Origin of the sequence: Paenibacillus sp. FSL H8-0175 (assembly GCF_045040615.1) — a bacterium.
In the GTDB taxonomy this organism is placed as follows: domain Bacteria; phylum Bacillota; class Bacilli; order Paenibacillales; family Paenibacillaceae; genus Paenibacillus_AQ; species Paenibacillus_AQ odorifer.
In genome coordinates this window covers 4,036,830-4,094,500 of sequence record NZ_CP150299.1, presented here as the reverse complement: position 1 = coordinate 4,094,500, position 57,671 = coordinate 4,036,830, and the positions used below count along the sequence as shown (strand labels likewise).

Below are 57,671 nucleotides of genomic sequence, written 5' to 3'. Positions count from 1 at the left end.
GACAATGCGGGGGTGCAACGGATTAGATTCAGGATCATTTTTTTGTATGTGCCTTGCTGGTATGACCCTAGAGTTGCCATTACGGACCGTAACGCAGCTATTTCAGCTAATTCGCTCATTTTCCCTGAGTTTCGGACTGCATAGCTCTTAATGAGCAGAAAAAGTGGATCAGAGCAGTGTTTTTGAGTAAATAGCTGCGTCTGAGTCCGATAACGTGGCGAAAACGAGGGGAATTGGGAAATAAGAGCTATACGGTCCGAACGTAACTTTGATAATCAAACCAAACTAATCAAACCAAACTAATCAAATCATCACATTCTAAGCTGATAGGTTCGATTGCGTACTTTTCCACCGACGATCTCTAGTAGCTGCTGTTCAACTAACTCATGTAAAACACGTCGGGCATGGCGATTAGTGACTCTAAGATGGTGGGTGAGTTCAACAGGTGTGAAAGGACGCAGAAGACATCTTGCGAAACGAAGTGTTTCAGCTTCTAACCAAGTTAATGAAGAGGGCGCGTCTGAAGCCATGAATTTGCCGATGAATGCGAGTACTAGTTGTTGACATAGCTGAGGCTCGTCCGTGATTGAGGGATAGGCGATGGATAGGAAGGTCCAACCGTCTAGCGATAATAAGGAATGGCGTCTACATAAATCTTTGAATCGTCGTACATCAAGATCTCTAGCATGCGGACCGTAGCCTTGAATCTCAATTCCACCCTTTGCTCCACCTGGCATATAGGCCAGATCAAGATAACGATAACCATTGTTGAAATCGCGCACTTCCCATTCGGGGAACAAGTAGTTGAAGTTTCCTACAGCAGGAAACCATACCGCACGCAGAAATTCGACTGTTCCATAGCCCAACCCTTTTGCAAGAAGCTCCTGTCTGCGGGGATTGTTCTCCTTATCCAAGTTGATCTGTAACCATTCCTCTAGTTGCTGTTCGAATCTGGACATTTTGTATATCCTCCTTAAGTAATTTTTTGAAAAAAGAAAAAGCCGCTCCCATACAATTCCTCCTGAGCTTACCCCAGGATAGAGATTGTATAAAAGCGGCGTGTTCTTCACGACCTATAGTTGCTATTATAACGAGTGCTGGGGATTTCTTCAATGAGTTACTGTGTATAAAGATGACGAATTCTAATAGGTTTTAGATGAAGGAAGCTAGCATGGTGAACGAGCTAAATTTGCTGAAGTTAATAGTTACTCTAAAAGCGGATTCCTCCCCCGCGCGGCCGCATGTCTTTTCTAGGACGAGCATTATGTGGTTACTGATCCGCAAAAATGGATTACGTGCTCTGCGCAATATCATTATTCATTTTCGAACGGACCGTATTGCAGCTATTCGTACATTTTCGCTCGTATTCCAAATGTTACGGACTGCATAGCTCTTATTAGCTGCAAATCAACTCGAAATGGGGTGGTTATGTGCGAATAGTTGCAACTGAGTCCGATAGCGTGGCAAAACCCTCGGTTTTCAACAAATAAGGTCTTTTGAGTCCGCAAACGCGCGGTGTAAGTATTCAGAGTTCCCAATGACGTCAGAATTGTCTATCTAGTCCAAGTCGTCAGATTATACATGTTGTCCATGTCACCAAAGTCATGTAACTCCGGGATGAACGGACCGTATTGCAGCTATTCGTACATTTTCGCTCGTATTCCAAAAGTTACGGACTGCATAGCTCTTATTAGCTGCATATCGACTCAAAATGGGGTAGTTATGAGCGAATAGTTGCAACTGAGTCCGATAGCGTGTCAAAACCTTCGTTTTTCAGCAAATAAGGTCTCCTGAGTCCGCAAGTGCCGGGCAGATGCGTTCGAGTCGCCAAAGTAGCACAAGTCGCCCAACTGGTCCATTCATTTCATCATTAAACTCATCATGCTCATTTCGTCGTCCTACTCATCGTGCTCATACCGTCATCCTACTCATCATGGTCATATCAGACCCTCTTTTCATACAAGTCCCGCTTTTTCCGAAAAAAATCCTAATAAAGGCCTATTACTTTGTCGAATTGTGAAGGAAATTAGAAAATTTTATAGAATTATCTATGTTCATCTAAACTTTTTACTCTACATCACGTGTTGCAGGATGGCCCTGGTGATTGCTGCAGCTTTACTCTTCCATAAAAGGGGCCGATACGATGCTCAAAAGGACATTACTTATCTATTTGATTGGTTTAATTTTATTATCTGCGATTCCTCTATCCATTCTTATGGGTCACGATAAACAAGGAAGTCACCTGCAAGTGCAGCATGGAGTCATGGATCTCGCGGCTTGGGATTACGAACAGGATAAGATTATCAAGTTAGACGGTGAATGGGAGTTTTATTGGAATCACTTATTAACTCCTGAGCATTTTAGGGCGGGTAGCGCAGATATACCTGATTCTACAGCTTGGATGGAGGTGCCCTCCCGGTGGAACGGCAACATCGTTAATGGAAGCCCTTTACCCGCCTTCGGTTCCGCCACCTATCGGATGGTTCTAAAAAACCTGCCCGTAAGCGGGGTATTCGCCTTGAAAAAAACAAATATCCGCTTTTCAAGCAGGATTTTTGTTAATGGACAGTCAGTTATTGAGGATGGTAATCCTGCTGCTAATGAAGCTGATTATCGGTCAGGGAATATCCCGCTGATTGGGCTTTTTTCGTCTGATAAGGGAGATGTAGAAATCATAATTCAAGTCTCCAACTTCGATTATGTAAATGGGGGCATTCCGGTTTCTTTATCCTTTGGTGAGGAAGCAGCAATGATGGAGGTTCAGCAGAAGAGTACGGCCCGTGAATTTAGCACCGTTGCTATTTTAGGCACACTTGCCCTTATCTTTTTTATCTGCTTTGGGGCAGCGTCCTTATACCATAAGCAGGATTACTCTTTACTTGTGTTTGCAACTATTTGTTTGCTGTTTGCGATATATCATGGGTTGATCGGCGAGCGTTCACTCTTACTCTTTTTCCCTAAACTTTCGTTCATAGTGCTCTACAAAGTAAAGGATATAAGCTCCATCTCCTGCTTTATTGTGCTCGCAATATTTTTTTACCAAATGCACAAAAGCATAATATCTTTAAAATTTACTCAAGCCATAACGATTGTTTTAGGCAGCTTTATAATTCTGGTCGCCATCCTGCCGATTCGTTCTTACACGGTCATTTATCCGTATGTGATTATTTTATATGAGCTGATGTTAATTTGGATGTTATGCAGAGTGGCTACCCTATATATCAGAAGCGCAGAAGTAAATAGAATCAAATTGCTGCTGATGTTTATGGCGATTCTAGCTATTAATTTATATTCCATAGACATTATTTTGTTTGCTCTTTCTATAAAAGAGAACCTTTGGCTCGGGCAGTTTTACATTGTGGCTTTTAATATCATCATGATCGTGCTGATTGTTCTACGTTTTTTTGAAGCCTACCATACCATAGACGAGATGAAAAACCAGCTGATCGGGCTGGATAAAATTAAAGATGAATTCCTTTCCAACACCTCACATGAACTAAAAACACCTCTAAATGCCATAGTGAACATTACAGCTACGCTGCTGGATGGGGTTGAGGGTCCAGTTAATGAAAAACAAGCGCAGAATCTAGCGATCGTAATAGGGAGCGGCAGAAGATTAACACATATGGTAAATGAACTACTTGATTATTCCAAAATGAAGTATGGAGACATCACATTATACAAAAGCAACCTGGATTTGAAAGCCGTTGTTGATTCCGTCATGGGTATTCATTCTTTTTTGCTCGGAGAAAAGTCGATCCTGCTCGTTAACAGAGTCGCTTCGAATTTCCCTATGGTGAATGCAGATGGCAATCGTCTGATTCAAATTTTCCACAACTTGGTTGATAATGCGATTAAATTTACGGAACAGGGTGAAATAGAGATTAGTGCCAGAGTTATTCAGGAGTGGGTGGAAGTACGTGTGGCAGACACAGGTTTGGGTATCTCACCGGATATGCAGGAGCGTATTTTCAAAGCTTTTGAGCAGGTGGATGAGGCGGAGATTCATAGTCATGGTGGAACAGGGCTCGGATTAAGTATTACTAAGAAGCTAGTAGAACTGCATGGTGGGAACATAGCTGTGGAATCTACAGTGGAAAAAGGTTCGGTGTTTATTTTTACACTTCCACGGTGGGATAAAGCGGTTAAGCCAATCTCGAGGCCAACCCTTAAGGCGGCACATTCTTATAAAAAATTAAGTTTCTCTCATGGTAGTTATCCCCTTTATATCAAAGGCGAGATCGATGAGCCCATTTTAGTAGTGGACGATGATTTTGCCAATCTGCAATCTATGATCAATCTGTTTAAGCTAGAGAAATATTCTATTGTGGTTGTCAATCGCGGGCAGATGGCACTTGAGGAGCTAGCGAAAAACACAGACTTTTTTCTGGTGGTACTGGATATTACCATGCCGGACATTTCGGGTTACGAGGTTCTGCAAAAGATTAGAGAGAGATTTACTCCTTTTGAGCTGCCTGTGTTAATGTTGACGGCCAAGAACAGGGTGAGCGATATGAAGATGTCCATGGATAACGGTGCAAATGACTATGTGGGAAAACCTTTTGAAGCTGAAGAGCTAATGGCACGTGTTAAAAGTCTGACCCGATTGAGAGCTTCCGTGAAGACTGCCAAAGACGCCGAAATTGCTTTTTTACGATCCCAGATCAAACCTCATTTCTTATACAATGCTCTGAATTCAATTGCTGAACTATGTGTGGAAGAACCTGAGAAGGCCGAAGAGTTGACACTGCAGCTGTCCCAGTATTTGCGAAGCAGCTTTGATTTCAAACAACTGGATTCACTAACGAGTCTGGAGAATGAGCTTGAGCTGGTAGAGGCTTATATCAATATTGAAAAAGCACGCTTCGGTGCCAGATTAAATGTGGAATATGATGTGAGAGTGAATACGGATTACCGGATTCCTCCGCTGATTCTACAGCCTTTGGTCGAAAATGCAATAAGGCATGGCCTAATGTCCAATTTGCGGGGTGGAACGGTAATTATATCTGTAAAAGAATTAGAGAATTCTGTGATTAGCTTTATTGTGGAGGATAATGGATCTGGAATGAGTGAGCATAAATTGAAAGAAGTAATGCAGTCAGATGTAGATAAAAGAGGGGTGGGGCTGTGGAATATCAGTCAGCGCATCAAGCTATTATATGGAAAAAATATTCATATTCAAAGTGCTGAAGGATTAGGCACAACGGTATCTTTTGAAATTCCAATACAGCAGCTTAAGCGGATGGGAGGTTGAGGCATGCTGCGAGCGATTATTGTAGATGATGAGGAGTTATCGGTAAAACGCCTGAAGCGGATCTTATCGCAGAGCGGAGAGATTGATGTCTATGAGACGTTTTTGAATCCTGCGGAAGCCTATGCTTTTGCGAAGGCCAATCCGATAGATGTAGCTTTTTTGGATATTTCTATGCCTGAGACGAATGGGATGAAGCTTTCTAGCCTTTTGCATGAATTGGATGAATCGATAGATGTGGTTTTTGTAACCGGATTTGATGAGTATGCGCTGCAGGCTTTTGACCTGAGTGCAGTGGATTATCTTTTGAAGCCTGTAACTGCGGAGCGGTTGTCTAAGACGTTAGAGAAACTCAAAAAAATAAATCGAAATACAACGGCTGAGCCTACGTTAGAAGTTTTTTTATTTAATGGTTTAAAAGTGTACCGCAGAACGCAGAACAGAGAGCTAATCAAGCTGAGAAGTCCAAAAACAGAAGAATTATTTGCTTTTCTGGTTAGTAAAGGGACGGTTAGCCGGGAGGAAATTATCGACACGTTGTGGAGCGGATTGGAGCCTGAAAAAGCATGGAAGAATCTGAACTCGACGCTGTATTATATTCGAAAAGCAATCGGCGCCAATTATATAAAAGCTAGCAGGAATGAAATTCATGTAGTAGAAAGCAGCATTTATTGTGATCTGTATGAATTTGAGCGATTGTTAAAGCAAATCAGGCAAACCTCTGAAAGACATGTTGAATGGATGATTCAAGCAGAAGTTTTATACACAGGAGCATTACTCAAAGGAAAAGCCTATGAATGGGCCAGTGGCAGGACGCGCAGACTCGAGCATGAATATATAGGATTGCTAGAGCTGGCTGCAAGATTTCATTTGGAGCAGAATCAGCAGCAGCAAGCACTGCATTATTTTGGAGAAATATTAAAATTAGATTCCTTGCGAGAGGACATCTATCATGAAATCATCAACTTATTAATTGAATTAGGGCGAATGAATGAAGCACAGCGGAAATTTGGTCAATTGGAAGAGATGCTGCAGCAAGAGCTTGGAACAACACCCGATCCTAAACTTAAAGCGTTAATGAAACAGAAGTTATTGTAATGGAAGGAACCTTCGAAAGGATGGCTATCGAGGGTTCTTTTTTTGTTTATTTTTTGTTTATCTTAATTTTGTATAATACTCTCGATTATTGTCGAATTAAGGACATGATTTATGCTAGAGGGGGAAATAGAGTTTGAAGCCATCATTTATGAAAATAGGCATTAGTATTTCGTTATGTACTGGACTTGTGGTGCAGGGGGTGGGTCCTATGCAAACTCCAATCATAAGTGCAAAAGCTAGTTTCGGTTGGCTCGAGAATAGCCCAGCTATAATAACGTCGATCAATGAAGATGACTATTCCAACGCAGGAGTTGAGGTAGCCAGCTTTTTGACAGGAAAAGTATCGGATCCAGCGTCAACAGGGATTGCTGTAGTAGCTTTAGATAATACCAAAGGGGCCTGGCAGTATTACAACACGGTGGGACGAATTTGGTATAATATCGAGCCGGTGTCGAACAGTAATGCTTTTCTGCTGCTGAAATCGGAGAAAATCCGTTTTGTCCCGGCGAAAGACTGGAACGGAACGGCATCCATTAGCTTTAAGCTATGGGATACAACAGCATCCGGTTATCAAAATTATCAAAAAAATGCGAATACCACAGTATCTGCCGCGTTCAGCTCAGATCCGGGTATAGCCGTAATTACTGTAAATCCAGTGAACGATGCACCTTATCTGACAGAACTAAATGGTGGGGACTATCTTAGTTTTGACGGTAACGGGGATTATGTGACCTTCCCGGATCAACGGATTTATGGGAATTCTTTTACAGTTGAAGGATTTTTGAAGGTAGATGCTTTTCAGACATGGATGAGATTTTTTGAATCATCGATCGCAGAGCAGAACCACAATATTTTTGTAGGTTTTAACGGTAAACGGATGAATTTCACTGCCTACACTAATAAGGGAGATATTAATGTCACTGAGGATTTCCCGATTTCTAAATGGGTTCATGTTGCAATTGTTTATGATCACAATCAGAAAAAGGGACGGATTTATTGGGATGGTGTACTTAAGGCAGAAGGGGCCATGGATTTAAGTACAGTAGGAAACGTTGCACGTCCGAATAACTGGCTTGGAAAAAGCACGTGGAGACAGGACGGAGATTATAACGGTGGAATGAGAGACGTGAGGTTCTGGAGTAAAGCCAAGACCCAAAGTGATATTGTTCGAGAAATGAATGTCGACTTGACAGGCTCGGAGCCTAATCTGGCTTTAAACTATAAATTAGCGAATAGCAATGATGGAAATGTCGCTATTAATACCTCTGGTCTTCCCCTTAAGAACGGCACAATTACTGGGGCAACCTGGAAGCAGGACACAGGTTTTATGGGGAATACTACAACCGATAAAAACAAGTCGGTCTCACGATCCTTTAAGGTCCTCGATGTGGATGGAGATGACCTACAAGTATCAGCTACTTCCTCGAATACGCTCTTAATTCCGAATAATGGACTGAAAGTAAGTGGAAGTGGTGAGTTACGAACTTTAGAAATAACACCCGCAGCGAATGCTTTTGGCACCAGTGTGATTTCTGTTAAGGTAAGTGATGGAGCATTAAGCAACACCTACACTTTTAATGTGACGGTAAACAATACGGGGGATGTAATCGTAACCGGAGTGACCCTGGATAAACCAACACTCAGTTTAACGGAAGGAGAAGCAGGAGACACGCTTAGTGCCGTAATAGCACCTGCTGATGCCACGAACAAAACAGTAAATTGGAGCTCTAGTGATGAGACTGTTGCAACCGTTGTAAACGGGGTGGTAACTCCAGTTGGCGTTGGAACAGCGATCATCACGGTAACGACTACTGATGGAAGTTTTACTGCTTCGTCTGTAGTAAATGTGAGTGCTCCAATCCCGCCGGTTGTGGATGTAACTGGAGTGAAGCTAGATCAGGAGACACTGAATTTAACAGCTGGTGAAGCTGATGGACTCCTCAAAGCAACAATAGAGCCTGCCAATGCAACGGATAAAGACGTGATCTGGAGCTCGAGCGATGAAACAGTCGCGACCGTTGTGAACGGAGTAGTAACTCCGGTTGGTGAGGGGACAGCAGTTATTACGGTAACGACGAAAGATGGAAGTTTTACAGCTTCGTCTGTAGTAAATGTGAGTGCTCCAATCCCGCCGGTTGTGGACGTAACTGGAGTGAAGCTAGATCAGGAGACACTAGATTTAACAGCTGGTGAAGCTGATGGACTCCTAAAAGCAACAATAGAGCCTGCCAATGCAACGGATAAAGACGTGATCTGGAGCTCGAGCGATGAGACAGTTGCGACCGTTGTGAACGGTGTGGTAACTCCGGTTGGTGAGGGGACAGCAGTTATTACGGTAACGACGAAAGATGGAAGTTTTACAGCTTCGTCTGTAGTAAATGTGAGTGCTCCAATCCCGCCGGTTGTGGACGTAACTGGAGTGAAGCTAGATCAGGAGACACTAGATTTAACAGCTGGTGAAGCTGATGGACTCCTAAAAGCAACAATAGAGCCTGCCAATGCAACGGATAAAGACGTGATCTGGAGCTCGAGCGATGAGACAGTTGCGACCGTTGTGAACGGTGTGGTAACTCCGGTTGGTGAGGGGACAGCAGTTATTACGGTAACGACCAAAGATGGAAGTTTTATAGCTACAACCACAGTTAATGTAGCCGCTCCTAAGCCACCTGACGTTATCGTAACTGGGGTGACTTTAGACCAGACAGAACTTAACTTAACGGTGGGTGAAGGCGAGGGAACTCTACAAGCGACAGTAGCACCTGCTAATGCAACAAATAAAGGTATGATCTGGAGCTCGAGCGATGAGACAGTAGCTAAGGTTGTTTATGGAGTAGTAACGCCGATTGGTGAAGGAACAGCCATCATAACGGTAACGACGAAAGATGGTAGTTATACGGCTTCTACAACCGTTACTGTGAAGGCACCTGTTAAACCAGTTACAGCACCTGGAATTCCAACATCCGTAACTGCAACTGCAGAGAATGGTCAAGCAATCATCACCTTTATCCCGCCGGTGAACGATGGAGGCAGCGAAATCACAGGATATATTGTAACTGCTAATCCGGGAGGTTTGACGGTTACAGGAACTGGAAGTCCTCTGACAATCAGTGGTTTGACGAATGGAACAAGCTATACCTTCACGGTACAGGCAATCAATAAAGCTGGCATCAGCGAATTCTCTGCTGAGTCCAATGCAGTTGTTCCTAGCACTCCATCTGGTGGTGATGTTGTTGTTCCGTCGCAACCAACCCCATCACCAACTCCGGCACCTGTGGTAAATGCTGCTTCCATTCTAATCAATGGTAAAGCTGAAACAGTTGGAACCGCAACGAATGGTAAACGGAATGAGCAAACGTTAACCACTATTGTGTTAGATCAGAAGAAGCTAGAGGACAAGCTCGCCACTGAAGGTAAAGGTACAGTAGTTTCTATCGGTGCAAATAGTAAATCTGATGTTATAGTTGGCGAATTAAATGGACAAATGGTTAAAAATATGCAGGGTAATCAAGCGATTCTTGAGATTAAAGCGGGAAATGCGACATTTACACTGCCTGCTCAACAAATTAATATTGACGCTTTGAACGAGCAAATCGGCAAGTCGGTAGCTTTGCAAGATATTAAGATACAGATTGAAATTAGTGCTCCTACAGCCGATAAAGTTAAAGCTTTAGAAGCAGCTGCGCAAAAAGGATCCTTCTCATTAGTTTCCGCGCCAGTTAATTTTACGGCTAGAGGTATCTACGGAGATAAGAGTATTGAACTTTCCCAATTCAATACGTATGTTAAACGTACCATAGCCATTCCTGAAGGGATGGACCCGAACAAGATTACAACGGGAGTGTACGTTGATTCCGAAGGTTCGGTACACCATGTTCCTACTAAAGTGGTTGTAATTGATGGCAAATATTTTGCTACTATCAACAGCTTAAGCGGAGGTACTTACTCCGTAATCTGGCATCCGCTTGAATTTAGTGATGTAGCTAATCACTGGGCAAAAGAGGCAGTGAACGATATGGGCTCCCGATTAGTCATTGAGGGAACAGGTAGTGGTCAATTTACTCCGGATCAAGCCATTACCCGTGCAGAGTTTGCGGCGATTGTTGTGCGCGGTCTGGGACTTGAGATGGAACAAGCTGCAACACCATTCTCAGATGTAAAGACCACGGATTGGTATAACAGTGCGATCAACACGGCATTTACTTATCAATTAATCAATGGTTTTGAAGATGGCATGTTCCGCCCTGATGAACATATTACCCGTGAACAAGCGATGTTAATTATTGCTAAAGCGATGAAAATTACAGCGCTACAGACTAAGCTTTCTGTTCAATCGGCTGACGTTTTGTTAGCTCCATTTACAGATAGTAGTGAGGTTTCTAACTGGGCAATCAGTGGAGTTACTGACACTTTGCAGGCAGGCATTATCATGGGAAGAAGCAGTAAAGGGCTTGCTCCGAAAGATGATATGACCAGAGCTGAGGTTGCAGAGATCGTGAAGCGGCTACTTGAAAAGTCGGATTTAATCTAATCTACTGAGCTCCAGAATTGTGATCATTAGAGGATTCGTTCAAAAAACATTGAACGAATCCTCTTTTCTTTTTATGGCTTAGCTCGTTTGTACGATAATTAATCATTAATGATGTATTTCAGACAGCACAATCAGGCCATGCAGAACGGCTGAAAGAAATCCTGAAAGCTCATCCGCACCTTGCGAATATGGAGAATAATATATTCGATAGTGATGGTTATACTTCCTTACATTCTGCTGCTTTTCATACGGATAATGTAGAACTAATAGAGTTGTAAATCGAACATGGCGCCGACATTTCTGCTAAAATAAAAAGTGGTGAATCTGCATGGTCGGTTGCGATTAAGCAGAGTAATCATAATGTTGCAGAAATTCTTCGCGGAAAAGGAGTAGTCTTGAATGAAAATCACAGTGGATGATAAGAATGATTCAACGGTAGCTATAATCTCTGGTGAGGAGATCATAATCAATAATGTAAGGGATGCCTTAGACTTAATGATGAATGTGAAATACCAAGGATGCGATAAAATGCTTCTGAGGAAGGAACAGATTACGGATGATTTTTTCGAGCTAAAGTCTGGAGTTGCTGGTGAGATTGCACAAAAATATACAAACTATCAGATGAGAGTTGCTATCGTAGGAGAATTTACAAGCTATAACAGCAAAAGTCTGAATGATTTTATTTACGAATGCAATCAAGGCGATAAAATGTTGTTCAAAAGTGCTGAAGCTGAGGCTTTAGCGGCCCTACATTTATGCAAATCGTGGAGATGATCCAGAGAGGAGTTATATCATGGATGAAAGTAAAATCACATATGAATCGATCGATGCCTATATTTCCGGGTTTTCGCTTGAGGTTCAGGAAATCCTTAATACGTTAAGAAAGGTGATAAAAGAGGCGGCACCGGAAGCAGAGGAAAAAATAAGCTATCAGATGCCTACTTTTGCATTACACGGAAATTTGGTGCATTTCGCTGCTTATCCCAAGCATATTGGATTCTATCCAACTCCAAGTGGAATTAATGCTTTTAAAGATGAATTATCGGGCTATAAAGGTGCTAAAGGTTCCGTTCAATTCCCTATTGATAAGCCTATGCCTTATGAATTAATTAGCAAGATTGTAACCTTCAGAGTCGCTGAGAATTTAAAAAAAGTTGAAGCAAAATAAGGTCTCTACTGGTATGAAATAGAGAGGTCCATCTGGTCAGGGCTGGAAGTGTGCATCCATTGTTGATGTTCTTCTTGATGCTGGTGAACATTGGATCCACTTCCGAGGCACTCCTGCCTCTTTTTCCTCATTTCGGACGTCGTACAAACGCCAGTATGATATCCTGGGCATAGTCCCCGAACCCACTTCCGAACAGATTTAGTCCTCGTTTATTGAGTGCATCCTCCCGAATTTCAAAACGTACACGAATAGGTTCATTAAACGCCAGCTTTAAAGAGCTGATTGTAGTGGAAGATGAGAAAGAACCATTACAGCTGCTGCCCGATTCCGTGACACTCCATGTAGTAAGAGCTCCATATTCAGTTCCACTTCTCCAACGTTCAGGGGTCAGTTTCCCTTTGCGGTTCCCGAAATCGGAGGGACAGGTCCAAGTCCCGACTAACTGGTCATTGATGGATAAGCTGATATCACTGGCCCAATCCTCTCGAAATGAAGGGGCTTCTGAGCATACTTCTGCCGAAATGCGGATTTCGTCCAACTCGACGCCTGGAGGCAGGGGGTTGGCGAAATAGTATTCGACATAACCGGCTTCTGCGAACCATAAGAGAGAGGCATCGACTCGTTCAGGCATGTAGAATGCTCTTGGATCATCCTGGGAGCCAATGACGCCACCATCTTTTCCGGCCATCCCGCAGGACGGTTGTATGGAGCAGTGGGAGAACATTCCGATGGGCATATGTATTTCCTCAGTTTGATGCAGCCCATCCCCTAGCTTTGAAGGGAGATCGAGTTGAATAGAGCGACAGGTGACCGCACAGATTTTTTCGCGATTTGCACCTTGTGTAGACGAGATAAGATTAACCTGTTCTAACGTCTGCACATTGATAGATATCGTTGGCTGAGCTACACCTAACGTCTCAGCTAATTGACTGACACTCATAGGCTTCTCTCCAAGGGCTTCAAGAATGCGGACGCGGACGTCACCAGACAGTGCTTTAGCTACATCTAAAATGCGTGACGCGGGATAACGTATCGTTTCTTGTGAAATATCATTCATCATATTTGTTCCTTTTCGTATAGGATGGGTTGAGGCTATTGTACAATGAAGATCGAGTATTGTAAAATCATAATAAACATTGCGAAAAACATATACTGGTGCTAAAATGGGCTCAACTTCTTATTTTGAAAGGCTGTGCTCGCCATATGACAACTTCTATATTAGCTTCTGAGACACTTGCGATTCCTCGTTCTGAACACCCTCATCCACATTGGCAACGTCATGAATGGATGAATTTGAATGGGCAATGGTCATTTAAGTTTGATCCGAACAATGAAGGTATGAAGGCGTTATGGTACTCCAATCCTGAAATCGCTTACGACTCAATGATCACTGTACCTTTTTCTTGGGTAAGTCCCTTATCCGGAATTGGCTGCGATCAACAAGGAATAGGCTGGTATCGCCGCACCGTGAATGGGCAGGCTGTTGACCAACAAACACGATTGTTTTTACGTTTTGGGGCAGTAGATTATTCATGTGATGTGTGGATAAATGGAGAACATGTAGGTTCACATCAAGGTGGATATGGTTCATTTGAATTTGATATTACACCTTACTGGGCAGCTAATTGTGAGAATAATATTGTCGTAAGAGCTGAGGATTTCGATCATGCTTATCAAGCGCGGGGCAAACAAGGATATGGAGAAATCCGTGGAATTTGGCAGCCTGTATGGCTTGAAGCACGTCCCGAAACTTATATGAAAGATGCAAAGTTTGTGACCCGTATAGATGGACAGGTGAAGGTAACTACAAGAATAATTGCGCATGAAACGGGTTCGGCAGAGTTTACGCTGCAATTCGCTGATCATTCTGTTGTTCATACAGAGAAGCTGCAGCTTATAGCAGGGGTGAACGAATGTAAGCTGTCTATCGATGTTCCCAATCCGCATTTGTGGAGTCCAGAAAATCCTTATTTATATGAAGGTGAATTGCAGCTTAGTGGATCGTTTGGTACAGATACAGTCAGCACTTATTTCGGAATTCGCGAAATTCAGACTGCCCGCTTTGAAGATCGTGATTATCGGTGGATCACCTTAAATGGTAAGCCGATATATTTGAACGGTACTCTTGATCAGTCCTATCACAAGACAGGGTTTTTCACCTATCCAACGGATGAAGACATGCGGGATGAAATTTATCTAATGAAACGTTTAGGGCTAAACATGGTGCGAATTCATATTAAGCCCGAAGAACCCCGTAAGCTGTATTGGGCGGATAAGCTTGGCATTCTTGTTATGGAAGATATGCCTTGTTTCTGGGGGAATCCGGATGACAAGGCCAGAGCCTCCTATGAGAGAGAAGCCCTTGAGGTGATTGAACGAGATTATAATCATCCATCTATTTTTTCGTGGGTTATGTTCAACGAGACCTGGGGTTTGAAGACAGATGCTCAGGAGGCTAGCCTCACAAGTGATGTACAGCAGCAGAGTAGTTATCTTAAAGAGACACAGGAATGGGTGCGGGAGAAATATCGCTGGGCGAAGCAGCTTGATCCGACTAGAATTGTTGAGGATAACTCGCCGTGTAATTATGATCATGTGGAATCGGATATTAATACATGGCACTTTTACATTAATGGTTATGAGCAGCTGCAAGCCCACTTAAATGAGGTTGTAGATAAAACATTCCCGGGATCGGAGTTTAACTGTATTGGCGGCAACGTACAGTCTGATGCCCCTCTAATGAACAGCGAATGCGGTAATGTGTGGGGGATAGAAGGTGGTGCAGGGGACAGTGATTTGGCATGGCATTACCGCTATATGATGAATGAATTCCGGCGGCATGATAAGCTATGTGGATTCGTATTTACTGAATTCCGTGATGTTACGAATGAGTTCAATGGTTATTACCGGCTAGACGGGAGCGATAAGGATTTTGGATATGGGGATTTTGTTCCCGGGATGACGATTGCGGATCTGCATTCCCCAGATTTTATCGTGATAGATGCTCCTCCATGCCAGACAGTAGAAGCAGGGCAGAGTGTTAAAGTACCTTTGCTAGGTTCCAGCTTCGCGGACAGCTATCACGGTCATAATTTGAAGCTGAGATGGGAACTGTGGTACGACAATTTGGGGACTCGGGTCACTGCGCAAAGTGGACATATGTCTGTGAAATGGGATAACTTTGGAAACACTATACTTCCTTCTTTGAACATTACAATGCCTGGTCAGGAGGCGGCTGCAATACTTGCTGTTTCTCTGATTAATGAGAAGGGTGAAGCGATCACGCGGAATTTCATTACTTTTGATGTAAGAGGCGGTAATAACACTGTATTGTTTAAAGGTGAAGGAGAATTTATTCAAATTCCAGTGGGAGCTTATACCGATCATAACTTTAAGCATCAATGGGATGCTATCCAAGGATCTAAGATCAATGGTGCTGGGCAAGGTCAGTATGTATACGAGGTTACACTGCCAGATGCAGCAGATAAATCAATGATTGGTGAGATCGAAATCATCTTCGAAGCAAGTGCTAAACGATTGCTGGCGCGGCATGTTGAAGGTACGAAGCTTAATGATATGGGCCTTGATCTTATGCATGGGGCAGATGCGAGGGTGGAATATAATCCGAATACGTATTATATGACGGATGAAGAGCGGCATCCTTCCCGAGTGAACGTTCTGGTGGATGGGCAGCGGATTGGTTCTTTCTATTTACCGGATGATCCGGCTGATAGCAGAGGGATTTTGTCTTGGCATTATCAGCCAATAGCGAATAAGCTGGATGAGGCTGGATCTTATGGCTACCTATGCAAGGCAAGTGTACCGGGGCAGTTAGCAGCGAAGCTGGATCGCAATCGTGTTTTCCGTTTGGAGCTGCAAGCAGAGGACGGCGGGCTAGCTTTGTATGGCCGTAATGCAGGTCGTTATCCACTGGACTTGTTGATTCGTTATCGCTAAATAACCTTAATATGAAAATAAAGCAATCCCAGCTAAGAAGCAGGGATTGCTTTTTTATCGGTATTGCAAGGTATTATTAAAGTTCTTTATCATTAATGCTGTTTAACCAGCTTTCAATCTCCCCAATGACCGAACTAATGCAGCCATCTTCAAAAGGTGAAGTCAGGCCCGCAAGTTCAACCAGCTTGATAAAGGATTTGCTTCCTCCAGCTTGACATAACTCTAAATAATCACTCCAAGCGGATTTAAAATCTTCATTTGAACGTTTCCAGAACTGGAAGGCACATAGCTGTGCTAGTGTATAGTCAATGTAATAGAACGGGGAGGCGAAGATATGGCCTTGCTTATGCCAAAATCCACCCTGTTCCAGATAAGCATTACCTTCATAATTGCGGTGCGGCAAATATTTTTTCTCGATTTCTCGCCATGCTTGCTTACGTTCAGCAGGGGTTGCTTCAGGATTGCTGTAAACAAAATGCTGGAATTCATCTACAGTAACTCCGTAAGGAATAAACTGAAGGCTATCTGCCAAATGATTGAAACGGTATTTGTCTGCATCCTCTTCAAAGAACAATTCCATCCATGGCCAAGCAAAAAATTCCATGCTCATGGAATGGATCTCACAGGCTTCATAAGTAGGAAAAGCATATTCAGGTACATTAATATTTCGGCTTTCATACACCTGGAAGGCATGCCCCACTTCATGGGTCAAGACATCAATATCCCCTGAGGTTCCATTGAAATTTGAGAAGATAAAAGGTGCTTGGTATTGGCTGAAGTAAGTACAATAGCCACCGCCTTGCTTACCTTTTTTACTTACTAAATCCACTAGATTGTTATCCAACATAAAAGTAAAAAATTCATCAGTTTCCGGAGAGAGCTCTTTGTACATCTTGGATCCGTTAGCTACAATCCAGTCAGGATCTCCTTTAGGAGTGGCATTGCCAGTCTTGAAGCTGAAGTTCTCGTCATAAAACTTCAAGGCATCCAGACCTAGGCGTTCAGTCTGCCGTTTCTTAAGCTGTTGGGAGACGGGTACGATATGCTCCAGAACTTGTTTCCGGAAGTTGGCTACCATGTCGGCGTTATAATCGGTACGCATCATCCGGTCATAACCTAGCTCAACAAAGTTGCTGTAACCAAGCTTTTTAGCAATGCGGTCACGGACTTTAACTAGCTCGTCATAGATTCGATCAAAGTCACTCTCATGTTCAGACATAAAATCATATCTGGCTTGTGAAGCACGTTTGCGCATATCGCGGTCCGTGGACAATTCAAAAGGAGTAAGCTGAGTCAGTGTCCGTTCTTCGCCTTCGAATGGAATCTTGGCGGACGCGATAAGCTGAGCGTATTCTGTAGAGAGTTTGTTCTCCAATTGTAAATCTTCGATGATTTCTGGACTAAAAGTACGCAGAGCTACTTCTGCAAGCTGAAGCAGCTGCGTGCCCCATTCTTGTTCGAATTCGGCTCTGTATTTGGAATTGACGAGTGCTTTGTAGTAGTCCGTTATGTATTCCTGAACGATAGGGCCAATCTCGTCCATGAATTCCTGTTCAGCCTTGTAGAATTCATCTGTTGTATTGATCGAATGGCGAACGCTAACCAATGTCTGCAGGGTGTCAAACTCATTGCGAAGCTTGTTAATAGCGGTAACGGAAGCCTTTTGCACTTCTAATGGCTCGGTGTCATTGAGATCTTTAAGCAGGTTGTTAAAATCCTGTTTGAACTTCTCTACATCCGGGCGCTCATAGCGATAATCATTAAATTTCATTAACTATTCAACTTCCTTTCTATACCAGATAGTCTCTATTATATATTCTGAACAGCAATTTACGATAGACCTGTGTTAGCTGTTTTTGAATAAAAAAAGAACAAATGGACAAAAGTGTAAAAACTTGTTAGATGAAATACGGTTTGATATTATCTAAGAATATAGTAGAAATGATATTTATAGCGATTACTTAGCCTTTATTTAACCAGCATTCACTGAATACGGGTTATCTCTGTTTATATACGAAGTTTTGTATTTTTCCACTTTACATCCTTCCTCCCTCTTTTTTTGCTGTAGCCGCACAACTGTCGACAAACTTAATATATCATGATATATTATTATGTATAAGATGAAAAAATTAGAGTCAGGAGATAACGAAAGTCATGAGTGAGACAACATCATCCAAACCGATGTATGAAAAAATATTTGATGAAGTGAAGCAGCTTATCGTTAATAAATCCTATGGACAAGGGGAACGGGTTCCCTCTGAGAAAGAACTGGCTGAAGCCTATAATGTTAGTCGGATTACGAGTAAAAAAGCTCTGGAAATGCTCGCCGCGGAACAATTAATTGTGAGAAAACCGGGGAGAGGTTCATTTGTGGCAGATCCAGCAGTCGATTACATGGAATCAGCGATATCTCCGGGGACGGTCTCCGACGGAACTGTTTTCAATTCCTTTAACCATGAGGAAAAGACGATCGGTCTGGTTATTACCGACTTTGGCAACAGCTATGGCACAGGCTTAATTTATGGCATGGAGCAGGCTTCACGTGATAATGATTGTTTTCTGGTTTTAAGAAGAACGTTTGGGGTGCCGGAGAACGAAGAGAAATCTATTCAGAAGTTGCTCAGCTTAGGTGTAGATGGTCTGATCATTTTTCCGGCTCAAGGCGAATTTTTTAATGCGGAGATTCTAAAATTGGTGATAGGGCGGTTCCCGCTAGTTCTGGTAGATCGCCATTTAAAAGGAGTGGCAGCAGCATCGATCAGTACTGATAATATGCAGGCTGCACTCAAAGGTACGGAGTATTTATTTGATCTCGGGCATACTCATATCTCCTTTCTCTCTCCACCTCCAGCGGATACCACAGCTCTTGAAGAGCGGGTAGAGGGATTTATTCAAGCGCATGCGGAACGGGGAATAGCTGTAGACAAGGGATTGTGGGTCAGCGATTTGACCTCAACACTACCGGATTCCTTCAACGATGAGAATATTGAACATGACATTTCGCGGCTAATTTCTCATTTGCAAAAGAATCCAACAATAACGGCGCTTTTTGCTGTGGAATATAATATTGCGCTGCTGGCTAGAACTGCGGTCCAACGACTTGGGCTACGAATTCCAGAAGATATTTCGATCATTTGCTTTGATAGTCCGCCAACTCCACTTGGTTCGGGTTATGCATTTACCCATTTACGGCAAAATGAAGAAGAGATGGGGCGGCTTGCAGTAGAAAATGTATTGCGAATTATGAACGGGCAGAGTGTGTCCAATAAGATAATGCTGGAAGCTGAGTTAATTTCTGGTGAATCCACAAGCTCCGCTAAACAATCTATCTCTAAATAGAATTTTGGCTTATTCTCCAAATTAAACATATATTAGTTGTTATAAAAACCTATCTTTTTGGATGGGTTTTTTTATTTGTTTTAGATATGTATTTATCATTATAGATGTATTGATATATCATTATAATAAAATAAACATATTGACATACTAATCACATGACAATATACTAATCAATGAAAGCGCTTCAAATTTAAAAAGAAAAAGGGGGTATTATAACTGAAAGCAACTAGAGAAATACCCGAGTCAATGCATAAACTGGCATCTAGCGTAAAAGCACAGCTGAGTGATCGCCCGAAATTAGCCGAAATGTTCGAGAAATGTATGGCCAACACCTGGAACACAACCTTAAAACGAATGCCAAACGGAAGCACTTTTGTTATTACCGGAGATATTCCAGCGATGTGGCTACGGGATTCCGCCGCACAGGTCAGACCTTTCCTAATCCTTGCCTCCGAAGATGAAGAAATTGCAGACATGATTGAGGGACTTGTACGTAGACAATTTACTTACATCCAGCTTGATCCGTATGCTAACGCATTCAATGAAGAAGAAAGTGGGCATGGCCACCAAGAGGATCTGACGGAGATGAGCCCGGGAGTCTGGGAAAGAAAATATGAAATTGATTCGTTATGTTATCCAATCCAACTGAGTTATCTGCTCTGGAAGAATTCGGGCCGTACTAGTCAGTTTAATGAGTCGTTTGTAACAGGCGTAGAAAGAATCATAACATTATGGACTACCGAACAGAACCATGAGCGCGATTCAAAATATCTTTTTCAACGGATGAACTGTCCGCCCACGGATACGTTAGCTCGAGAAGGCAAAGGGACGTTGACGGCTTATACCGGAATGACTTGGTCTGGATTTCGTCCTAGTGACGATGCCTGTGAATATGGGTATTTGGTTCCGGCCAATATGTTCGCGGTGGTTGTTTTACGATATGTGTGTGAAATTGCCCGTGAGATTTTAGGTGATCAGGAGCTGGAAAAGAAAGCTAGAAAACTATCTGACCAGCTTAATAAGGGAATAAGTGAGTATGGAATTGTAGAACATCCAGAGTTTGGAGCGGTCTATGCTTATGAAGTAGATGGTCTGGGACAGGTGAATTTTATGGATGATGCAAATGTACCTAGTCTACTCTCTATCCCTTATTTGGGTTATGTGACTGCTGATGATCTTATTTATAAAAATACCCGTGAACTTATTTTAAGTAGCACTAATCCTTATTTTTTCGCAGGAAAAGCGGCTGCTGGCATTGGAAGTCCGCATACGCCAAATCGGTATATCTGGCCCATAGCTTTAGCGATGCAGGGAATGACATCTACCCGCTTTGAGGAACAGGAAGCCTTACTTCATCTGCTGGAGAAGACGGATGCAGGAACTGGATTTATGCATGAAGGGTTTCATGTGGATAATCCTGATGAATTTACACGTCCATGGTTCTCTTGGGCAAACATGATGTTCTGTGAGCTTGTACTCATGCGCTGTGGTAAGCAGATTAAACGCGGATGAGACCAACAAGGTTTGAATAATCGACTCTAAAGGGGATAGAGAACATGAAAAAATGGCTGGTTACCTCAATTGTTTTGGTAATGACTACTGCACTTGCTGCGGGCTGCGGCGGTAATAACGGATCTGCGGACAAAGAGACCGGAAACACAAGCAAAGCTGGGAGCAGTACCGGGAAAAAGACAGAGCTTACCTTCTGGGGAGATTGGGGCGGTGAGGGGCAGAAGCAATTCGAGACCATGGTGGATGCTTTTAATAAATCGCAGGATAAAATTCACGTAAAATATGTGCTGCAACAGGATATGATCACGAAATTCCTAACTTCTGCGACCAATGGCGGCACTCCTGATGTACTGTTTTGGGACCGTTGGAGAACTTCGCTGTATGCCCCGAAAAATGTACTGCATCCGGTGGATGAATACTTAACGCGTGACGGTATTTCCGAAGATGATTTCTACAGTGAATCCCTACGGGAGCTTTCATACGATGACAAATTATATGGGCTGCCGCTTACAGTAGATGCCCGTGCTCTTTTCTATAATAAGAAGCTGCTCGCAGAAGCAGGACTTCAGCCTCCAACAACTTGGGATGAGTTAGAGGCAGCGGCTACGAAGCTAACGAAATGGAATGGAAATAAATTGGAGACTGCAGGTTTTTCTATGGGAGATTTGGGACTTTTTAATATGTATCTCCAACAGGCTGGCGGCACCATGCTTACAGAGGATGGAAAGACCAATTTTAATAATGAGCAGGGCAAGCAGGTGCTTGAGTTCTGGGATCGCCTAATGAACAAGGACAAAGTGTATAAAGTAGGGTTCGAACTTGGACTTGGTGAAGGGCAAGATGCTTTTGTCACAGGTAAAGTGGCTATGCTGTATTCCGGTCCGTGGATGCTCAGCACCTATAACAAATATGGTAAAGACCTGGATTATGGAATCGTTCCTCCTCCGGCCGGACCAAATGGTGATAAAGGTAGTGTCATGGGTGGATTTGGGCTAGTGATTCCAGAAGGCTCCAAACATAAGGAAGAAGCATGGGAGTTCATCAAATGGTGGACAGCGAACAAGGATAACGCGTTGCTCTGGGCAAAGACGAGTCTAAACCTGCCGGGTTATAAGCCATCGATGGAAGATCCGTTTTTCAAGGATGATCCAAAGTGGCAGCCGTTTCTGGAAACGTTGGAGTTCGCCAAGGTTCGTCCGAACCATCCTGGATATTCCGTGATGGAGACTGATGCTTTGGCCCCTAATTTGCAGCTTAATCAGCAAAACAAGATGAGCATTGATGAGACCTTGAAGAAATCGCAAGAAGAGGGCGACAAAATGCTGAAGGATAATGAAGTAGTGAAATAATAAGTAAGACATTTGAAGTGAAGGGAGGTTTCGCCTCCCTTTTGCTTAGGAGGGGGTAGCTGAAATGGCTTCCATCAGAAAGCTAGAGAAACATCAGGCGCGGACGGCTTATCTGTTTATTACACCCACGGTATTGCTGTTTACAGTATTCACAGTCATCCCTGTGGTAATGGCGCTATATTTAAGCTTTACCAACTACGATGTACTTAGTAGAAACGATTGGATCGGTTTTGATAACTATCGCCGTTTGATAGAGGACAGTTTGTTATGGAAAACATTCCGAAATGTATTTCTGTATTCCATCATTTTCGTTCCATTTAATATTCTGATTTCGCTTCTCCTCGGGATTCTGCTTAGTCGATCCTGGCGTGGGGTAAAGTTGTTCCGCACATTGAATTATCTGCCTACCCTTACATCCGCCGTTGCTGCTGCTACCGTTTGGATCTGGCTTTTGCATCCTGAATTTGGTTTGGTTAACGGATTGTTGTCTTATGTTGGGATTACGGGTCCAGCTTGGTTATCCGAGACCCGAACGGCGATGTTATCCATTATTATGCTTACCCTCTGGCAATCGGTAGGTTCTAATATGATTATCTACTTGGCAGGTCTGCAGGGCGTGCCCGACTATTTGTATGAATCTGCACGGCTGGACGGTGCTAATAAGCTGGCTTGTTTCCGGTTTATTACTTGGCCGCAGCTGCGACCAACAACCTTTCTTGTCAGTACGATGTCAATCATTGGTGCGTTGCAGTTGTTCGACCAAGCTTTTGTGCTGACGCAGGGTGGTCCGGCGAATATGACAAAGACTCCAGTTTATCTGATCTATCAGCAGGGCTTTAATCAATTGCAAATGGGGTATGCGTCTGCACAAGCATTTGTGCTTGCTGTGGCGATTCTCATTTTCTCACTAATAAACATGCGGATCACAAAGGCGGAGGAGTCCATTGTATAAGCCGGGCTTGCCATGCAGAAGGGAGATAGAGGTATGGATACTAGCGGAAGTTCGTTATTAAAAAGAAGCTTAAGCAAATCTATCTATTATATAGTGTGCATAGTTATTGCTATCGTAATGTTTCTACCTTTTTATTGGAGTGTTCTTACATCCTTGAAGCCTGACGAAGAGATCTTCGCCATGCCCATCCGGTGGTTTCCTTCACATTTGACCTTAGAACACTATCGTAAGGCATTTACTACGGTTCCGTTTGCGCTCTATTTCTGGAATTCGCTTGTACTTGCAGTAGCGGGTGTATTGGCGAATCTGTTCTTTGGTTCTATCAGTGGTTATGCATTCGCAAAATTGAATTTTAAGCTCAATAAGCCGATATTCCGCGTGCTGCTTGCGGCGATGATGATACCAGGCATTGTGACGATGATCCCCACGGTTTATGTCATGCGCCATATTCCTCTTTTTGGAGGAAATGATATTTTTGGTAGCGGGGGTAACGGGCTGATGAACTCATTCTGGGGGATTATTCTTCCGGGCGCTTCTGGAACCTTTGCTGTGTTCTTCATGCGGCAATTCTTTCTCACCTTGCCTAGTGACATGATGGAAATGGCCCGGATCGAAGGCTGTGGAGAGTTTAAAATATTTTGGCGGATATATTTGCCGTTGACTAAACCTGCGCTGGCTACTTTAAGTATCTTTACCTTCCAAGCGGGCTGGAACAGTTTCTTGTGGCCAATGATTGTGCTGAATGATCCCGACAAAGCAACGATTCAGATGGGACTTCAAGCTTTTTCTTATAATTTTCAAACAGACTACGGTCCAATGATGGCTGGAGCGCTAGTAGCAATCTTGCCGATATTGGTGTTGTTTTTAGCTCTTCAGCGTTATTTTGTACAGGGGATAGCCTTCAGTGGTATTAAGGGTTAATGCAATAAAAATCGAACCAGGGAGAGAGTCTATATGAATCAATTGGAGATAGGGATTTGGGAGGAACGGGCGAATCAAGCACAAGCTGCATTGGATTCATTCTTCTGGAATGAAGCGATCAAAATGTACAATATAGAAACACCTTGTCCAAATGGAGAATGCAACACGATTTTTCATTATTGGTGGATGGCCCATGCTGTGGATGTATTGGTAGATGGACTACAGCGGACTGGAGAGAACTGGTATGCCAAAAGGCTTTCCGCACTTCATGAAGGTCTGCTACAACGAAATGGTGGTATGTGGCCAAATGAGTTGTATGATGATATGGAATGGATGGCTCTCGCGTGGCTTCGTGCTTATCAAGCAACAGGAGTGGAAGGTTATAAAGATACAGCCCTTCTTTTATGGAACGACATTCAGACAGGTTGGAACGAGCATATGGGCGGTGGAATTGCTTGGCAGAAATCACAGTTGGATTATAAAAATACACCAGCCAACGCACCGGCAGCTATACTTGCGGCACGCTTGTATCAAGCTTTTGGTGAAGCTGGCTATCTTGAATGGGCGTTAAAAATATACAGATGGCAAAAAGAGCATCTAGTAGATCCGGCAACGGGTTTTGTATGGGATGGCATGAATCGCACTGGCGATGGAAAGATCGATAAAGATTGGAAATACTCCTACAACCAAGGTGTTTTCATTGGCGCAGCAGTTGAACTGTACCGTATCACTAAAGAGCAGGAATATTTAGAGGATGCTCGTCTAACCTTTGCCGCCGCAGCCCATGAAATTGCTGACTCTGAGGGAGGTGTGCTGCCAGATGAAGGAAATGGTGATGCGGGACTGTTTAAAGGAATCCTGATTCGCTATACAGCTGAATGGGTCAAAGCTGATTCCGCAGCAGTTAAAGCTGTAGATTTCCTGCGAGCGAATGCAGAATGTCTCTGGGAACAAGGAAAGTCAGAGGATAAAGTGTTGTTTGGCACAGATTGGACTTCGACTTCCGCTGGTGTGATTCAGCTCAGCTCCCAGCTTAGTGCGATAAAGCTGCTGGAGAAGATGGCTGAATTAACTAAAGAACAGGGTTGAGGTGAGTTCTTAATGACACAAGCAAAGGAAGCCATAGAAGCAGTCAGTTGGCAGGAAAAGTCCGAGTGGTTCCAACAATGTCTACTACGTAATTATTATAATGCTGAGACGGGGATCATGAACCAATGGTATCCCAGAGCGTACAACGTTGCGGGGGAAAACTTTTATTATTGGTGGCAGGCTCATGTCATTGATATTTTAGTAGATGGTTATGAGCGTAGTGGAGATCCTGTGTATTCCTTGAAAATTATGGAGCTAAGTCAGAGTCTGCAAGCTTATAACGGGGGGACTTTCAGGCATAATTACTATGATGATATGGAATGGACAGCATTGGCGTTGCTGCGTGCTTATCGGGTTACAGGACATGAAGCCTATTTAAGTGCTGTGCTTAATCTATGGGAAGATATTAAGACGGCTTGGAATGAACAGTTGGGTGGAGGTCTGGCGTGGAAGAAGGATCAGCTAGATTATAAAAACACACCTGCCAATGCACCTGCCGTCATCCTTGCAGCCCGGTTATATGAAATTTTTCATAAGCAAGAGGATCTGGAGTGGGCGCTCCGTATCTATGAATGGAACAAGACATATTTGATGGATTCTACGACTGGTTTTGTGTGGGATGGGATGAATAGACTTGGGGATGGCCAGATCGATTACGACTGGGAGTTTACTTACTGTCAGGGAGTGTTTCTAGGCGCTGGCCTAGAGCTTTACAAGAATACGGGTGATGTTCATTACTTAGAAGATGCGAATCGAACGGCTAATACATGTATTGATCGGTTATGCGATCCAATTAATCTGATGTTGCCTGATGAAGGCATTGATGATACTGGATTGTTCAAGGGCATTCTGATTCGTTATTTGGTTCAGCTCTGTAAAATATCTCCTGTAAATATCCGTATTCGCGAGGTTATATTGGCCAATGCAATGCAGTTGTGGGAAAAAGGTCTGGATAAACAACTGGGTCTGTGCAGTTCATCGTGGGAAGTGAAACCGGAGCTTCCGGTTCAGCTGAGTATTCAACTCAGCGGCTTGATGCTTCTGGAGGGTGCTGCGGCACTGGTGAACGAATAGCCTGAAATATATAAAGACACCTCAAGAGAGGTGTCTTTTTGTTGTTTAAATTAACTATCTGCAATTAGAAAATCCGATGTTTCCAGCCATTTAATTTAGCGATAGCCTCAATATAATAGTAGTCTCCATAGATCAGGGATACATCAATGAAGGAATTGCCACTGCCAGTTCCGTGCAATAAAATCGCTTCATGCTCCGGCAGCTCCCAGGTTGCGTAATTTTCCGTCAGTGAGCGCAGAATTCGCTCCGCTGCATTTGCATATAGACTTTTTTCGCCTAAGGGTACGATATCTGCAAGCTCTAATAATCCTGAAGCGGCTATAGAGGCTGCGGAGCTATCTCGGAACATCCGGGTATCATCCTCTAGGCGGAAATCCCAATAAGGGACTTGATCCTCAGGCAAAGCAGAGATGAAATAATGTGCGATCCGCTTAGCAGTGTTCAGGAAACGTTCATCACCAGTGTGGCGATAAGTATTGATAAAGCCGTACAATCCCCAAGCTGTTCCTCGGCTCCAAGAGGATTCAGCCGAGTAGCCTTGACCGCCAAAATTCTCAAGATAAGCACCTGTCTCTGCATCAAAAGAAATAATATGTTTGGTGGATCCATCCTCACGTATGCCATATTGCATTGTCGTTTCGGCGTGGCTAATTGCAATATGCTTATAGCGGGGATCACCTGTCACTTTGCTGGCCCAGAACAGCAGGGAGATATTTAACATACAGTCGATAATTACCCAGCCGTATTTATCTTCATTCCATGCGCGGATGAATTTGCCTACAGGATTATAGCGGGCAGCGAGGAAATTCGCAGCTTCAATTCCTCTGCGCAGGGCATCTTCGTCACCTGTAATTGTATGTTTGATTACAGCTGTCGGAAGGAATTGGAATCCCACATCGTGATGCATCTCAACCGTTGGTTTAACAAACCATTCCTCCAAGGTACCGTCCCAATGCCAAGCAGCCTCCTTGTAAAGATCTTTTCCGGTCATATCATGCATGATCCAGAGGAGTCCAGGCCAGAACCCTGTAGTCCACCAGTCTGAACCGATATCATCAAATTTGCCATCTTTCCCGGCGAAATGCGGGCACTTGTCACCGATCTGCTCTACCATACGTTCCACTTTTGTATCAAGTCTACCCATGATTTCCTGCCAATAAGGGCTTGTCATTATTATTGCCTCCAGTGTAATTAGGATGTTATGAGTATAGCTTTCTAAAGCTCAGGAAAGTTGTGTTTTGATATAAGGAAATGTTTGATTATTGTCATGTTGAAGTTGGCTTATAATTTAAAACTGACAAAATACAAACATTTCTGCATAACACATTAAAACTTTATCGGTGTTGGAAACGATACAATCGAAATGAACAGGAGGATGGTAAAGTGGATGATTTACAAGTATATAAAGCACCTAAAGATATCCCGGGACGTGAGGATTATAAGGTTAGAGTACGGCAGCCTGAAGGAGAATGGCATAGCTTGTTTATTTACGAGGTTAAGGTAGATATGCATGAGGTGCGTCCTGCATCCATGGCTTATTTTGATCTGGAAGGTACAGTAGAAGTTGAAGTCACCTGTCTTTATACGGAGATTGATTGTGTGAACATTGCTCCGGCTTCGCGAGGGATCTCTTACGAATATCATGGAAATACCATTTTGTTTAAGCTAACAGGTCCGCAAAAGTTATCGATTGAGATCAACGGTGATATTTTTCGAAATCTGCATTTATTTGCTAACCCTAAGGAGAAGGATGCCCCTCAACCAGAGGATGCTAATGTTCTAGTAGTCCAACCGGGTATACACCGGAAACCTGATCTTTTACGGCTGCTGGATAATGCCGCTGCTGATCCTCGTGAAAAAAGGAAGGTGCTTTATTTCGCTCCAGGCACACATTATATAGAAGAAACAGTATTGCCGGTCCCTTCGGAAACCACGGTGTATCTTGCCGGAGGTTCAGTGCTTGTAGGTTCCTTGGTATGCGAGGGAGTTCATGATGTATCCATTCGTGGTCGCGGTATAATTTATCTTGCGGATTTTCATCGATTCTCGGCCTTTCGAGGGATACGAATTATTTTTTCGCGATCCATAAATGTGGAAGGTATTACCGTGATTGATCCGCCACATTACAGCATTTTCATCGGGCAGTCTGAGCAGATTGTGATTGATAATTTCAAATCGTTTAGCACTCGGGGGTGGTCTGATGGCATTGATATTATGTCTAGTTCCGAGGTTAGAATCCGGGATGTTTTTATGCGTAATTCGGATGATTGTATTGCTATTTACGGCTCGAGATGGGATTTTTATGGGGATACCCGTAATATTAGCGTTCGTGATTCCATTCTGTGGGCGGATGTCGCTCATCCATTAATGATTGGTACACATGGGGACCATGAACGGAACGGGGACACCATTGAGTCTATTGTTTTTGCAAATATTGATATCTTGAATCATCACGAACCGCAAGAGAACTATTGGGGGGCACTGGCGATTAATGCCGGGGATCGAAATAGGGTATGTAATGTTCTATATGAAAATATACGTGTAGAGCGTATTGAGCGGGGGCAGCTAATTGATGTGCGGGTGGTCTATAACAAGGATTACAATCCAGAGCCGGGGACAAGCATCCGGGACATTACATTTCGCGACATCAGCTATAGCGGGACGGCCAACCCTTCACGAATTTATGGATATGACGAAGAGAGAGCTGTTGAAAATGTGACCTTTGTCAATTTAAGGATCAATGGTGAACTGGTGGACGCCCCCCGCCCAGAGCTGATAGATATTAATCATTTTGCTAAAAATATACTCTTCGTTACTGAAAAAAATACGGTTGTGTAGATTGGATCTAATTACTTTTTCTATATTTTAATGGCGTCGTCCCTAGGACTCTTTTGAACAGTTGATTGAAATATGAGGCATTTGGAAAACCAACAGTGATTCCGATTTGCTCCACAGGCAGGTCTGTCGTTCCTAACAAGCGGCAGGCCTGTTTGATCCGGCGGGCAGTCAGATAATCAACAAGCCTTCCTCCGGTTTCCTGATGAAAGATTCTGGAGATATAGGATTTGGACAAGTGAATCTCCTCAGCTAACTGATCCAGATTAACCTCCTCATGATAATGCTCTTCGATAAAACTCATGATTTTCTCAGAATAGCGCAAGGTTCGCCGTTCTCCTGATTGGAATACATGCTGATCTTCAGTTCCTATATTGCTCAATAATTGAAGAATTAACAGTGAAATGTCTTCGGTATCCTCAGTCAGACTGACTTTTTTATTGTGATTATATTGCTCCAGAATCCACTCCACAGACTCAACGTGATCCTTAAGATCAAAGGCACAATGTGTATTTTTCCCTTGCCAAAGCGCTGTGAATAAAGCCTTCCTTTTCGCAAAACCCTCCAGCAGGTGTTCAGCAACATGTGGATCAATGTAGAAGATGGTTCGTTCAAAAGGACACTCGGGAGAAACCTCAGAATAGATCCGGTGCAGCTGATAGGGCTGGAAAAAGAATAACATTCCCCTGCGGATATCGTACATCTGCTGATTCACAACAACGTTTCCCTGTCCGCCATACACGAACATGACTTCACAGCATTGATGCCAGTGATAATAACCTTTGTAATAGTCGTCGGTATATATTTTATAATCCCAAATCAAGGTCTTATGTTCTTCAAAAACAACAGGTTCGAACAGCTGCTTCATAGGCCCTCCAAGATGACAAAATACAAACATTTTCTTATATCTCATTATAACTTTAATCGTTATGAAAGCGATACAATAAATACGTTAAACTATGAAAAATCCGGTAGTGGAGGGTAACATTATGACGCAAAAAATTGTTAATCCGGTGTTGGCAGGTTTTCATCCAGATCCGTCTTTTATTAGAGTAGGGGATGATTATTATATCGCAACCTCTACTTTTGAATGGTTTCCAGGTGTAGAAATTCATCATTCCAAGGATCTAGTTCATTGGCATTCCATTTCACGTGTGCTGACAGAAGCCTCACAAGTAGATCTGCGTGGTAACGTAAGCTCTGGTTCCATTTGGGCACCCGCGCTTTCTTATGATCAAGGCGTATTTTATCTGCTATTTACAGATGTGAAATCTCGCAAAAGTGTATATAAAGATCTGCATAATTATTTAATTACAGCGACGGATATCATGGGCCCGTGGAGTGAGCCGGTTAGACTTAATGGCAGCGGATTTGATCCATTTTTATTCCATGATCTGGATGGGACCAAATGGCTGCTTAATATGCGTTGGGATTTCCGTAAAAATCACAATAACTTCTCTGGCATCATTATGCAGCAATATGACCCGGAGACTGGCAAATTAACGGGACCTATCCATGAAATTTATAAAGGGACACCTATCGGAGTGACCGAAGGTCCGCAATTGTACCAGAAGGATGGGTACTATTATTTGCTGACAGCTGAAGGAGGCACTGGCATCAACCATATGGTCACCTTAGCTAGAAGCAGAAGCCTCACAGGTCCTTATGAGACGGATCCGGATTTCCCGATTATGACCACGGCGCATGATCTGACCTACCCGTTTCAGCAAGCAGGGCACGGATCGCTCGTTGAGACTCAGAATGGGGACTGGTACATGGCGCATTTATGCACACGTCCGATTCCGGGAACGGCAACGATGAATCCGTTAGGCCGGGAAACTGCGATTCAACGTTGTGAATGGACAGAGGATGGCTGGTTGCGATTGGCCCACGGAGGGAAGCTGCCTGCATTGGAGACCGTGGCTCCTGACCTGCCGATATTCACTTTTGAGGAGCTGCCAAACAGAGATGAATTTGATGGAGAGGTTCTTGGATTTCCATACCAAAGCTTGCGTGTACCTTTTGATGAATCTTGGGTTAGCTTGAAGGAACGTCCGGGTTTTCTTCGTCTGCGCGGCAGAGAGTCGTTAGCTTCACTGCATGATCAGAGTTTAATTGCCCGGCCGATTCAACATTTTGAATGCTCAGCTACAACCTGTCTGGAATTCGAGCCGGATAGCTTCCTGCAAATGGCTGGGTTAGTCCTCTATTATGATGACAGTGATTACTATTATTTGCGTGTTACCGCAGATGAGATTCGTGGAACTAGTTTGGGCGTTGTGCTGTGTAGAGGTGGCAAATACGATGAGATTTCCTCTATGCAGCTATCTGTGAAGGATTGGGATCGTTATTATCTAAAGGCGGAAATCCATGAACGTGATCTGTTGTTTTATGCTTCATCAGACGGGGTGAATTGGACAGCTGTCTGTACTCCCTTAGATTTTGGTACGCTTTCGGATGAATATGGCGGCAAGCTTGGCTTTACCGGTTCCTATGTCGGGGTATGTGCTCAGGATTTGGATCAGCAAGCGAAGCCGGCTTATTTTGACTATTTTGAATATAAAGCTTTATAGGTGTTCGGAAAAACCATAACATTCTTCATAGTCTATTTTAGGATAAAATGTTAATTTTTACTTATCTTACATAGAAAGGGATGTTTATGATTTTGAAAAAGACTTATAAAGCCGCAATAACCTGCACGCTCTTACTGAATCTGGCCCTGTCCTCTGCTGCAATGGCCGCACCCATCGACGTCGACGTCAGTAATTTGAAAGAAGTCCAAACTTCTGGACCGGAAAAGGTTTGGGTTGGAGAATGGAAGGGCGACGATACGATTATTGTGGACACACAAGGAAATGTTACTACAGTTGGAGAACTCAAAGAGTCATCAAGCTTTGTACCCCCGGCAGATGACAATCTTATTAATAATGAATTATTAGCACCGGAGCTAATAACACCTTCTTTTGAACCTGATTCTCCGCAAGCAACTCTAGCTTCCGCTTATGGTCATGCGTGGCCGTATACAGCCGAAAATAGTTATGGGATTAACTGTTATGGTTATGCCTTAAGATTTCCAGGGGCAATCAACCCTGGTGATGGAGACGGGGTCTCAAATGTCAGAGATCCTGCCTATTTTACTAACGTGTATTATACTGCTGGTCTTGTGGTTCAAGATGGCAATACGAATCCTTTATACTTTAAACCGGGTTGGCGGATACTTCCGGGCCGAACTGCAGCGATTAATTCCGATGAACATCGAATTGCACTAAGAGTGGGATGGATCGACTCAAATGGTAATGGTAAAGTCGATATTCCTGAGGATAACGTAGATTACCACTTCATGCTTCAAAATAGCTCAGGTCTATGGTCAGAGAAACATGGACATCAAGCGTCTCAAAATACGGGAATTTCAGATCCTAGCAATTTCGTCTGGAGCAATGGTTCTCTTTATGGTTTTTACAATAGCGTAACCGTTTATATTGCTGCAAAAGTATTTTAGAATTTCATAAAACATTACGTATGGAATAGCGATAGTCTTTTTTTTGAAGATTATGGCTATTCTTTTTTTAGTGTCGAATTGTTTATGGGATTTTGTATACACTTTTGAGTTTTAATGTGATACAATTAAATTGTACACAAATTAAAATAAGGTGGTTATTTTGATGGTATGGGTAGCTAATATTATGGTCGGTGTTGTTGCGTTAATACATATCTATATTGTTTATTTAGAAATGTTCGCTTGGTCAAAGCCAAAAGGGCTTCGAGTCTTTGGAATGACACAGGAAGTTGCGGATGCTTCTAAAACACTGGCAGCGAACCAAGGGTTATACAATGGATTTTTGGCGGCAGGTTTAATTTGGGGATTGGTTCATCCGAATGTAAATTTCGGCCATCAAATTGAAATCTTCTTCTTATCAACTGTTATAGTGGCAGCGTTATATGGAGGACTGACGGTGAAAAAGTCTATTTTATTTATGCAAGGACTGCCAGCTTTAATTGCATTAATCCTCGTGGTTTCGATTTAAGATAACATAGAAGTAATCGATTAGGTTTCTACCTCGCGTACTTGCGTGGTGGAAGCCTTTTTTGCGTAAGATCAAGAAATTATTGGGTAAAGAACTGCGCTGGATTAAAACAGGAATTATGGATAGTGTACCAAGAAACAACAGAGAAGTGGTTGATTAATGTGTTTTAGGTACAGGTGTGGTCCTTAGATAAGATGTAAGGGACTTTAACAAACCTATTGCATGCTTGTGTGGGCTGAAAGAGTAGACGAAATGGCGTTTAATCTGAAAGTTCTAGACTTTAAAAGCAAATTCTCATCATAAAAAAAGAGCTGCTACCTAGCAGGGAACACCTGTCAGGGACACAGCTCTTTTTATGTGCTGGTTTAAATGAGGATCTTATTTAATAGAGGCTGCATAAATCGCTTCTACAGATTTAGAGAGGAGCGCGTTAAACTCTTCTTCTGACTGCCCAGCGCTTAGTCCCTGTGATAACGCACGTGAGAAGCTGGCGATCAGTCCTTGATTATGGGCGAGCTTATCGTTGGCCTCTGCTTGTGTGTAACCGCCGGACAAAGCGACAATTCGCAAAACATGAGGATTCTCCATTAATTCACGGTAGAAATTATTCTCCGTTGGGATGGAGAGCTTAAGCATGACCTTCACGTCTTTGCCCAGCGTAGACAATTGGGCCGATAGTTCTTCTTTTAGCAGCTTCTCTGAAGCCGTTTTATCAGCACTGTGGATATCAACTTCCGGTTCTATAATAGGTACGAGTCCCGCTGCTAAAATCTGCTTACCGATTTCAAACTGCTGTTCAACCACCTTTTTGATACCGGAAGGATTAGCCTCTTTAATCACCGAGCGCATTTTTGTACCAAAGATGTTACGTTCGTTGGCCCGCTTCAGAAGATCACTCAAGCCGGGAATAGGCTTCATTAGTTGTACTCCGTCTTCAGGGTCGGCAAGCCCTTTATCGATTTTCAGGAAAGGCACAATCCCTTTTTTCTCCCATAGAAAATCGGCAGTATATTGCCCGTCTATGGAACGATCCATTGTGTTCTCAAATAAGATTGCACCCAGTATATGCTTTGAATCAAATGCAGGGCTCTTGATAATGCGCGTTCTCATCTCGTGAACCAACCCATACATTTGATCTTCATTAGAGTAACTGTCCTCTGCAACACCATATTGCAGCAGCGCTTTTGGTGTACTGCCACCACTTTGATCCAAGGCAGCTATAAATCCCTGTCCCGTCCGAATTCTTTCCCATTGCTCCATATTCATGAAAATACTCCTTCCTTTCGTGAACTGAATGAAAAATCTTATGTTCATTAACTATAACACTTAATGTACCGGCTCTAAACAAATGGCATTGTAAACTTGGCAGGTAACTAGTCTAATGTGAGTGGTTTGAATCTGCGTTATAAGGACTTCCGGATCTAATTGATCCATGGGGATGACGAGGTATCTACGTGTAAGGTCTCCTGAGTCCGATCTCAAGATGGTGCAGACTTGCAATCTTAGCATACGAGAACGAATCGACGTTTGAGGTCACCTGAGTCCGGACTAGCCAAGATTGATGATACTACAGCATCGTTCGGACTGTATTGCAGCTATTTAGATTTTTTGGAGCATTTTTCAGAAGTATCGGACTGCATAGCTCTTATAGCCAAGTTTTTGCTCCAGAGAGGGGTGGATTTGGTTCAATAGCTGCATCTGGGTCCGATAGCATGGCGAAATGACCAAAATCTGTGAAATAGCGTCTCCTGAGTCCGAACCCATAGTTAGTGTGGACATATAGCCTAGGTTGACGAGTAAGCATCGTCGTATAATGTCAGCTGAGTCCGGACTAGCAAGATTGAAGATACTACAGCATCGTTCGGACTGTATTGCAGCTATTTGGTGTTTTTGGAGCATTATTCAGAAGTATCGGACCGCATAGCTCTTATTACCAAGTTTTTGCTCCAAAGAAGAGTGAATTTGGTTCAATAGCTGCATCTGAGTCCGATAGCATGGCGAAATGACCAAAATCTGTGAAATAGCGTCTCCTGAGTCCGGACCATCGATGGCAAGAACATGTAGCCTCCGCAGACGAGTAAGTATCGACGTATAGGCGTCACCTGAGTCCAAACCCATAGTTAGTGAAAACATGTAGCCTCAACTGACGAGAACGAATTGACGTCTGAGGTCATCTGAGTCCGGACTAGCAAGATTGAAGATACTACATTACCGTTCGGACTGTATTGCAGCTATTTAGTGTTTTTGAAGCATTTTTCAGAATTATCGGACTGCATAGCTCTTATTACCAAGTATTTGCTCCAAAGAGGAGTACATTGGGTCGAATAGTTGCATCTGAGTCCGATAGCATGGCGAAATAACCTGAATCTGCGAAATAGCGTCTCCTGAGTCCGGACCATCGATGGCAAGAACATGTAGCCTCCGCAGACGAGTAAGTATCGACGTTTAATGTCACCTGAGTCCGGACTAGCAAGATTGAAGATACTACATTACCGTTCGGACTGTATTGCAGCTATTTAGTGTTTTTGAAGCATTTTTCAGAATTATCGGACTGCATAGCTCTTATTACCAAGTATTTGCTCCAAAGAGGAGTACATTGGGTCGAATAGTTGCATCTGAGTCCGATAGCATGGCGAAATAACCTGAATCTGCGAAATAGCGTCTCCTGAGTCCGGACCATCGATGGCAAGAACATGTAGCCTCCGCAGACGAGTAAGTATCGACGTTTAATGTCACCTGAGTCCGGACTAGCCAAGATTGACGATACTACATCATCGTTCGGACTGTATTGCAGCTATTTAGAGTTTTTGGAGCATTATTCAGAAGTATCGGACCGCATAGCTCTTATTGCCAAGTTTTTGCTCCAAAGAGGAGTGAATTTGGTTTAATAGCTGCATCTGGGCCCGATAGCATGGCGAAATGACCAAAATCTGTGAAATAGCGTCTCCTGAGTCCGGACCATACATGGTGTGGACATAAAGCCTCGGCAGACGAGTAAGTATCGAAGTAGAATGTCACCTGAGTCCGAACCCATAGTTAGTGTGGACATAAGGCCACGGCAGACGAGAACGAATCGACGTTTGAGGGCACCTGAGTCCGTTTCCTCCATGGTGTGGACATAAAACCACTGCAGATGAGTAAGAATCGACGTCTAAGGTCTCCAAGGTCTGATCTCGCCGCAGCCGGAGATGCGGGTAAACATAAATGTTACTCCAAACTGGATCTAAAGACGCTCTATGCGAACTTTTAAGTGATCCCCCAAAGCGCACACTTAGCAAACTACACTCACAGGGTACTCTTAGCAAACTTCAGGACATTCCCAATGGTTCACCTAGCAAACTCAAGACATTCACAGGGTTCACTTAGCAAACTTCAAGACATCCACACGGTTCACCTAGCAAACTTCAGGACAATCCTAATGGTTCACTTCATTTCACAAGGTTCTCTTCACAGACTCCAAATCACTCCAATGTGCTCAGCGAAAATTCCTTCGAAGCATTCTCAAGTAATATTCCTCGAAGCAGTCACTTTTTATGCTTAATTCCCAAATTTGGGATCAAATCGCATAGTCTTCATCAAGGCGCGCGAGACCAAACCACTCCATTACTAAAAGTTAGTTTGAAACACAGTGGAAGGATGAGCTTATTTAAGCGACTGGGAATTTTGTTTATGTTGTAAACAGCTTTGGATGAAGAATTTTAAATCAGAGTGTGTAAAGTCAGAACGCCAAAAGCCATGCTAGGAGCGGATTGTTATCTTATTTGCGGATTATTTCCTAGTAAATTAATACGAATAATCCAATAAGATAATTGGTGTGACATTAATCATAATTACCAATTCGAAGCTTTGTGAAAATAATAACTTTTCGTAAATGTCGAAATGAGGTTGACGAATAAAAATATCAGTCGTATGATTGATTCTACTGAGTATGCTAGTAATTAAAAGTAAGTTAATAAATAATATATAATAGCGGGAGGAATGAAAGTGGAATCATCAACATTTGTGCTTTTTGGCGCTACAGGAGATTTAGCAAAACGTAAAATCTATCCTGCACTATATAACCTCTTTTTAGATGGTCAAATTTCAGGTCCTCTCTCAGTGATTGGATTAGGAAGAAGAGAAGTTTCAACTGAAGCTTTCCGTAAGCAAGTCCTGCAATCTTTGCAGACATTTTCTAGACAGCCGGCAGTAGAATCTCCACAGTTGCAGGTTTTCTTGGAAGCTTTTGAATATAGCGTTCTAGATGTAGGTAATACAGAGGATTATTTGAAGCTCCTGGAGCATGTTAAACGTCGTGAGCAATTTTTTAACATTCCGGAGAATCGGATGTTCTATTTATCGGTGGGTCCTGAGTTTTTCAAGGAAATTGCCGCCAATATTCACTCCAGTGGTCTGGGATCTACGAAGGGCTGGAAGCGTCTGATTATTGAGAAGCCTTTTGGTACAGACTTGAAAACAGCAAGAGAGTTAAATGACAGCTTGAATGCCGTATTTACTGAAGAGGAGATTTTCCGAATTGACCACTTCTTGGGTAAACCGATGGTTCAGAATCTGGAAGTTCTAAAATATTCAAATCCTGTGCTTAGAGCACTGTGGAAAAATCGGTATATCGCAAATGTGCAAATTACGGCGAGTGAGATTGTTGGCGTTGAAGAACGGGCAGGCTATTATGATAAAGCTGGGGCACTTCGTGATATGTTCCAGAACCATATGCTTCAATTGCTCATGATGATGGCGATGCAGCTTCCAAAAGGCAGTACACCTGAAGAGATCCGTGGGAAGAAAAGATATGTCATGGAGCGCCTCATTCCGCTAAGTAAAGACGAAGTTAATCAATATGTTGTCCGCGGACAATATGCTGAAGGTGAAATTAAAGGTAAATCTGTTGCAGGCTACTTGGATGAACCCGGAATTAGCCAATCCTCACAAAATGAGACGTTTATTGCAGCGCGTTTGTTTATAGATGATCCATTGTGGAATGAAGTTCCGTTCTATATCCGTACTGGCAAGAGAATGAAAGAGAAATCAACAAGAATCGTTATAGAATTTAAAGAACCGTTTAATGATAACAATAACAAAAATAAAGGGAATGACGTTCCAAATCTGCTCATCATCGAGATCGGTCCAACTGAAGCCATTACGCTTCAGTTGAATACGAAGGATCAGCTGCAAAAAGGGAAACTTGAACCTGTCCTCGCTACTTATGAAGCCGGAACTTCAGACGTACCAGAAGCTTACGAAAATCTGATCTTTGATGCACTTCGTGGTGACGCCACTTTCTTCGCTCATTGGAAAGAAGTCGAGCTGTCATGGCAATGGGTTACACCAATCCAGGAAGCTATGGAAGAGGGGCTAATGCCACTTCATACCTATGCTTCAGGTTCTTATGGTCCAGATGCGGCTATGGAGCTTTTGGGTGAAGACCGCTGGTGGTTTGATGATACAGATCAGGAGTCAGATCTTCTCGACGCTCAAGCAGAAGTTGCAGCAGCGCAGGAATCTATACGGCCAGGGGCTTAAGCCCCTGCCTGTTTTTTTTGCCAATTTAGCTAAAATACATCACAAGAATCTATAAATCGGAGGGAATTTACATGAAAGTAGGATTAGTTGGGTTAGGAAAAATGGGTTTTAATTTGGGTCAAAATTTGCTGGATCATGGACATGAGGTTGTTGCTTTTGATCTGAATGCACCTGCTGTAGAAGAAATGAAAGCTAAAGGCGCTAGTGGAGCAGTAACGCTTCCAGAATTGGTACAGCAATTGGAAACACCAAGAATCATTTGGATCATGGTTCCGCATCAGGTCGTTGATTCTGTAATCGCTGAACTTACTCCACAGTTGTCTAAAGGTGATATCGTTATTGAAGCAGGAAACTCGCATTATAAGGAATCGATTCGTCGGTATGAGGAATTGAAGGAGCACGGAATTCACTTTATGGATGCAGGTACCTCTGGCGGTATGGAAGGGGCGCGTAATGGCGCTTGTTACATGGTTGGCGGAGATCCCGAAGCTTGGGAAGTTGTGGAGCCTATTTTCCGTGATACAGCTGTAGAAAGCGGCTTTTTATATGCTGGTAAAGCAGGTAGCGGCCATTTTCTAAAAATGGTGCATAACGGTATCGAATACGGCATGATGGCTGCTATCGGTGAAGGTTTTGAGGTTCTGGAAAAGAGTGAATTTGACTACAACTTTGAGGAAGTAGCTCGGGTGTGGAATCACGGCTCTGTAATCCGTTCGTGGCTGATGGAACTTGTGGAACGCGCCTTCTCGAAGGACGCTAAACTAGATGAGATTAAGGGCATTATGCATTCGTCTGGTGAAGGCAGATGGACGCTTGAAACCGCCTTTGATTTACAAGCGGCGACTCCGGTCATCGCAATGGCGTTATTGATGCGTTACCGTTCCCTTGAGACCGACACATTCACTGGAAAAGTAGTTGCTGCACTGCGGAACGAGTTCGGCGGACACGCTGTGGAAACTAAATAAGATTGGCCGACTCTGAATTGAGTGTTTACAAGCTCGAATTTCTCGCAATTTATGTTGCGGAGAAATTTGGGCTTTTTATTTTAAGGGGAATAGATAATGGGAAGTATAGATGGAGTACGAATTTAATGCAGTTTACATATTTTAGGGGTAGAAGGGTAAGTTAGGAAGCAAGGGGGAGATTTCATGCAAAGTGGAATTCGTGAGCGACTTCATTTTCTAAATAAATTTCTGCATGCGCCCCGACAATATGGTAGTGTAACTCCCAGTTCACATTGGCTGGCCCAGACGTTGCTTGATCCAGTGCCTTGGAACCAAGTGCATTCTATGGCTGAGTTGGGTGCGGGGACTGGTGCAATCACAAGGTTTATTCCGCGTGGAGAAAAGACCGGTATGAATGTTCTTCTATTTGAAATAGATCCTGATTTTCGCAGTCAGTTAAGAGAGGAATTCCCCGGATGTTTCTGCAACAACGATTGTCTCCGGCTGCGTCTTGCGCTTCATAACAGCAGTCTGGAGAAGCTGGATTGTATCGTGAGTAGTTTGTCTTTGATGAATTTCTCGAAGCCAGACCGCACTAGGTTTATGGAACAGATCATTTCTTCTTTAAAAGAAGGAGGGTGGTTTATAACCTATGAATATTTTCCGCGGATGAAAACAGAGTTGAGCCAGCATTTTGAGATCCTACACACGAAGTGGGTGCTGCTGAATTTTCCACCAGCGCTTATATATATTTGCAGGAAAAAAACTACAACGCAAGTGCAACGCGAAAATCCCAAATCAACAGTCAACGTAGTCCCAATCTCTCAGGTTTATACAAAAAGATAATCATCTCCATACAACAAATGCCGTCACCCATTACTCATTGGGGAACGGCATTTTTAAATGGGCTGCGAAGGCGTTTGAGCCCGATTAATAGAGAAGCTCAATATTCTCTTTGTTCAGGCGCTTCAACCAAACCTCAGAAGGCTGGCGGTCTGTGATCAAAAAGTCGATTTGGCCAAGCTCGATCAGCTTCGTAAAGGCGGTCTTATCGAATTTGGTGTGATCGGCCAGGAGTATGACCTTGTTAGCTTGACGTAGCATATATTTCTTGAGCTCACACTCCGGTTCATTAGAATCTGTGATGCCTCGCTCCATATCTATTCCTTTACAACTGATAACCGCAGTGTCCACATTGTATCTTTGAATGGTGTCATGTGCTACAGGACCCACGAGTGACATGGATCGGTAACGTAAAGAACCTCCGGTGGAGATGATATCCATCCCAGAATTCGAGAACTCATGCAAAATATTAATCGAGTTCGTAATAATGGTCAGATTGTTTTTATTGCCAAGCAGTTTTAGAAACTCAAAGGCTGTGGAGCTAGGATCCACCATTAACGTATCTCCATCATTGATTAAATCTAGCGCCTTAAGAGCGATTCCCCGTTTGATATCTGTATTCAGCGCATTGCGTGTAACAAAAGGCAAATCCTCGTTCGTGTGACGATTCAGCATGGCCCCGCCATAGGTTCGGCTTAGAATGCCATCCTTCTCCAGCTTCTCCAAGTCTCTGCGTATCGTCTCTTCTGTAACTTCAAACATCCGGCTTAGATCAGAGACTAATACTCGTTTATCCTGATGAACAAGATCAATTATTTTTTTGCGTCTTTCAGCTGCAAGCATAGGGATCACCTTTCCGAAATCTGTATATTCCTTAATCATAGCTCCAAATATCTGTGTTTTGCAATAAAATCAACGTAAAATCATGTTTGTTTTCCAATAATATTCACAAAACGGATATAAAACAAATAGAAACAACATAAATAATATTTAAAATGTTGACAACAAAGATTTGCGGGCATACGATGAAGGAGAAAAGAAGTCCTGTAGTGGTAATTAGATTTGAAAGATACCAGAGCCGGCCCAGTTGCGATTTAGAGGCCAGCCTGAGGCGCTGCAGCCGGAATACTACGCTCTAGCTTGCAGAGTTGTGTGTAAAACTTTGGTGTTGATAAATTAACTTTAGGAGGCTGGTCAAGCATGAGCACGCATGTGTATTATGTTCCATCGATCAATATTATGGGCAAGGGATGCTTGCAGGAGATTGGTCCATACATCCAAGAGCTTAAATTAAAAAAGGCGCTTGTTGTTACGGACAAATTCCTTATGAAAAGTGGCATTGCTGGTAAATTGCTGACGGTATTGGACGAAGCGGAGATTGAATATGCCATCTATGATGAAGTGAAACCCAATCCGACCTGTAAAAATGTCCACGATGGCGTTGATTATCTCAAAGCGCAGAATTGTGATTATCTGATTTCCATTGGCGGTGGATCACCACAGGATACTGCCAAAGCCATTGGTATCATTGCCACAAATGGCGGTCATATCAAAGAATATGAAGGTGTACACAAGTCTAAGCATAAATCACTGCCGATTGTCGCCGTGAATACCACTGCTGGTACTTCGGCTGAAGTGACCATTAACTATGTAATCACAGACGAAGAACGCAAAGTGAAGATGGTTATGGTAGATAAGAACAGCCTTGCGACGATTTCAGTCAACGATCCTGAGCTTATGGTTGATAAACCCGCTGCACTTACCGCGGCTACGGGTATGGATGCATTGACTCATGCGATTGAAGCGCTGGTGACGCCGGGAGCATATCCGGTAACCGATGCTACGGCACTAGCCGCAGTGGAGCTTATTTTTGCTAATCTGGCTCGTACTGTGAAGAATGGCCATGATATCGAAGCGCGTGAACAGATGGTATACGCGATATTCCTTGGCGGATTGGCTTTCAATAATGCGGGGCTTGGTTATGTGCATGCGATGGCGCATCAGCTGGGCGGCGTATACGATCTGCCGCACGGCGTATGTAACGCGATGCTGCTGCCTTTTGTGGAAGAAGAAAATGCCAAATATGTGCCTGAGAAATTCAGATCCATTGCTAAAGCGATTGGACTTAATGTAGAGAACCAAACGGATAAACAATGCGCAGATTTCGTAATTGAGTCGATCAAGGCGTTGTCTAAAGAAGTAGGGATTCCAGCTAAATTATCCGAGCTTGGTGTAGAAGAAGTAGATCTTGATCTTTTGGCTGAAAATTCGATGAAGGATGCTTGTGCACCAGGGAACCCTTTTATTCCTACTAAAGAAGAAGTTATTACACTGTTCAAAAAAATATTATAAATCACCCCTTATCATAGGAGATTGTTTATGAATAATCACATCGCCGTTGACATCGGTGCCTCAAGTGGGCGGCTGGTGCGCGGAATATTGCAAGAAGGTATTCTTTCCTTAGAAGAGCTTCATCGCTTTAGCAATAGCTTTACGGAACAAGAGGGTTCCTGTTTCTGGGACATTGATTATTTAGTAGAGCAGATTATGATCGGGCTTCGGAAGGCTAAAACCGATGGAATTACTACCTGTACGCTCGGTATTGATACATGGGGTGTAGATTATGTGCTGGTAGATGCGGACGGGAATCGTGTTCATGAAGTATACGCCTACCGGGACCGCAGAACGGATCTGGCTGTGGATCAGGTGGCACAGCAGCTTTCACCACAAACCGTCTATGAAAAGACAGGAATCCAGCAGTTATCCATCAATACCTTGAATCAGTTATATGTTCATAAAGAAGAAGAGCTAGCGCAAGCGGATCAGATTTTACTTGTACCAGATTATCTATATTACCGACTGACTGGCCGTAAAATCAACGAGGTTACGATTGCATCTACAACACAGCTGTTGAATCTGGAAAGCCGGGATTTTGACGATGACCTATTAGAATTTTTGAATATCAGGAAAGATCAATTTGCAAAATTAACTGAGCCTGGTGTAGTGGTTGGTCCTCTTGACGAAGCTTTAATCCAACAATATGACCTGCCTGAATGCCAGCTGATCTGTGTGGCTTCCCATGATACGGCCTCAGCAGTGCTAGGTGCTCCACTTCAAGAAGGCTCAGCTTATATCAGCAGTGGAACTTGGTCTTTACTCGGTGTAGAAAGAACGGAGCCTCTAAATTCTCTAAAAGCCATGCAGGCTAACTACACCAATGAGTGGGGAGCCTACGGAACTTATAGATTCCTCAAAAATGTAATGGGCTTATGGCTTATTCAAGAGGTTCGCAGATTACTGAACAATTGTTATAGTTTTGCGGAGCTTGCAGAGCTTGCACAGGGAGAAGAGGGGTTTCGCAGCCTGATCCCTTGTAATGCACCAAGGTTTCTTAATCCATCGAACATGATAGAAGAAATCCGCAGTGCCTGTATGGAGAGTGGGCAGCCCGTTCCGGAGACACCTGGACAGTTAGCACGTTGTGTTTTTGACAGCTTGGCGTTATCCTATCTAACTTATTTGGAAGAGTTGGAGGAGCTGACAGAACGTCGGATCGAGGGATTGCAAATTGTCGGCGGCGGGGCGAACAATCGGCTTTTATGCCAACTAACCGCTGACGTTATCGGCAGGATAGTAAAGGCTGGACCAACGGAAGCGACTGCTCTAGGAAATATAGTAGTGCAGATGATTAGCACAGATTCCATTGCAGACATAACTGAGGCAAGAGCTATTATCGAACAATCTTTTGAAATAACATCATACATTCCGCAGCCGATCAAGCATTTTAATAACATTCTAAATCGTTGGAGAAGCCTTCATCTGTCCAAGGTGAATGAGCTTATCTAAGCGAAACAGACTTGCACTAATTTAGGAGGATAAACAGCATGGATCAGAGCATTATCACTAGTTATAACGAAGCCAAAAAACTATACGCAGCCCACGGTATTGATGTGGATAAAGTGCTGGAGCGACTCGCGCAAATTAAAATTTCCATACATTGCTGGCAGGGTGATGATGTAAAAGGTTTTCTTTTTAAGGAAAAAGAACTAAGCGGGGGCATTGCGGTAACGGGAAGTTATCCGGGCCGGGCGGGTACACCAGATGAACTACGTCAAGATTTAGAAAAGGCGTTATCTCTTATTCCTGGTAAACATAAGGTTAACCTGCATGCTATTTACGCAGATACAGATGAACCTGTAGATTTGGATGAACTAGAGCCACGACATTTTCAATCCTGGGTGGATTGGGCGAAGGAGCAGGGCTTAGGGCTTGATTTTAACCCTACTTGTTTCTCACATCCGAAAGCAGCCGATGGATTCACTCTCAGTCATTCGGACGCGGAGATTCGGAATTTCTGGATCAGACACTGTAAAGCTTCGCGTACGATCGCTGAGCATTTTGGGCGGGAGCTGGGTCAGCCTTGTGTGACGAACTTTTGGATTCCAGACGGATATAAGGATACGCCAGTAGATCGGCTTGCTCCGAGAGTACGTTTAAAAGAGTCGCTGGATGAGATTTTTAGTCAGGAAATAGATCCGCTTTATAATATGGATGCCTTGGAAAGTAAACTGTTTGGAATTGGTTCTGAAAGTTATGTGGTTGGCTCTCATGAATTCTATATGGGTTATGGTTTAACAAATGGAAAAGCGATCTGTTTGGATGCGGGACATTTTCATCCTACAGAAGTGATTTCGAATAAACTATCTTCGATTCTGATGTTCAGTGAGCAGCTGCTGCTGCATGTCAGCAGACCTGTCCGCTGGGACAGTGACCATGTGGTAACAATGGATGATGAGCTGCTGGAAATCGCCCGTGAATTGGTTCGCGGGGATTTACTTCCTCGTACGAATATTGGATTGGATTTCTTTGATGGCAGTATCAATCATCTCGCGGCATGGGTCATTGGCACCCGCAACACTATTAAGGCGTTGCTGCGTGCGATGCTGGAACCAGTGGAAGAACTTAAGCAAATCGAGCGGTCCGGGGATTATACTTCACGTCTTGCTCTGGTAGAAGAGTTCAAATCGTATCCGTTTGGAGCGGTCTGGGATTACTACTGTGCATTACAAGGTACACCGGTGCGTGAGCAATGGCTTACTGAAGTGAAAAATTATGAACAAGACGTTTTGTCTTTAAGATAGAAGTGGATACGGAGAGCAGCAAATACAAAGGAGAGAATAGAATATGAGTACATCCTTGTTAGAATCAAAAGGTTATATTGCCAGCAGTGAAGCTCCATTTATTCAGGAAATGTCAGAGATCACCCGTCATATGTGGGAGCTTGGCTGGGATGAACTAAATGGTGGGAATGTCAGCTATTTACTGGATGAGAATGAGGTGGCTAAGTATATTAATGTACTGGAGCCGTTGCGCACGATCAAACTCACCTTTCCGGTAAAAGAATTAGCAGGCAAGTATTTTATCGTAACAGGTTCGGGCAAATATTTCAGAAATGTGATTAAAGACCCTGAAGCGAATCTGGGTGTGTTAAGGGTTAGCGGCAATGGCGAAAGTGTGGAAGTATTGTGGGGATTGCGGAATGGTGCAGTTCCTACGAGTGAGCTCGCTTCGCATTTTATGAGTCATATTGAACGTCTGAAAGTAGATCCCACACACCGTATCGTGCTGCATACACATGCTACAAATGTTATCGCGATGACCTTCACGCATGATCTGGATGAACTGAAGTTTACCAAAACGTTATGGGAAATGTGCACAGAGTGCCTTGTTGTTTTCCCTGATGGCGTCAGTGTTATTCCGTGGATTGTTCCGGGCAGCAGTGAAATCGGCCGTGAGACTGCCAAAAAAATGAAGGATCACCGTTTAGTCATCTGGCCGCAGCATGGGATTTTTGGCACTGGCTCCACCATGGATGCTACCTTTGGTCTAGTAGAAACGGTTGAAAAGGCTGCGACGATCTACAACCTGATTGGCGGTAGAGAAATCAAACAAAAGATCACAGACCAACAGCTATGGGATTTAGCTAAAGCATTTGGAGTTACACCTAAAGCGGGGATTCTTGAAGTCTAGAGAGTCATTATAATTTGGTGAAACCGGGCAATCGTAGATTCTGCGAGGTCCGGTTTTTGTTGTCTTTTTCTTAAAATTTGCATTTCCCATCTTTTGGGTAGATAATAAGCTTACTTAAAGTAATCAATTAATAAATTGGAGGTAACATATGAATACAGAGCAACTATTTTTACCTTTTCAAGTGGGGAATCTTTCGCTGTCGAACCGATTTGTTATGGCGCCGATGACACGCGCGCAGTCTCCGAAGGGTGTGCCGGGAAGCAATGTTGCCGCTTATTATCGTAGACGTGCAGAGGGTGGAGTGGGATTAATTGTTACTGAGGGTACTGCGATAAATCATCCAGCGGCTGTCAGTCACCAAGATATTCCTAATATACATGAAGAAGCATCTTTAGAAGGCTGGAAGAAGGTTGTGGAAGAGGTTCACGCAGCTGGCGGCAAGATCATCCCGCAGCTTTGGCATGTGGGGATGGCGCGTACAATCGGCGAGTATCCTAACGTTGAAGCCCTTCCTGTAGGCCCTTCGGGTCTGAATTTAGCAGGTGAGCCGGTGACAGAGCCGCTGACCACAGAAGAGGTTGAAAGCTTAGTAACAGCCTTCGCTCAAGCGGCGGAACATGCCAAAAGCGTTGGCTTTGATGGCATCGAGCTGCATGGCGCTCACGGGTATCTGATAGACCAGTTCTTCTGGGATAGAACGAATAAACGTACCGATCGTTACGGTGGCGATTTGGTAGGAAGAACAACATTCGCTGTCGAGATCATTAAAGCATGCCGTCAAGCGGTTGGACCAGACTTCCCAATTGTGCTGCGCTTTTCCCAGTGGAAGCTGGGGGCGTATGATGAGAAGCTGGCGAAGACTTCAGAAGAACTTGCGAGTTTCCTAGCACCGCTTAGCGAAGCGGGTGTAGATATCTTTCATTGCTCGACCCGACGCTTCAGTCAACCTGAATTTGCTGGCTCTGATCTTAATTTAGCTGGGTGGACTAAGAAGCTTACCGGGAAGCCGTGTATTACAGTAGGCTCTATTGGCCTGCAAAGCGATTTCTTCGAGGAAGATAAAGCTCAGAAGCCTGAGGATAATATTGATGAGTTAACTGAAAGGTTCGATCGGGAGGAGTTTGATTTGGTTGCAGTGGGCAGAGCGCTTATTAGCGATCCTGCTTGGCCTGCCAAAGTACAAAGTGGAGCGATAGACGAAATCATCCCATTTACTCCTGAAGCGACGAATACGCTTTACTAAAACTAGCAGAATATACAATGACTATTTTTTTAGGTAAGAGGTTGTGTAACTGTTTCAAGAGTAGTGTATCTGCTTATAATAGTAGCATACCCCCCTTAATATGATAGAACTTGACCCTGCCAAACGTTGGCGGGGTATTTTTTTGTCGATATGCAACGCTTCATTACATCATTAATAGACCGGGCACTTCTATGTTAGGCCAGCATTATGTTATAATTTTAAATTAGCAAAGTATAAAAATAATTGTTGAACAATAGAGGACGTGAAAACAGCATGACAAAGGGGAACCATAACTCACCGGACTTAAAATCCGGCAAGGGTTCTAAGGATTATTCGAAATATTTTGATTTTAGTGATGCAAAGGTAATTAGTGAAGAGGAAGGTAAGGTTACTTACCGGATTAAAGGAAGAAATGTGCAAATTAATAGCCAGCCTGACTATAAAGAAGGAAAACGGCGCGGCAAGGAAGAAATAGAAGTGCATTATGATTTCGAGATTCCTGAAGAGATGCAGAATTTCGGAGTGGGCAAATATTATCATATAACGACTTATGGCTGCCAAATGAATGAGCATGACACGGAAACGATGAAGGGCCTATTGGAACAGATGGGCTACCGCAGTGTCGCTGACCGGAATGACGCGGATCTCATTTTGCTGAATACTTGTGCGATTCGGGAGAACGCCGAGGATAAGGTATTTGGAGAGCTAGGACATCTTAAGAACCTGAAGATCGAGAAGCCGGGTCTGTTGTTAGGGGTATGCGGTTGCATGTCGCAAGAGGAAGGCGTAGTCAACCGGATTATGTCAAAGCATGGCTTCGTGGATATGATCTTCGGTACGCATAATATTCACAGGTTGCCACACCTCATTAAAGAAGCGGTATTTAGTAAGGAGCTTGTGGTTGAGGTATGGTCCAAAGAAGGCGACATTATTGAGAACTTGCCGAAGAAGCGGGAAGGCATGCGCGCTTGGGTGAACATTATGTATGGTTGTGATAAGTTCTGCACGTATTGCATCGTACCGTTTACACGCGGTAAAGAACGCAGTCGTCGTCCAGAGGACGTTATCGCTGAGGTGAGAGAGCTTGCGCGCCAAGGCTTCAAGGAAGTAACGCTATTGGGGCAGAACGTAAATGCTTACGGTAAAGACTTTACGGATATTGATTACACCTTCGGGAACCTGATGGATGATATGCGTCTGATTGATATTCCGCGCATTCGTTTTATGACATCGCATCCACGAGATTTTGACGATAAATTGATTGAGGTTTTGGGCAAAGGCGGCAACTTGGTGGAGCATATCCATCTGCCGGTTCAATCGGGAAGTACTGCCGTTCTTAAGAAAATGAGCCGTAAATATACCCGGGAAGCTTATCTGGAATTAGTACGCAAGATTAAGATAAGTGTGCCGAATGCTGTATTAAGTACCGATATTATCGTTGGTTTCCCTGGGGAGACTGATGAGCAATTTGAAGATACCCTATCGCTTGTGCGTGAGGTTGGGTATGATATGGCATATACGTTCATTTATTCTCCACGTGAGGGCACACCAGCAGCGGCGATGGAAGATAATGTACCGATGTCGGTGAAGAGTGAACGTCTGCAAAGATTAAATGATCTCATCAAAGAGAACAGCCGGATTATTAATGACCGAATGCTGGATGAAGTTGTAGAGGTGCTGGTTGAAGGGGAGAGTAAGAATAACTCCGAAGTCCTTTCCGGCCGTTCCCGCGCTAACAAGCTGGTTCATTTTGAAGGTCCTAAGGAGCTTATCGGCACATTTGTGAACGTGAGAATTACAGATACTAAAACATGGTACATTAAAGGGGATATTGTGGTTGAGGCCGCAGCTGTTCATTAATCACATACGAATGGGGAGATGACTAATGAGTACAGAAGAACAACAGTTGAATAAATATGGAATGAAAACTTATAATACCCGTGATCTGATCGTTCGCGAGGATATTATGGGCAAAGCTAAAGAACTAGCATCATTAATCTCAACCAGTGAAGAGGTACGCCATTTTCAGCAGGCTGAGCAAAAAATTCTTAATCACGAGCGTGTGCAAGGACTGATTGCGACCATTAAGAAAAAACAAAAAGAAATCGTGGCCTTCGAAAGCTTCAATAATAAAGATATGGTCGCCAAAATTGAACGTGAAATTGAAGTGCTGCAAGATGAGATCGACGGTATTCCAGTCGTGAACGAATTTCAGCAAAGCCAGAGCGACATTAATTATTTGCTTCAGCTGGTAATTTCCGTGATTAGAGATACCGTTTCGGAAAAAATAAATGTGGAAGCCGGCACTGAAGCGCCTCCGACCACATGCGGATAACCCACACTCAGTTCAGGGGGCGGATGCAGATCCGTCCCTTTATTTCAATATAAGAGGTAGAAGTAAAGTACATGAAAATACATAATCCTTATAATTCAACGACAACGTCGTTTCTCATATAGTCTTTTTTGTAGGATAATGTAAAATAATGGAATTCATCTGTTGATTTATGAAGAACATGTTTGGTACATTTAAAGATACGAATAAGTAAAACTACAGCTTCGGAAAAGGATGGGGCAATTATGAGCGACAATGGGGAATTAACCTATAACGCCAAAAAATATCGTACACCGGATGGTGTTCCGGCCGACATTGTAATGTTTACACTTACCAAACGCGAGCGGAAGACGGTCACCAAGACGCTGCCTTTACGTGAGTTGAAGGTAATGTTAATTAGACGGAAAAAATGGCCATGTGCAGGCATGTGGGCTCTACCAGGCGGATTCTGTCAGGAAGATGAGTCTATATATGATGCTGCAACTCGTGAGCTGAAAGAAGAGACCGGTGTTGATGGAGGTCACTTAGAATATCTTGGGGTTTATAGTACACCTGGCCGCGACCCTCGGGGATGGATTATCAGCCATGCCTTTTTCGCTTTAGTAGAAGAGTGGATGCTGGAGCAAAGACAAGCTTCCGACGATGCGGGTGAAGTGGGTTTATTTACGTTGCAGGAAGCGTTAGAAGAACTGGAGCTCGCTTTTGACCACCATGAAATCATCAAGGATGCATACGTACGTATCCAACAGCAAATGCTGCAGACAACGATAGCAAGACAGTTTTTGCCTAGGCATTTTACGCTAAGTGAGCTTTATCAGGTAATTCAGACAGTAGTGCCAGAATTTAAAGAACCAAATTTTATTCGTAAAATCACGTCAACACGCAGCCGTCAGGGTATATTAAAAGAAGTGAGAGATGAAGAGGGCAATGCACTCAGCTCCAATCAATACTCACAACGCCCGGCTCAGTTGTATATGTTTACAGATCACGAGCCATTGTTGTCCATTTATACGTAGTGTCTTAAATCAGGGGAGGGACGATTCTCATGAGAGCACTAATAGTAATTGACTTTACCAATGATTTTGTCGATGGGAATTTACCGGTTGGGCAGCCTGCAATCGATATCGAGCCAAGAATCAGCCAATTAACGTCTGAGTTTGTCCAAAATGGCGATTATGTTGTAATGGCTGTGGATTTACATGAAGACAATGATCCTTATCATCCCGAGAGTAAACTGTTTCCACCTCACAATGTACGAGGGACTAGAGGGCGGGAGCTTTATGGAAGTTTGAAAACTGTTTATGAAGCTGACCAGGATTCCATCTATTGGATGGACAAAACTCGATATAGCGCTTTTAGTGGAACTGATCTGGAGATTAAGCTGCGGGAACGTGGCATTACTGACCTTCATTTGATTGGCGTATGTACAGATATATGTGTTTTGCACACTGCGGTGGATGCATATAACAAAGGTTTTACTATTACTGTGCACGAAGATGCGGTCGCCAGCTTCAACGCGGATGGACATAAATGGGCACTAAATCATTTCCGGGGAAGTTTAGGAGCAGACGTTGTTAAGGCATAATACTATAAAAAACATACACATACAGCAACGTGGATATTAGGAGATGAGGACTTGAAGAGAGAACTTGCGCTACATACAGATAAATATCAGATCAATATGATGTATGCTCACTGGGTGAATGGAAGCCATAAGCGAAAAGCTGTATTTGAAGCTTATTTCCGCAAATTGCCTTTCGGAAACGGCTATGCCGTGTTCGCAGGACTAGAGCGTATCGTTGGGTACATCGGCGGCTTGCGTTTTACCGAAGATGATATCCGTTACTTGTCGGAGCAAGAAGAAAATTACGCTCCTGCCTTTTTGGAAGAATTGCTGCAATTTCATTTTCAGGGCAACGTTTATTCGATGAAAGAAGGGGCGTTGATTTTCCCGGATGAACCGCTAATCCGTGTGGAAGGGACGATCATGGAAGCGCAGCTGGTGGAGACCGCTATTCTGAACTTCATGAACTACCAGACGCTGATCGCTACGAAGGCTTCCCGAATCAAGCAGGTAGCTCCGAATGATATACTCCTGGAGTTTGGTACCCGTCGGGCACAAGAAGCGGATGCGGCGGTCTGGGGCGCTAGAGCGGCCTATATCGGCGGCTTTGATGCAACCTCCAACATGCTGGCAGGTAAAATGTTTGGCATCCCTACCAAAGGTACACATGCTCATTCTTGGGTTCAGAGCTTCAGCAGTGAGCAGGAAGCTTTTGATGCTTATGCCAAGGTGATGCCTGATGAAGTTACACTATTAGTTGATACCTTCGATACGTTGCGCAGTGGTGTGCCGAATGCGATTAGAACCGCCAAAAAGCTTGAAGCTCAAGGTAAAAAGATGATCGGTATCCGTTTAGACAGCGGTGACTTGGCCTATCTATCCCGGCAGGCACGGAATATGCTGGATGAAGCGGGGCTCGATTATGTGAAGATTGTGGCGTCCAACGATCTGGATGAGAATACAATCATGGATCTGAAGCTGCAAGGTGCAGCCATCGACACATGGGGTGTAGGCACACAATTGATTACGGCTTCGGATCAACCCTCTTTGGGTGGAGTTTATAAGCTGGTAGAAATTGAGTCCGCAACTGGAGAAATGGTACCGACAATCAAGATTTCTTCTAACCCTGAAAAAGTATCCACACCAGGCAGCAAGGACGTATTCCGGATTATCGGGAAAAATGGCAAAGCGCTAGCAGATTATATCTGCTTCCCGGAAGAGGAATCTCCACGTAACGGCGGTCGGGTGAAGCTGTTTAATCCGCTGCATCCATACATGCACAAGTATGTGGAGCGTTATGAAGCGCTGCCTATGCTTGAGCCGATTTACGTGAACGGCTTCCAGGTCTATACTTTGCCGGATCTGAATGAAGTTCGCCGTTACCATCGGGAGCAGAAGGATCTGTTCTGGCCGGAATATCTGCGTAAGCTCAATCCAGAGGTGTACCGGGTGAATCTGAGTGAGAAGGTCTGGACCAGCAAGCAACAATTGATCGCGGAGCATATTCAGCCGGAGATCGAGTAGATTTTGTAGTTTCGATGGAAAGAAGCACGGGAAGATTAGATTCCCGTGCTTTTTTGCGTTTGGGTGAAGCCGACGTTTGGGTGAAGCTGACGTTTGGGTGAAGCTGACGTTGGGTGAAGCTTTCGTTTGTTAACTTCGAACGCCGTGAGTTTATTTTCTGAAAGTATATTAAGCTAGTTTGTCCGCGTATATCTGATTTGGCTTTTGTTGCATTTTGTGCAACAGAACACTAGTTAAAGTATATCGACAAATTATCATACCCCCAAAAGAATAAGTACATCCCTTAGAATGAGGCGAATCCGGTGCGATTAGGTAAATCAACGGTATAAATCCCGTAGAATGAGGCGAATCCGGTGCGAGTGAGCAAATCAACGGTATAAATCCCGTAGAATGAGGCGCCCGGTGTGAGTGAGCAAATCAACGGTATAAATCCCGTAGAATGGGGCTCGTCCGGTGCGAGTAGGAAAATCAACGGTATAAAACCCGCAGAATGAGGCGTATCCGGTGCGAGTGAGCAAATCAACGGTATAAATCCCGTAGAATAGGGCGAATCCAATACGAGGAGGCAAATCAACGGTATAAATCCCGCAGAAGGAGGGGAATCCGGTGCGAGTGAGCAAATTAACGGTATAAATCCCGTAGAATGAGGCGCATCCGGTACGAGTAGGAAAATCAGCGGTATAAATCGCGCAGAATGAGGCGCATCCGGTACGAGTAGGAAAATCAACGGTATAAATCCCGCAGAATGAGGCGAATCCGGTGAGAGTAGGCAAATCAACGGTATAAATCCCGTAGAATGAGGCGCATCCGGTGTGAGTAGGTAAATCAACGGTATAAATCCTGTAGAATGGGGCGAATCCGGTGCGATTAGGTAAATCAACGGTATAAATCCCGTAGAATGAGGCGAATCCGGTGCGAGTGAGCAAATCAACGGTATATATACCGCAGAATGAGGCGAATCCGGTGCGAGTGAGCAAATCAACGGTATAAATCCCGTAGAATAGGGCGAATTCGATGCGAGTAGGCAAATCAACGGTATAAATCCCGCAGAATGGGGCGCATCCGGTGTGAGTGAGCAAATCAACGGTATAAATTCCGTAGAATAGGGCGAATTCGATGCGAGTAGGCAAATCAACGGTCCCATAAGAAAAGGTGTATCCCCGTTCTACGCGATCGCGAAGAATAATGGATACACCTTTTTTCATGTAAGTGCGAGATATATAGTTTAGTTCTTCTTTCGGAATTTAGCGAATGACCAGATGGTAAGCATCAGCAGGAAGCCCAGACATGTGCCTATGCTGATCCGGTTCTGAGTGTCGAAAAGGAAGGAAATCGTGATAACCGACAAACAGATAAGCGTCAAAATCGTAATATAAGGGAAACCCCACACTTTAAAGCTTGGCTCTTTAGGATAGGTTTTCCGCAGCTTCAGCTGTGATAGGCAGATGCTGATCCATACCAAGCTTACTACGAAGCCGGGAACAGCCATCAGCAGCCGGAAAAGTCCATCCTGTGCGAAGTACGCTAACATAGAACCAACAAAAAGAACTATAGCGCAAAGTTTAAGACTGTTGATCGGCACACCTTTTGCTGAGGTTTTTGCTAAGCTAGGTGGAGCTTCACCCTGTGAAGCCAAAGAGTGCAACATCCGTGTGGCGCCGTAGATACCAGAGTTAGCAGCAGAGAGCACAGCCGTAATCAGTATGAAGTTCATAACATGGTCAGCACCCTTAAGTCCTGTAGCTGCTAATACCTGCACAAAGGGGCTGGTATGCTCGTTAAGCTGATTCCAAGGAATTAACCCACAGATGATCAGAATTGGAATGGTGTAGAACAGAATAACACGTAAAATGAAGCTTTTGACAACTCTAGGCAACACTTTTTCTGCATCTTGAGTTTCTGTTAAAGTTAGTCCAATCAGCTCAGATCCGCCGTAGGAGAACATGACGACCAGAAGGGCAGAGAAGATAGGTGTCCAGCCTTGTGGGAATAATCCGCCATAATCCGTAAAATTACTTAAATAGGGAGTCCCTTCAGACATAGGCAATAGCCCAAACAATAATGCAGCTCCCAGAATAATAAAGATGATAATCATAGCTATTTTGATTCCTGCTAACCAAAACTCCGTCTCTCCATAACCGCTTACACTCATCATATTGATGCCAATAATTAAAGCACCACTTGCTAGACTCAGTAGCCATAATGGAACATCCGGTAACCAGTACTGCAAGAAGCTTCCTGCCGCCAGCACTTCGATTACGCAGACAGTCAACCACATGAAGCAATATAGCCAACCCACGATAAAGGAGAGCCGTTCTCCAAAAGCCTCGCGGATGAATTCCTTCATATTTTTGTTCGGGTATACCGTGGCCATTTCGGCAATTGCACCCATAACGACTAGTAGCAGCAAGCCTGCCAATACATAGGAGAGAACAACCCCTGGTCCAGCAATGCTTATCGTCTCAGAGCTTCCTTTAAAAATCCCCGTACCGATTACGCCGCCCATCGCCATAAAGCTGATATGCCGTGGAAGCAATTTTTTCTGTAATGATGCTTCGTTTGACTTCACATTTAATGCCTCCTAAGTAGGTTCAAAAAATTACACCAAGAATCAGTTTATCCTGAAATGGACTAGTTGAAAAGTATAAATGATACACATTTGTAGAAATAGAGGTGATTTTTCATCGGTGTGTGATATTTATCATGAAGAATGTGATGAATTTAACATCTTAATTTTTAATTTTATTGCTAAATGAAAGTAGATAAATAAGCTTAGGCAACACTTGGAAAATGCAAGATTTGTCACTTCGCGTCTTGCAAAATCAAGTTACAATCGTTGAAAAAGTCAAAAGGATATTATACTAGATGACATTCTGAAAGGGGCTATGTCGGTGGTACAGTTACCAAAAGTGAACGAGCTCGGATTTTTTGAGATTCGTCTGGAGTCAATTGGAGGGTTGGGTGCGAACCTGGCTGGTAAAATGCTTGCAGAAGCAGGTGTTGTCGGTGCTGGAATGAATGGGGTCAGCTTTTCGTCATATGGTTCGGAGAAGAAGGGATCAGCGGTAAAAGCGCATATCCGGTTTTGTGATTTGAATACGCCTATTCGTGACACGTCTCCGGTTGAGCGTCCGCATGTTGTTGGGGTATTTCACGAAGCATTAGCAAAGACAGTTAACGTAATTAGCGGAATTTATGAACATAGCACAGTATTGGTGAACTCAGCAAAATCGCCGGAGGAATTGAAATCCTCCCTGAATATGATGGCAGGAACTATTGCAGTCGTTGATGCTACAACGATCGCCTTAGATGAGAAAAACCGCGTTAATATGGCGATGCTAGGCGCGTTGTTCCGGATGTGTGATTTCTTGGACCCTGAAATTATGAAAGGCGTTATAGAGAAATCACTAGGCAAAAAATATCCACAGGCAGTACAGTCAGCACTGACTACTTTCGACCGTGGATTTAATGAAGTTAAGTTTATGCATTTTCCACTGCCTGCGGGCGTGACAATGCCTGAGTTCGTGCGGTCTGATATTTCCGCATTGGGTTATGAAACACAGCCTATCGGCGGTACCATTACGAATCCTGGCAGCAGCTTTTTAAAGAACTTGAGCATTTCTCGCTCCGGTTTGCTGCCTCATTTTAAGCAGGAGGATTGTATTCATTGTGCGCAGTGCGATACGGTGTGTCCTGATCTGTGTTTTGTTTGGGATGAGCAGCCTGATAAGAAGGGGCGTCCACAAATGTTCCTGCAAGGTATTGATTATCAATACTGCAAAGGCTGTTTAAAATGTGTAGAAGCTTGTCCTACAACTGCCTTGTCTGGCGAACGTGAGGAAGAGGGCTACGCAGAGAGTCATACGGTCCGGCATATTTTTGATCTCGTTACTGAGGCCTAATTAACGGAGGAAAGGTGGAATACACGTGGCTATAGATTATGAAAAAGAAGTAGGCTCTGCTAAAGTAGAGCAGAAATTCCTATATGAATCCGGCAATGAAATGGCGGCTTATGCTGCTCATCAGATAAATTATCATGTAATGGGGTATTTTCCGATTTCTCCATCGACAGAAGTAGCGCAATTTCTTGATACGATGAAAGCGAATGGCCAGCATGATATTATGCTGATTCCGTCAGATGGCGAGCATAGCTCTGCTGGTATCTGTTATGGCGCTTCAACGGCTGGCGGACGTGTATTTAATGCTACCAGTGCCCAAGGTTATATGTTCATGCTTGAGCAATTGCCTGTACAAGCTGGTACGCGTATGCCTATGGTTATGAATCTAATCTGCCGTTCGATCTCTGGACCGCTGAATATTCACGGGGACCATTCAGATTTGTATTTTGCTTTGAATACAGGTTGGCCTATTTTAATGTGCCGGGATCCACAATCTGTTTATGATATGAACCTAATGGCATTGAAGCTTGCGGAACATGCTAAAGTTCGTCTTCCGGTAATGGTGGCTTCAGATGGATATTTCACCTCCCACCAGAAACGCCGCGTTCAAGCTTTTACTCATCGGGAGGATGTTCATAAATTTGTTGGACCACAACCTCCAACAGGCTTTACCG

At 43.6% G+C, this 57,671-nt stretch carries 42 protein-coding genes (1 of these 42 only partly in view); 33 read left to right on the top strand and 9 right to left on the bottom strand.

The features are described 5' to 3' along the window. Positions 1–311: 311 nt before the first annotated feature. Positions 312–959: a transcriptional regulator gene (locus MHH46_RS18190; RefSeq protein ID WP_076129710.1), complete on the bottom strand. Its 648-nt coding sequence runs from the start codon at positions 957–959 to the stop codon at positions 312–314. Positions 960–1,264: 305 nt separating this feature from the next. On the opposite strand from MHH46_RS18190, the gene MHH46_RS18185 reads away from it, so the two are divergent. From MHH46_RS18185 to MHH46_RS18160, 6 genes are all read left to right on the top strand, one after another. Further along, on the top strand, positions 1,265–1,390 hold the full coding sequence (locus MHH46_RS18185; RefSeq protein WP_256717263.1) for a hypothetical protein: 126 nt from the start codon (positions 1,265–1,267) through the stop codon (positions 1,388–1,390). A 753-nt stretch (positions 1,391–2,143) separates the two neighbouring features. Then, a complete protein-coding gene (locus tag MHH46_RS18180; RefSeq protein WP_143762443.1) occupies positions 2,144–5,254 on the top strand; it encodes an ATP-binding protein in 3,111 nt (1,036 codons plus the stop codon). 3 nt (positions 5,255–5,257) lie between these two features. Continuing rightward, complete coding sequence (locus tag MHH46_RS18175; protein ID WP_076129707.1) at positions 5,258–6,349, top strand: response regulator; 1,092 nt, start codon at positions 5,258–5,260, stop codon at positions 6,347–6,349. Between the two features lie 133 nt (positions 6,350–6,482). After that, on the top strand, positions 6,483–10,877 hold the full coding sequence (locus tag MHH46_RS18170; protein ID WP_405132503.1) for an Ig-like domain-containing protein: 4,395 nt from the start codon (positions 6,483–6,485) through the stop codon (positions 10,875–10,877). A 399-nt stretch (positions 10,878–11,276) separates the two neighbouring features. Continuing rightward, positions 11,277–11,651, top strand: a complete 375-nt coding sequence (locus MHH46_RS18165) for a DUF4180 domain-containing protein (RefSeq protein WP_076194643.1) — start codon at positions 11,277–11,279, stop codon at positions 11,649–11,651. A 19-nt stretch (positions 11,652–11,670) separates the two neighbouring features. Next, positions 11,671–12,045 carry an iron chaperone gene (locus tag MHH46_RS18160; protein WP_076304056.1) on the top strand — a complete coding sequence of 125 codons (375 nt, stop codon included), beginning with the start codon at positions 11,671–11,673 and terminating at the stop codon, positions 12,043–12,045. Between the two features lie 127 nt (positions 12,046–12,172). Here MHH46_RS18160 and MHH46_RS18155 read toward each other — a convergent pair whose 3' ends face one another. Further along, the gene (locus MHH46_RS18155; protein ID WP_256717249.1) at positions 12,173–13,105 is read right to left on the bottom strand and encodes a transcriptional regulator; all 933 of its coding nucleotides are present in this window, start codon (positions 13,103–13,105) and stop codon (positions 12,173–12,175) included. Positions 13,106–13,248: 143 nt separating this feature from the next. Between MHH46_RS18155 and MHH46_RS18150 the strand changes: the two genes are divergently transcribed. Beyond that, positions 13,249–16,002 carry a glycoside hydrolase family 2 protein gene (locus MHH46_RS18150; RefSeq protein ID WP_076194645.1) on the top strand — a complete coding sequence of 918 codons (2,754 nt, stop codon included), beginning with the start codon at positions 13,249–13,251 and terminating at the stop codon, positions 16,000–16,002. Between the two features lie 76 nt (positions 16,003–16,078). On the opposite strand, the gene MHH46_RS18145 is transcribed toward MHH46_RS18150, so the two are convergent. Further along, positions 16,079–17,773, bottom strand: a complete 1,695-nt coding sequence (locus tag MHH46_RS18145) for a M3 family oligoendopeptidase (RefSeq protein ID WP_076184489.1) — start codon at positions 17,771–17,773, stop codon at positions 16,079–16,081. Positions 17,774–18,156: 383 nt separating this feature from the next. Between MHH46_RS18145 and MHH46_RS18140 the strand changes: the two genes are divergently transcribed. The 7 genes from MHH46_RS18140 to MHH46_RS18110 all read left to right on the top strand — a co-directional run bounded on the left by MHH46_RS18140 (position 18,157) and on the right by MHH46_RS18110 (position 26,238). Then, positions 18,157–19,341 (top strand): substrate-binding domain-containing protein, encoded by a 1,185-nt coding sequence (locus MHH46_RS18140; RefSeq protein WP_076194647.1) that lies wholly within the window; start codon positions 18,157–18,159, stop codon positions 19,339–19,341. A gap of 246 nt (positions 19,342–19,587) precedes the next feature. Continuing rightward, entirely contained in the window at positions 19,588–20,853 is a 1,266-nt protein-coding gene (locus tag MHH46_RS18135) for a glycoside hydrolase family 125 protein (protein ID WP_076194650.1), read from the top strand. Positions 20,854–20,897: 44 nt separating this feature from the next. Then, the gene (locus MHH46_RS18130; protein WP_076184486.1) at positions 20,898–22,202 is read left to right on the top strand and encodes an ABC transporter substrate-binding protein; all 1,305 of its coding nucleotides are present in this window, start codon (positions 20,898–20,900) and stop codon (positions 22,200–22,202) included. A gap of 64 nt (positions 22,203–22,266) precedes the next feature. Beyond that, positions 22,267–23,154: a carbohydrate ABC transporter permease gene (locus MHH46_RS18125; protein WP_036688088.1), complete on the top strand. Its 888-nt coding sequence runs from the start codon at positions 22,267–22,269 to the stop codon at positions 23,152–23,154. 33 nt (positions 23,155–23,187) lie between these two features. Beyond that, positions 23,188–24,075 (top strand): carbohydrate ABC transporter permease, encoded by an 888-nt coding sequence (locus MHH46_RS18120; protein WP_076142466.1) that lies wholly within the window; start codon positions 23,188–23,190, stop codon positions 24,073–24,075. Positions 24,076–24,108: 33 nt separating this feature from the next. After that, on the top strand, positions 24,109–25,164 hold the full coding sequence (locus MHH46_RS18115; RefSeq protein WP_076194653.1) for a glycoside hydrolase family 76 protein: 1,056 nt from the start codon (positions 24,109–24,111) through the stop codon (positions 25,162–25,164). 12 nt (positions 25,165–25,176) lie between these two features. Further along, positions 25,177–26,238 (top strand): glycoside hydrolase family 76 protein, encoded by a 1,062-nt coding sequence (locus MHH46_RS18110; protein ID WP_076194656.1) that lies wholly within the window; start codon positions 25,177–25,179, stop codon positions 26,236–26,238. 64 nt (positions 26,239–26,302) lie between these two features. Here the strand turns inward: MHH46_RS18110 and MHH46_RS18105 are convergent, their stop codons facing one another. Then, complete coding sequence (locus tag MHH46_RS18105) at positions 26,303–27,409, bottom strand: glycoside hydrolase family 88 protein (RefSeq protein ID WP_076194658.1); 1,107 nt, start codon at positions 27,407–27,409, stop codon at positions 26,303–26,305. 212 nt (positions 27,410–27,621) lie between these two features. On the opposite strand from MHH46_RS18105, the gene MHH46_RS18100 reads away from it, so the two are divergent. Further along, positions 27,622–29,076 (top strand): glycosyl hydrolase family 28 protein, encoded by a 1,455-nt coding sequence (locus MHH46_RS18100; protein ID WP_076194660.1) that lies wholly within the window; start codon positions 27,622–27,624, stop codon positions 29,074–29,076. Positions 29,077–29,083: 7 nt separating this feature from the next. Here MHH46_RS18100 and MHH46_RS18095 read toward each other — a convergent pair whose 3' ends face one another. Continuing rightward, entirely contained in the window at positions 29,084–29,941 is an 858-nt protein-coding gene (locus MHH46_RS18095) for an AraC family transcriptional regulator (protein WP_076128265.1), read from the bottom strand. 121 nt (positions 29,942–30,062) lie between these two features. Here MHH46_RS18095 and MHH46_RS18090 point away from each other — a divergent pair, with 121 nt between their 5' ends. The 3 genes from MHH46_RS18090 to MHH46_RS18080 all read left to right on the top strand — a co-directional run bounded on the left by MHH46_RS18090 (position 30,063) and on the right by MHH46_RS18080 (position 33,098). After that, entirely contained in the window at positions 30,063–31,646 is a 1,584-nt protein-coding gene (locus tag MHH46_RS18090; RefSeq protein WP_076194663.1) for a glycoside hydrolase family 43 protein, read from the top strand. 92 nt (positions 31,647–31,738) lie between these two features. After that, entirely contained in the window at positions 31,739–32,572 is an 834-nt protein-coding gene (locus MHH46_RS18085; protein WP_143762788.1) for a hypothetical protein, read from the top strand. A gap of 163 nt (positions 32,573–32,735) precedes the next feature. Continuing rightward, entirely contained in the window at positions 32,736–33,098 is a 363-nt protein-coding gene (locus MHH46_RS18080) for a DUF1304 domain-containing protein (protein WP_076128270.1), read from the top strand. Positions 33,099–33,476: 378 nt separating this feature from the next. Here MHH46_RS18080 and MHH46_RS18075 read toward each other — a convergent pair whose 3' ends face one another. Next, positions 33,477–34,364 carry a fructose bisphosphate aldolase gene (locus tag MHH46_RS18075; protein ID WP_076194668.1) on the bottom strand — a complete coding sequence of 296 codons (888 nt, stop codon included), beginning with the start codon at positions 34,362–34,364 and terminating at the stop codon, positions 33,477–33,479. Positions 34,365–37,082: 2,718 nt separating this feature from the next. Here MHH46_RS18075 and zwf point away from each other — a divergent pair. The 3 genes from zwf (at position 37,083) to MHH46_RS18060 (ending at position 40,408) form a co-directional block, all read left to right on the top strand. Beyond that, positions 37,083–38,618 carry a glucose-6-phosphate dehydrogenase gene (gene zwf, locus MHH46_RS18070; RefSeq protein ID WP_076194671.1) on the top strand — a complete coding sequence of 512 codons (1,536 nt, stop codon included), beginning with the start codon at positions 37,083–37,085 and terminating at the stop codon, positions 38,616–38,618. Between the two features lie 71 nt (positions 38,619–38,689). Then, on the top strand, positions 38,690–39,583 hold the full coding sequence (gene gnd / locus MHH46_RS18065; protein WP_036688068.1) for a phosphogluconate dehydrogenase (NAD(+)-dependent, decarboxylating): 894 nt from the start codon (positions 38,690–38,692) through the stop codon (positions 39,581–39,583). Positions 39,584–39,766: 183 nt separating this feature from the next. Then, positions 39,767–40,408, top strand: coding sequence for a class I SAM-dependent methyltransferase (locus MHH46_RS18060; protein ID WP_076194673.1), 642 nt, complete (start codon positions 39,767–39,769; stop codon positions 40,406–40,408). An 84-nt stretch (positions 40,409–40,492) separates the two neighbouring features. Here the strand turns inward: MHH46_RS18060 and MHH46_RS18055 are convergent, their stop codons facing one another. Next, positions 40,493–41,248: a DeoR/GlpR family DNA-binding transcription regulator gene (locus MHH46_RS18055; RefSeq protein WP_076100077.1), complete on the bottom strand. Its 756-nt coding sequence runs from the start codon at positions 41,246–41,248 to the stop codon at positions 40,493–40,495. Positions 41,249–41,605: 357 nt separating this feature from the next. On the opposite strand from MHH46_RS18055, the gene MHH46_RS18050 reads away from it, so the two are divergent. The 10 genes from MHH46_RS18050 (at position 41,606) to MHH46_RS18005 (ending at position 53,098) form a co-directional block, all read left to right on the top strand. Then, complete coding sequence (locus MHH46_RS18050; protein WP_076194676.1) at positions 41,606–42,757, top strand: iron-containing alcohol dehydrogenase; 1,152 nt, start codon at positions 41,606–41,608, stop codon at positions 42,755–42,757. A gap of 27 nt (positions 42,758–42,784) precedes the next feature. Next, the gene (gene rhaB, locus MHH46_RS18045; protein ID WP_076194678.1) at positions 42,785–44,251 is read left to right on the top strand and encodes a rhamnulokinase; all 1,467 of its coding nucleotides are present in this window, start codon (positions 42,785–42,787) and stop codon (positions 44,249–44,251) included. Positions 44,252–44,289: 38 nt separating this feature from the next. Next, positions 44,290–45,546, top strand: a complete 1,257-nt coding sequence (gene rhaA, locus MHH46_RS18040) for an L-rhamnose isomerase (protein ID WP_076194680.1) — start codon at positions 44,290–44,292, stop codon at positions 45,544–45,546. 43 nt (positions 45,547–45,589) lie between these two features. Beyond that, complete coding sequence (rhaD, locus tag MHH46_RS18035; protein WP_036688060.1) at positions 45,590–46,435, top strand: rhamnulose-1-phosphate aldolase; 846 nt, start codon at positions 45,590–45,592, stop codon at positions 46,433–46,435. Positions 46,436–46,583: 148 nt separating this feature from the next. Further along, positions 46,584–47,678 (top strand): NADH:flavin oxidoreductase, encoded by a 1,095-nt coding sequence (locus MHH46_RS18030; protein ID WP_076194683.1) that lies wholly within the window; start codon positions 46,584–46,586, stop codon positions 47,676–47,678. Between the two features lie 273 nt (positions 47,679–47,951). Continuing rightward, on the top strand, positions 47,952–49,538 hold the full coding sequence (gene miaB / locus MHH46_RS18025) for a tRNA (N6-isopentenyl adenosine(37)-C2)-methylthiotransferase MiaB (protein WP_076194685.1): 1,587 nt from the start codon (positions 47,952–47,954) through the stop codon (positions 49,536–49,538). Positions 49,539–49,563: 25 nt separating this feature from the next. Continuing rightward, on the top strand, positions 49,564–50,013 hold the full coding sequence (locus tag MHH46_RS18020; RefSeq protein ID WP_076128288.1) for a RicAFT regulatory complex protein RicA family protein: 450 nt from the start codon (positions 49,564–49,566) through the stop codon (positions 50,011–50,013). 242 nt (positions 50,014–50,255) lie between these two features. After that, a complete protein-coding gene (locus MHH46_RS18015) occupies positions 50,256–51,026 on the top strand; it encodes an NUDIX domain-containing protein (protein WP_036688055.1) in 771 nt (256 codons plus the stop codon). Between the two features lie 29 nt (positions 51,027–51,055). Next, positions 51,056–51,595, top strand: coding sequence for a cysteine hydrolase family protein (locus MHH46_RS18010; protein WP_076194688.1), 540 nt, complete (start codon positions 51,056–51,058; stop codon positions 51,593–51,595). Between the two features lie 51 nt (positions 51,596–51,646). Beyond that, a complete protein-coding gene (locus MHH46_RS18005) occupies positions 51,647–53,098 on the top strand; it encodes a nicotinate phosphoribosyltransferase (RefSeq protein WP_076194691.1) in 1,452 nt (483 codons plus the stop codon). Between the two features lie 368 nt (positions 53,099–53,466). Here the strand turns inward: MHH46_RS18005 and MHH46_RS18000 are convergent, their stop codons facing one another. After that, complete coding sequence (locus MHH46_RS18000; RefSeq protein WP_405132502.1) at positions 53,467–54,303, bottom strand: hypothetical protein; 837 nt, start codon at positions 54,301–54,303, stop codon at positions 53,467–53,469. A gap of 20 nt (positions 54,304–54,323) precedes the next feature. After that, on the bottom strand, positions 54,324–55,667 hold the full coding sequence (locus tag MHH46_RS17995) for an amino acid permease (protein ID WP_076194693.1): 1,344 nt from the start codon (positions 55,665–55,667) through the stop codon (positions 54,324–54,326). Between the two features lie 322 nt (positions 55,668–55,989). Between MHH46_RS17995 and MHH46_RS17990 the strand changes: the two genes are divergently transcribed. Continuing rightward, complete coding sequence (locus MHH46_RS17990) at positions 55,990–57,000, top strand: 2-oxoacid:acceptor oxidoreductase family protein (RefSeq protein ID WP_038571642.1); 1,011 nt, start codon at positions 55,990–55,992, stop codon at positions 56,998–57,000. Positions 57,001–57,025: 25 nt separating this feature from the next. After that, on the top strand, positions 57,026–57,671 hold the 5' end (the start) of the coding sequence (locus MHH46_RS17985) for a thiamine pyrophosphate-dependent enzyme (protein ID WP_076128294.1). The gene runs 1,661 nt beyond the window's last position; only the first 646 of its 2,307 coding nucleotides appear in the window; its start codon is at positions 57,026–57,028; the stop codon falls past the right edge of the window.

What these genes read in the sequence shown, in the direction of transcription:
- MHH46_RS18080 (WP_076128270.1), top strand. Translation starts at nt 32,736, where the DNA reads ATGGTATGGGTAGCTAATATTATGGTCGGTGTTGTTGCGTTAATACAT.
- MHH46_RS18015 (WP_036688055.1), top strand. Translation starts at nt 50,256, where the DNA reads ATGAGCGACAATGGGGAATTAACCTATAACGCCAAAAAATATCGTACA.
- MHH46_RS18115 (WP_076194653.1), top strand. Translation starts at nt 24,109, where the DNA reads ATGAATCAATTGGAGATAGGGATTTGGGAGGAACGGGCGAATCAAGCA.
- MHH46_RS18050 (WP_076194676.1), top strand. Translation starts at nt 41,606, where the DNA reads ATGAGCACGCATGTGTATTATGTTCCATCGATCAATATTATGGGCAAG.
- MHH46_RS18135 (WP_076194650.1), top strand. Translation starts at nt 19,588, where the DNA reads ATGCATAAACTGGCATCTAGCGTAAAAGCACAGCTGAGTGATCGCCCG.
- MHH46_RS18055 (WP_076100077.1), bottom strand. Translation starts at nt 41,248, where the DNA reads ATGCTTGCAGCTGAAAGACGCAAAAAAATAATTGATCTTGTTCATCAG.
- MHH46_RS18125 (WP_036688088.1), top strand. Translation starts at nt 22,267, where the DNA reads ATGGCTTCCATCAGAAAGCTAGAGAAACATCAGGCGCGGACGGCTTAT.
- MHH46_RS18165 (WP_076194643.1), top strand. Translation starts at nt 11,277, where the DNA reads ATGAAAATCACAGTGGATGATAAGAATGATTCAACGGTAGCTATAATC.
- rhaB (WP_076194678.1), top strand. Translation starts at nt 42,785, where the DNA reads ATGAATAATCACATCGCCGTTGACATCGGTGCCTCAAGTGGGCGGCTG.
- MHH46_RS18030 (WP_076194683.1), top strand. Translation starts at nt 46,584, where the DNA reads ATGAATACAGAGCAACTATTTTTACCTTTTCAAGTGGGGAATCTTTCG.
- MHH46_RS18130 (WP_076184486.1), top strand. Translation starts at nt 20,898, where the DNA reads ATGAAAAAATGGCTGGTTACCTCAATTGTTTTGGTAATGACTACTGCA.
- MHH46_RS18185 (WP_256717263.1), top strand. Translation starts at nt 1,265, where the DNA reads ATGTGGTTACTGATCCGCAAAAATGGATTACGTGCTCTGCGCAATATC.
- MHH46_RS18175 (WP_076129707.1), top strand. Translation starts at nt 5,258, where the DNA reads ATGCTGCGAGCGATTATTGTAGATGATGAGGAGTTATCGGTAAAACGC.
- MHH46_RS18105 (WP_076194658.1), bottom strand. Translation starts at nt 27,409, where the DNA reads ATGACAAGCCCTTATTGGCAGGAAATCATGGGTAGACTTGATACAAAA.
- MHH46_RS18150 (WP_076194645.1), top strand. Translation starts at nt 13,249, where the DNA reads ATGACAACTTCTATATTAGCTTCTGAGACACTTGCGATTCCTCGTTCT.
- MHH46_RS18140 (WP_076194647.1), top strand. Translation starts at nt 18,157, where the DNA reads ATGAGTGAGACAACATCATCCAAACCGATGTATGAAAAAATATTTGAT.
- MHH46_RS18060 (WP_076194673.1), top strand. Translation starts at nt 39,767, where the DNA reads ATGCAAAGTGGAATTCGTGAGCGACTTCATTTTCTAAATAAATTTCTG.
- MHH46_RS18000 (WP_405132502.1), bottom strand. Translation starts at nt 54,303, where the DNA reads ATGAAAAAAGGTGTATCCATTATTCTTCGCGATCGCGTAGAACGGGGA.
- rhaA (WP_076194680.1), top strand. Translation starts at nt 44,290, where the DNA reads ATGGATCAGAGCATTATCACTAGTTATAACGAAGCCAAAAAACTATAC.
- MHH46_RS18090 (WP_076194663.1), top strand. Translation starts at nt 30,063, where the DNA reads ATGACGCAAAAAATTGTTAATCCGGTGTTGGCAGGTTTTCATCCAGAT.
- rhaD (WP_036688060.1), top strand. Translation starts at nt 45,590, where the DNA reads ATGAGTACATCCTTGTTAGAATCAAAAGGTTATATTGCCAGCAGTGAA.
- gnd (WP_036688068.1), top strand. Translation starts at nt 38,690, where the DNA reads ATGAAAGTAGGATTAGTTGGGTTAGGAAAAATGGGTTTTAATTTGGGT.
- MHH46_RS18160 (WP_076304056.1), top strand. Translation starts at nt 11,671, where the DNA reads ATGGATGAAAGTAAAATCACATATGAATCGATCGATGCCTATATTTCC.
- MHH46_RS18075 (WP_076194668.1), bottom strand. Translation starts at nt 34,364, where the DNA reads ATGAATATGGAGCAATGGGAAAGAATTCGGACGGGACAGGGATTTATA.
- MHH46_RS18095 (WP_076128265.1), bottom strand. Translation starts at nt 29,941, where the DNA reads ATGAAGCAGCTGTTCGAACCTGTTGTTTTTGAAGAACATAAGACCTTG.
- MHH46_RS18010 (WP_076194688.1), top strand. Translation starts at nt 51,056, where the DNA reads ATGAGAGCACTAATAGTAATTGACTTTACCAATGATTTTGTCGATGGG.
- MHH46_RS18020 (WP_076128288.1), top strand. Translation starts at nt 49,564, where the DNA reads ATGAGTACAGAAGAACAACAGTTGAATAAATATGGAATGAAAACTTAT.
- MHH46_RS18110 (WP_076194656.1), top strand. Translation starts at nt 25,177, where the DNA reads ATGACACAAGCAAAGGAAGCCATAGAAGCAGTCAGTTGGCAGGAAAAG.
- MHH46_RS18155 (WP_256717249.1), bottom strand. Translation starts at nt 13,105, where the DNA reads ATGATGAATGATATTTCACAAGAAACGATACGTTATCCCGCGTCACGC.
- MHH46_RS18145 (WP_076184489.1), bottom strand. Translation starts at nt 17,773, where the DNA reads ATGAAATTTAATGATTATCGCTATGAGCGCCCGGATGTAGAGAAGTTC.
- MHH46_RS18190 (WP_076129710.1), bottom strand. Translation starts at nt 959, where the DNA reads ATGTCCAGATTCGAACAGCAACTAGAGGAATGGTTACAGATCAACTTG.
- MHH46_RS18120 (WP_076142466.1), top strand. Translation starts at nt 23,188, where the DNA reads ATGGATACTAGCGGAAGTTCGTTATTAAAAAGAAGCTTAAGCAAATCT.
- miaB (WP_076194685.1), top strand. Translation starts at nt 47,952, where the DNA reads ATGACAAAGGGGAACCATAACTCACCGGACTTAAAATCCGGCAAGGGT.
- MHH46_RS18180 (WP_143762443.1), top strand. Translation starts at nt 2,144, where the DNA reads ATGCTCAAAAGGACATTACTTATCTATTTGATTGGTTTAATTTTATTA.